This window comes from Xenorhabdus sp. SGI240, from assembly GCF_040081915.1.
Lineage (GTDB): Bacteria > Pseudomonadota > Gammaproteobacteria > Enterobacterales > Enterobacteriaceae > Xenorhabdus > Xenorhabdus bakwenae.
The window spans coordinates 1-53,158 of sequence record NZ_JBEBMB010000072.1 but is presented as its reverse complement, the minus strand read 5'-3'; the positions used below and the strand labels follow the sequence as shown (position 1 = coordinate 53,158).

Annotated in this window: 41 protein-coding genes, 1 tRNA gene, 2 pseudogenes and 1 riboswitch; of the genes and pseudogenes, 20 read left to right on the top strand and 24 right to left on the bottom strand. The window is 45.0% G+C overall.

Going from position 1 to position 53,158, the window contains the following annotated elements; genetic code table 11:
• From ABLA76_RS14715 to rlmA, 6 genes and pseudogenes are all read left to right on the top strand, one after another.
• Positions 1–851: pseudogene (locus ABLA76_RS14715) on the top strand (hypothetical protein); the annotation flags it as partial.
• A 593-nt stretch (positions 852–1,444) separates the two neighbouring features.
• Positions 1,445–2,821 (top strand): hexose-6-phosphate:phosphate antiporter, encoded by a 1,377-nt coding sequence (gene uhpT, locus ABLA76_RS14710; protein ID WP_047767958.1) that lies wholly within the window; start codon positions 1,445–1,447, stop codon positions 2,819–2,821.
• A gap of 159 nt (positions 2,822–2,980) precedes the next feature.
• A complete protein-coding gene (uhpA, locus tag ABLA76_RS14705) occupies positions 2,981–3,589 on the top strand; it encodes a transcriptional regulator UhpA (protein WP_285811624.1) in 609 nt (202 codons plus the stop codon).
• On the top strand, positions 3,590–5,128 hold the full coding sequence (gene uhpB, locus ABLA76_RS14700) for a signal transduction histidine-protein kinase/phosphatase UhpB (RefSeq protein WP_348988489.1): 1,539 nt from the start codon (positions 3,590–3,592) through the stop codon (positions 5,126–5,128).
• A gap of 9 nt (positions 5,129–5,137) precedes the next feature.
• Complete coding sequence (locus ABLA76_RS14695; protein ID WP_348988488.1) at positions 5,138–6,466, top strand: MFS transporter; 1,329 nt, start codon at positions 5,138–5,140, stop codon at positions 6,464–6,466.
• Positions 6,467–6,651: 185 nt separating this feature from the next.
• Positions 6,652–7,467 (top strand): 23S rRNA (guanine(745)-N(1))-methyltransferase, encoded by an 816-nt coding sequence (gene rlmA / locus ABLA76_RS14690; protein WP_348988487.1) that lies wholly within the window; start codon positions 6,652–6,654, stop codon positions 7,465–7,467.
• 139 nt (positions 7,468–7,606) lie between these two features.
• On the opposite strand, the gene mntP is transcribed toward rlmA, so the two are convergent.
• The 8 genes from mntP to pabB all read right to left on the bottom strand — a co-directional run bounded on the left by mntP (position 7,607) and on the right by pabB (position 15,860).
• Positions 7,607–8,191: a manganese efflux pump MntP gene (gene mntP / locus ABLA76_RS14685; RefSeq protein ID WP_152669775.1), complete on the bottom strand. Its 585-nt coding sequence runs from the start codon at positions 8,189–8,191 to the stop codon at positions 7,607–7,609.
• A 129-nt stretch (positions 8,192–8,320) separates the two neighbouring features.
• Positions 8,321–8,463, bottom strand: a riboswitch (yybP-ykoY riboswitch).
• Positions 8,464–8,616: 153 nt separating this feature from the next.
• The gene (locus ABLA76_RS14680; RefSeq protein WP_047767949.1) at positions 8,617–9,075 is read right to left on the bottom strand and encodes a DUF986 family protein; all 459 of its coding nucleotides are present in this window, start codon (positions 9,073–9,075) and stop codon (positions 8,617–8,619) included.
• Positions 9,076–9,163: 88 nt separating this feature from the next.
• Positions 9,164–10,012, bottom strand: coding sequence for a PTS mannose transporter subunit IID (locus ABLA76_RS14675; RefSeq protein WP_348988486.1), 849 nt, complete (start codon positions 10,010–10,012; stop codon positions 9,164–9,166).
• A 13-nt stretch (positions 10,013–10,025) separates the two neighbouring features.
• Positions 10,026–10,826: a PTS mannose/fructose/sorbose transporter subunit IIC gene (locus ABLA76_RS14670; protein WP_348988485.1), complete on the bottom strand. Its 801-nt coding sequence runs from the start codon at positions 10,824–10,826 to the stop codon at positions 10,026–10,028.
• Positions 10,827–10,910: 84 nt separating this feature from the next.
• Positions 10,911–11,879, bottom strand: a complete 969-nt coding sequence (manX, locus tag ABLA76_RS14665; protein ID WP_348988484.1) for a PTS mannose transporter subunit IIAB — start codon at positions 11,877–11,879, stop codon at positions 10,911–10,913.
• A gap of 510 nt (positions 11,880–12,389) precedes the next feature.
• On the bottom strand, positions 12,390–13,754 hold the full coding sequence (locus tag ABLA76_RS14660) for an L-serine ammonia-lyase (RefSeq protein WP_047767941.1): 1,365 nt from the start codon (positions 13,752–13,754) through the stop codon (positions 12,390–12,392).
• Between the two features lie 169 nt (positions 13,755–13,923).
• The gene (locus tag ABLA76_RS14655) at positions 13,924–14,493 is read right to left on the bottom strand and encodes a CoA pyrophosphatase (RefSeq protein WP_348988483.1); all 570 of its coding nucleotides are present in this window, start codon (positions 14,491–14,493) and stop codon (positions 13,924–13,926) included.
• The gene (gene pabB, locus ABLA76_RS14650; protein ID WP_348988482.1) at positions 14,490–15,860 is read right to left on the bottom strand and encodes an aminodeoxychorismate synthase component 1; all 1,371 of its coding nucleotides are present in this window, start codon (positions 15,858–15,860) and stop codon (positions 14,490–14,492) included. Before pabB ends, ABLA76_RS14655 begins: the two co-directional genes overlap by 4 nt.
• Positions 15,861–16,009: 149 nt before the next feature.
• On the opposite strand from pabB, the gene ABLA76_RS14645 reads away from it, so the two are divergent.
• The 3 genes from ABLA76_RS14645 to pip all read left to right on the top strand — a co-directional run bounded on the left by ABLA76_RS14645 (position 16,010) and on the right by pip (position 17,693).
• Entirely contained in the window at positions 16,010–16,192 is a 183-nt protein-coding gene (locus tag ABLA76_RS14645; protein ID WP_348988481.1) for a YoaH family protein, read from the top strand.
• 101 nt (positions 16,193–16,293) lie between these two features.
• On the top strand, positions 16,294–16,659 hold the full coding sequence (gene yebF / locus ABLA76_RS14640; protein ID WP_348988480.1) for a protein YebF: 366 nt from the start codon (positions 16,294–16,296) through the stop codon (positions 16,657–16,659).
• Between the two features lie 80 nt (positions 16,660–16,739).
• The gene (gene pip / locus ABLA76_RS14635; protein ID WP_348988479.1) at positions 16,740–17,693 is read left to right on the top strand and encodes a prolyl aminopeptidase; all 954 of its coding nucleotides are present in this window, start codon (positions 16,740–16,742) and stop codon (positions 17,691–17,693) included.
• Positions 17,694–17,756: 63 nt separating this feature from the next.
• Here pip and ABLA76_RS14630 read toward each other — a convergent pair whose 3' ends face one another.
• Positions 17,757–17,987 carry a DNA polymerase III subunit theta gene (locus ABLA76_RS14630; RefSeq protein WP_348988478.1) on the bottom strand — a complete coding sequence of 77 codons (231 nt, stop codon included), beginning with the start codon at positions 17,985–17,987 and terminating at the stop codon, positions 17,757–17,759.
• Positions 17,988–18,429: 442 nt separating this feature from the next.
• Between ABLA76_RS14630 and ftnA the strand changes: the two genes are divergently transcribed.
• From ftnA to ABLA76_RS14585, 9 genes are all read left to right on the top strand, one after another.
• A complete protein-coding gene (ftnA, locus tag ABLA76_RS14625) occupies positions 18,430–18,936 on the top strand; it encodes a non-heme ferritin (protein WP_348988477.1) in 507 nt (168 codons plus the stop codon).
• 236 nt (positions 18,937–19,172) lie between these two features.
• Positions 19,173–19,559, top strand: a complete 387-nt coding sequence (gene copC / locus ABLA76_RS14620; RefSeq protein WP_348988476.1) for a copper homeostasis periplasmic binding protein CopC — start codon at positions 19,173–19,175, stop codon at positions 19,557–19,559.
• Positions 19,559–20,482: a copper homeostasis membrane protein CopD gene (gene copD / locus ABLA76_RS14615; RefSeq protein ID WP_348988475.1), complete on the top strand. Its 924-nt coding sequence runs from the start codon at positions 19,559–19,561 to the stop codon at positions 20,480–20,482. Before copC ends, copD begins: the two co-directional genes overlap by 1 nt.
• An 85-nt stretch (positions 20,483–20,567) precedes the next feature.
• A complete protein-coding gene (locus ABLA76_RS14610) occupies positions 20,568–20,939 on the top strand; it encodes a YebY family protein (protein ID WP_348988474.1) in 372 nt (123 codons plus the stop codon).
• A gap of 377 nt (positions 20,940–21,316) precedes the next feature.
• On the top strand, positions 21,317–21,814 hold the full coding sequence (locus tag ABLA76_RS14605) for a GAF domain-containing protein (RefSeq protein ID WP_047767917.1): 498 nt from the start codon (positions 21,317–21,319) through the stop codon (positions 21,812–21,814).
• Positions 21,815–21,909: 95 nt separating this feature from the next.
• Entirely contained in the window at positions 21,910–22,620 is a 711-nt protein-coding gene (gene proQ / locus ABLA76_RS14600) for an RNA chaperone ProQ (protein WP_285810451.1), read from the top strand.
• A gap of 19 nt (positions 22,621–22,639) precedes the next feature.
• Positions 22,640–24,706, top strand: coding sequence for a carboxy terminal-processing peptidase (prc, locus tag ABLA76_RS14595; protein WP_348988473.1), 2,067 nt, complete (start codon positions 22,640–22,642; stop codon positions 24,704–24,706).
• Between the two features lie 180 nt (positions 24,707–24,886).
• Positions 24,887–25,771, top strand: a complete 885-nt coding sequence (gene htpX, locus ABLA76_RS14590; RefSeq protein WP_047767911.1) for a protease HtpX — start codon at positions 24,887–24,889, stop codon at positions 25,769–25,771.
• Between the two features lie 275 nt (positions 25,772–26,046).
• A complete protein-coding gene (locus tag ABLA76_RS14585; protein ID WP_348988472.1) occupies positions 26,047–26,805 on the top strand; it encodes an SDR family oxidoreductase in 759 nt (252 codons plus the stop codon).
• Between the two features lie 89 nt (positions 26,806–26,894).
• Here ABLA76_RS14585 and ABLA76_RS14580 read toward each other — a convergent pair whose 3' ends face one another.
• The 14 genes and pseudogenes from ABLA76_RS14580 to fliF all read right to left on the bottom strand — a co-directional run bounded on the left by ABLA76_RS14580 (position 26,895) and on the right by fliF (position 50,133).
• A complete protein-coding gene (locus tag ABLA76_RS14580; protein ID WP_348988471.1) occupies positions 26,895–38,528 on the bottom strand; it encodes an amino acid adenylation domain-containing protein in 11,634 nt (3,877 codons plus the stop codon).
• A gap of 320 nt (positions 38,529–38,848) precedes the next feature.
• Positions 38,849–39,631 carry a flagellar biosynthetic protein FliR gene (gene fliR, locus ABLA76_RS14575; RefSeq protein WP_285811230.1) on the bottom strand — a complete coding sequence of 261 codons (783 nt, stop codon included), beginning with the start codon at positions 39,629–39,631 and terminating at the stop codon, positions 38,849–38,851.
• Positions 39,632–39,633: 2 nt separating this feature from the next.
• Entirely contained in the window at positions 39,634–39,903 is a 270-nt protein-coding gene (gene fliQ, locus ABLA76_RS14570; protein ID WP_047767907.1) for a flagellar biosynthesis protein FliQ, read from the bottom strand.
• Positions 39,904–39,969: 66 nt separating this feature from the next.
• A complete protein-coding gene (fliP, locus tag ABLA76_RS14565; RefSeq protein WP_047768013.1) occupies positions 39,970–40,707 on the bottom strand; it encodes a flagellar type III secretion system pore protein FliP in 738 nt (245 codons plus the stop codon).
• 68 nt (positions 40,708–40,775) lie between these two features.
• Positions 40,776–41,234 (bottom strand): annotated as a pseudogene (fliO, locus tag ABLA76_RS14560) (flagellar biosynthetic protein FliO); the annotation flags it as partial.
• 2 nt (positions 41,235–41,236) lie between these two features.
• On the bottom strand, positions 41,237–41,644 hold the full coding sequence (fliN, locus tag ABLA76_RS14555; RefSeq protein WP_047767905.1) for a flagellar motor switch protein FliN: 408 nt from the start codon (positions 41,642–41,644) through the stop codon (positions 41,237–41,239).
• The gene (gene fliM / locus ABLA76_RS14550) at positions 41,637–42,644 is read right to left on the bottom strand and encodes a flagellar motor switch protein FliM (protein WP_047767903.1); all 1,008 of its coding nucleotides are present in this window, start codon (positions 42,642–42,644) and stop codon (positions 41,637–41,639) included. Before fliM ends, fliN begins: the two co-directional genes overlap by 8 nt.
• Positions 42,645–42,649: 5 nt before the next feature.
• Entirely contained in the window at positions 42,650–43,126 is a 477-nt protein-coding gene (gene fliL / locus ABLA76_RS14545; RefSeq protein WP_285811224.1) for a flagellar basal body-associated protein FliL, read from the bottom strand.
• A gap of 217 nt (positions 43,127–43,343) precedes the next feature.
• Complete coding sequence (locus tag ABLA76_RS14540; protein WP_348988470.1) at positions 43,344–44,792, bottom strand: flagellar hook-length control protein FliK; 1,449 nt, start codon at positions 44,790–44,792, stop codon at positions 43,344–43,346.
• Complete coding sequence (gene fliJ / locus ABLA76_RS14535) at positions 44,789–45,235, bottom strand: flagellar export protein FliJ (protein ID WP_348988469.1); 447 nt, start codon at positions 45,233–45,235, stop codon at positions 44,789–44,791. Before fliJ ends, ABLA76_RS14540 begins: the two co-directional genes overlap by 4 nt.
• 135 nt (positions 45,236–45,370) lie before the next feature.
• A complete protein-coding gene (gene fliI, locus ABLA76_RS14530) occupies positions 45,371–46,735 on the bottom strand; it encodes a flagellar protein export ATPase FliI (protein ID WP_348988468.1) in 1,365 nt (454 codons plus the stop codon).
• Positions 46,735–47,439 carry a flagellar assembly protein FliH gene (gene fliH, locus ABLA76_RS14525; RefSeq protein WP_348988467.1) on the bottom strand — a complete coding sequence of 235 codons (705 nt, stop codon included), beginning with the start codon at positions 47,437–47,439 and terminating at the stop codon, positions 46,735–46,737. The genes fliI and fliH overlap by 1 nt, the downstream gene beginning before the upstream one ends.
• Positions 47,432–48,424 carry a flagellar motor switch protein FliG gene (fliG, locus tag ABLA76_RS14520; RefSeq protein WP_348988466.1) on the bottom strand — a complete coding sequence of 331 codons (993 nt, stop codon included), beginning with the start codon at positions 48,422–48,424 and terminating at the stop codon, positions 47,432–47,434. Before fliG ends, fliH begins: the two co-directional genes overlap by 8 nt.
• The gene (fliF, locus tag ABLA76_RS14515) at positions 48,421–50,133 is read right to left on the bottom strand and encodes a flagellar basal-body MS-ring/collar protein FliF (RefSeq protein WP_348988465.1); all 1,713 of its coding nucleotides are present in this window, start codon (positions 50,131–50,133) and stop codon (positions 48,421–48,423) included. The genes fliG and fliF overlap by 4 nt, the downstream gene beginning before the upstream one ends.
• Positions 50,134–50,417: 284 nt before the next feature.
• On the opposite strand from fliF, the gene fliE reads away from it, so the two are divergent.
• Entirely contained in the window at positions 50,418–50,729 is a 312-nt protein-coding gene (gene fliE, locus ABLA76_RS14510; protein ID WP_348988464.1) for a flagellar hook-basal body complex protein FliE, read from the top strand.
• A gap of 452 nt (positions 50,730–51,181) precedes the next feature.
• Here fliE and ABLA76_RS14505 read toward each other — a convergent pair.
• Positions 51,182–51,257 (bottom strand) — tRNA-Lys (locus ABLA76_RS14505).
• Positions 51,258–51,491: 234 nt separating this feature from the next.
• Here ABLA76_RS14505 and cycA point away from each other — a divergent pair.
• Positions 51,492–52,910 (top strand): D-serine/D-alanine/glycine transporter, encoded by a 1,419-nt coding sequence (gene cycA, locus ABLA76_RS14500; protein ID WP_348988463.1) that lies wholly within the window; start codon positions 51,492–51,494, stop codon positions 52,908–52,910.
• The last annotated feature ends 248 nt before the right edge of the window (positions 52,911–53,158 follow it).

The following is a 53,158-nucleotide window of genomic DNA, read 5'->3' as shown; positions in this document are numbered from 1 at the left end:
GGGCGTTGCAGACGACGATGGCGGGGAAGCTGGATAAGAACCAGAACGGCGCAGATATCCCCAACAAAGCGGAGTTTGTGAAAAACTTAAACATTGCAACTGAAAAATGGGTTGAAACTAATGGCTCTGGCTTTATTCGATATAAACCAATTGATCCGGGACGTCTTACCGAGTTCACATCATGGATTAAGTCATTATCGAATGGTGGGCATGCATTCCGTTTTGGATCATATGACGGGGAAATAGGTTACAAATGGTCATGTGGTTATGTAACAAGAGCGGGAGATACATGGGCTGGCTTCGTTGCGAGTTATAACCAGGGTGTTGCAGTCGTACACGGTAGTGATGGTGGTGGGTCTACAAAAGTGAGCTATTTGTGGACTGATAAAAATGCATGGAAAGATGGTAGCGGCTACCTCAGAACATCTTCTCCTATCATCCAAATCTACCCCGATGGCACATTCATCACCAACGACGAATCCGAAGGGGCCACGGTCACTAAACTCGGCACCGGTCATTATCAAATCTCCGGCGTATTGGGTTATAACGCTGACGGAGCATGGGGTGTCCACGGCGGTATCTCCTCGCCGAAGAACAACAACGGGCTGGAACTCATCTACATTGATGACACAGTGAAAAAATGCGGCGGCATCATCATTCGCACATTCCACCGTCAGCATACCCATTTACCTGAACGGTTCCAGAACAGGCGGATAAAAGACATCGCGGATGGTGAAAAAGTCTACTACGCCGATGCCGAACCCTGTGACATTCCCGAAGGTTGTCGCTTAGATGTCCGTGTCCAGATGCCGGCGGATTCGGTGTGGAATGTGGGGCAGGGGGAGGGGTGAACGAGCTGTTTTGGTATATAATAATCATCGACCATAGATTTACCCTGGTGAAGCACTTCTTTCTGGTGACGGTATTATTGACGGTATATCAAATTTGATGTTTTTTTTATTTTCTTTAAAATTAAAGTAATAAATCAAATATAAACAATTGAGTGGAATGATTTAAAGCTTCCCCAAGTCTCACCAAATCATCATGATTTTCTAATTAACGCCCTGATTTCAGGGCTTTTTTACTCGTGGCTGGCCGTTAACAATGTTGATGATCTTGTTCAGTTTTTACTGGCCTAAATATCGTTGGACATCAAACACCAAAAAATAGCCCTTATTTCTCCCTGTACTGAGCAAAGAGTGTGATTTCTTTCACGCTTTATGCTCGAATAAGGCAAAAATAGGAAATATTCTTAGTTAAACTAAGACCATAGCTCAAGCCAACCTGCCTTTAGTTTTCTAAACTGACCGGATAATAACTATATCTGCGAAACTATATTTACGAAAACTATAACTACGAAAACTTTTGCTTTCTTGCAATTTGCCTTTTTTATTTTCACCTGCTTCAAAAGGCGCTTTTTCTCGTGGTTATTTAAGGATTTCAAATGCTTAAAATTTTAGAACAAATTCGTAAACCAACACTGGATCTGCCAGTGGAAGTACGCCGTAAAATGTGGTTCAAACCCTTTATGCAGTCGTATTTGGTGGTTTTTATTGGCTATATGGCTATGTATTTGGTACGTAAAAACTTTAACATAGCCCAAAATGATATGATCTCGACTTATGGTCTGTCGATGACACAGCTTGGGTTGATAGGGTTAGGTTTTTCTATTACTTATGGGATTGGTAAAACCGTTGTTGCTTATTATGCCGATGGTAAAAATACCAAACAATTCCTGCCATTTATGTTGATCCTATCTGGCATTGCCATGTTAGGGTTTAGCATGAGTATGGGAAATTCCGGCATCAGCATTTTCCTGATGATGGCATTTTATGCGTTGAGTGGCTTTTTCCAAAGTATAGGAGGGCCTGCCAGCTATTCCACTATTACGAAATGGACTCCCCGTAACAAGCGTGGAACCTATCTGGGTTTGTGGAATATGTCACATAATGTTGGTGGCGCCGCTGCGGCTGGGGTTGCCCTCTTTGGTGCCAATTATTTCTTTGATGGTCATGTAATAGGGATGTTTATTTTCCCTTCTATTATCGCCCTGATCATTGGTTTCATTGGATTGCGTTATGGTAGCGATTCTCCAGAAAGTTATGGTTTGGGTAAGGTAGAAGAGTTATTTGATGAATCTGTCAGCGAAGAAGATATCGCGGCAGAAAAAAACCAAATGACCAAACGTGAGATCTTTGTTGAATATGTCTTAAAAAATAAAGTCATTTGGCTACTCTGTTTTGCCAATATCTTCCTTTACATCGTGCGTATTGGTATTGACCAATGGTCAACCGTGTATGCCTATCAGGAATTGGGGCAATCAAAAGAAACGGCCATCACGGGTTTTACCATGTTCGAAATAGGGGCGCTGGTAGGTACCTTAATGTGGGGGTATTTGTCAGATTTGGCGAATGGCCGTCGTGCCCTGGTTGCCTGTGTCTCGTTAGGGTTGATTATTGTCTGCCTTGAATTCTATCAACATGCAACCAGTGAATACATGTATTTGAGTTCCCTGTTTGTGCTTGGTTTTCTGGTATTTGGCCCACAGTTGTTGATTGGTGTGGCTGCTGTAGGGTTTGTACCGAAAAAGGCGATCAGTGTGGCTGATGGTGTTAAAGGAACGTTTGCTTATTTAATCGGTGACAGTTTTGCCAAGCTCGGTTTGGGAATGATTGCTGATGGTGTACCTGTCTTTGGTTTAACGGGTTGGAAAGGGACATTTGTTGCTCTGGATACCTCAGCCTTCGCATGCCTTACCTTGCTTGCTTTCGTGGCTATTGCGGAAGAGAAAAAGATTCGAAAAGCGAAGAAAGCACATTAAGCTGTATTAAAAACTTACTGATGCTGCTGTATAACCGCAGTAGCATCTTTTCATCACTTTTTGCCCTAATATCCCCTATTTTCTATCGATGACGTACTGTTGCGAAGCGATATCAATAAGAGTAGTTTAATCCGATGCTTAATTCGGTAATAAATGATGATGATTAAAGTCGCATTAGTAGATGATCATGTTGTTGTTCGTTCAGGATTTGCTCAATTGTTGAATTTAGAGCCTGATATTGAAATCGTGGGGGAATTCAGTTCATGTGCTGAAGCCAGGCAAGGATTACCGGGATCGGGTGCAACAGTTTGTATTCTTGATATTTCAATGAAAGATGAAAGTGGACTTTCACTACTGAAAGATCTTCCCTCAGGCATTACCTGTATTATGCTGAGTGTGCATGATTCTGCCACAATGGTAGAGAAGGCCTTGAAAGCGGGTGCGCGTGGTTATCTCAGTAAACGTTGCAGCCCGGATGAACTGATTCAAGCGGTGCGGACTACCGCCAATAATGGTTGTTATCTGACACCGGATATTGTCCTTAATTTAACGTCATCAAAAAGCAATCCGTCTTCATTGGAATACCTGACTAAACGGGAACGGCAAGTTGGTGAAATGTTGGCGAGTGGTATGGATGTTAAAGCCGTCGCGGCTGAATTAGGATTAAGCCATAAAACCGTACATGTTCATCGAGCCAATGCGATGAGTAAATTAGGGGTAACGAATAACGTGGGTTTGGCGAATTATTTTGCCACTAATGATCTTTAAATGCGTCAATATCTGATTAATTCATTTTGCGGCTGGTTACTGTTTTCTTGTTGGTGGTTCTGCTTATGGGTCATCGCTTACTATTTTGTCAATGACTCTGAACTGGCTATTCTGTTTTTTCCTTTTGCTTTGCGTCTCGGCATTACTCTCCATACCCCCAAGCGTTATTGGACGACTATTTACGGCGCAGAATGGGGGCTTACCATCTGTTTGACGCTCCTCATGGGGCAGCTACAATGGCTGACGGTATTAACTGCCAGCATGGCCAGTTTTCCTCTTGTTTGGTTTGTCAGTCGCTATTATTGTGGCAGTCAATGGCAGCGATTTGCTGTTATGGCTGGTATCATTCTGGCAACTTCCATGATTAATGTCGCGGCGATCAGTAATCATAATTCTGCTTTAAGTATTGCATTTTTGGTGAGTTTAACCGGGGGTGTCATGTTAGTCCCTTTGTGTTACTTAGTATGGCATTACCTGTTCCAAAATATTTGGCTTCCCCTGACTGCTAATCTTGTATCACATCGTATTCAGTTTCATCTGAAACAGATTATTCTTTATAGTTCATTGTTTATAATAAATATTTTTATTCAAGTTGGTCTTCCGAATGAGTTGCGTTATTTTGCTCCGTTTTGCCTAGCGATCCCTATTATCTTGCTGGCTTTTCGCTACGGCTGGCAAGGCGCAGTTATCGGTACTTTGCTAAACAGCATTGCTTTGATTGCCGCGCGTAATGGTGTTTCGAATAATGGTGTTTCGCATATCGAGATCACGGATCTCTTGTTATCACTGTTGGCTCAAACGTTAACGGGGATCATGCTGGGAATGGCGGTGCAGCGTCAGCGTGACCTTAATGCACAGTTAAAGCGTCAACTTCATTGTAATCACAGTTTGTCCCGCCAATTGGTGAAAGCAGAAGAGTCGGTAAGGCGGGAAATTGCACGTGAACTGCATGATGAAATTGGTCAGAATATTACGGCTATTCGTACGCAGGCCAATATTATTCAGCGGGTAGAAGTCGCACCGATTAGTGCTAATTGTGCGAAAACTATCGAATCGTTATCCCTCAATGTTTATGATACAACTAAAGGGTTACTTAGCCGGTTACGGCCTAAAATTCTTGATGACCTCGGTTTGAAAGAGGCGATTGAGCAATTATTGCGGGATATGGAATTTGAATCCCATGGCATATTGGTAGCAGTTTATTGGGAAACGGATTCAGCTATGACTATTGCGCAACTCAGTGACACCACCCAAATTACGTTATATCGCCTTTGTCAGGAAGCACTGAATAATGCCGTGAAATATGCTCAAGCGGATTGTATTGAATTACATTTTTCCATCAGCGGAATGATCCACTTATTGATCAGGGATAATGGTATTGGCTGTAAATTTGAAGATCATATGAAAGGGTTTGGCTTGCGTGGTATGCGGGAGCGTGTGCAGGCGCTGGGTGGGACGTTCTCAATTCACAGTGGAAAACGACAAGGTGATTCGACTCCTTCGGGGACGGATTTGTCTATCATCCTGCCTAAACTTTAAGATACGGTCATGACAGCTTCTTCTCAATCCAAGTCGGTACATGACAAACAGTTATCTGATGAAGAAATCCGGCAACAGTATCGCTACTGGCGGTTGCATATCATGCTGAGTCTTTATGTGGGCTATGCGCTATTCTACTTTACCCGTAAAAGTTTCAATTATGCGATGCCTGCCATGATAACCGATCTCGGCCTTGATAAGGGGGAAATCGGTCTTATTGGCACGTTGTTTTATATCACTTATGGTTGTTCCAAATTTCTTTCCGGTATTATCTCTGATCGCTCCAATCCGCGTTATTTCATGGGGGGCGGGTTAATTGCCACCGGGATCATCAATATCTTTTTTGGTCTGTCCAGCTCGATTGTGATGTTTACCTTTTTGTGGCTATTAAATGCGTGGTTTCAGGGTTGGGGTTCGCCGCCCTGTGCCAAACTGCTCACCAGTTGGTATTCTCGCTCAGAGCGTGGTTTTTGGTGGTCTATATGGAATACATCACACCATATAGGGAGTGCTTTGGTTGCGTTGTTTGTCAGTTTCTTAACATTACATTTTAGCTGGCGAGAAGGATTTATTGTGCCGGGCTGTTTAGGTATTTTGGCTGGGATATTTTTATGTTGGCGGCTACGTGATAAGCCTGCAACAATGGGATTACCAACCGTTGGTCAATTTCGTAATGATCATTTAGAAAAGATACAGGAAAATCAAGGACAAGAGCTAACCCCCAAAGAAATACTGAAAACCTATGTTTTTTGCAATAAATATATTTGGTTGCTTTCACTGAGTTACGTGTTGGTCTATCTCGTCCGTACGGTGATTAACGATTGGGGAAACCTCTATCTGACAGAATATCATCATTATGATTTAGTGAGTGCAAATGCGGTATTGTCACTGTTTGAAGTGGGGGGATTTACAGGCTCACTGGTGGCGGGCTGGGGATCAGATAAAGTGTTTGGCGGTAATCGTGGGCCGATGAACTTGCTATTTGCGATGGGTATTTTCTTATCGGTGGCGGCTTTATGGTTGATGCCGGTGACTGATTTGATTTTTCAGTCAATTGGCTTTTTCACGATTGGTTTTTTCGTTTTTGGTCCACAATTATTAATTGGTATGGCGGCTGCGGAATGTTCTCATAAAGATTCTGCGGGGGCGGCAACGGGGTTTGTTGGACTCTTTGCTTATACGGGCGCTGCACTTGCCGGTTACCCTTCTGCGATTATTTTGAAGTATTACCATTGGACCGGGTTATTTATTACCATTTCTGTCTGTGCAGTAATGATAGGTTTGTTACTATTGCCATTCCTGCAAGCCCAGTTTTCTAGCCAGAGGATGCAGGATTGATGGTTAAGTTAATTTAATGAAAAATATCCCGGAATTCGCAGTCATATTTTCCTGAAACATACTCTTTTTCTTCTACTTTCCCCCGCGCAGCGGGGAAATATAAGGCATCGCGTCGTCTTGCGGATTGCAACTTGAAGTTTATCGAGTATAGTATGCCCCTGATTTTTCCTATTCGTTGAAATGTTATGTCTTATCAATGTCCTTTATGTCACTCATCCTTATTGTTTGCAAACCACCAATGGCGTTGTGAAAACAATCACCAGTTTGATTGTGCAAAAGAAGGGTACGTCAATTTACTGCCCGTTCAGCATAAACGCTCAAAAGAACCTGGGGATAGTGTGGAGATGATGCAGGCGAGAAGGGCGTTTTTGCATTCAGGTCATTATCAGGCTCTGCAACAAAAAACGGTGGAGTTACTTGGGGAATATTTACCAGAACGTGCTGAAACTTTGCTGGATATTGGTTGTGGCGAAGGTTATTACACCGCCGCAGTTCAGGAACAGTTGAATCCTCACCGGAAACTGGCGGTGTATGGATTAGATGTGGCGAAAATCGCCGTTCGTTATGGTGCCAGGCGTTACCCTGATGTTAATTTCTGCGTAGCATCTAGCCATCGACTGCCATTTGCAGACCATTCATTGGATGGTATTTTGCGGATCTACGCCCCTTGCAAGGCAACAGAATTGGCTCGAGTGGTGAAAACGGGTGGTATTGTTCTGACGGTAACGCCAGGGCCTCGTCACTTGTATCAATTGAAAGCGCTTATTTATCAGGAAGTGCATTTACATCCTGAAAATCAGGAACAATGGGAAGAGTTTGAATTAATTTCAACTGAAACACTGGCCTATACAATGTCATTAAATGGTGAACAAGCGCATAATTTATTGCAGATGACGCCTTTTGCCTGGCGGGCATCAGACGAAGTTAAAAGGCATTTAATAGCAAGAGAACAGCTTAATTGTGAAGCCGATTTTACGTTAAAAGTATATCGACGTATTTGATAATAAGATAATTGCTGTCATCTTATAAACCATAGAAGTATGATGACAAGGGAACAACTCTCCGGAATATAACGAACTATATATCCCGGAGTAAATTGAGTTAATAAAACTACAACGTAAAAAACGTTAAATAATAGTGTTAGTCCACATACCAAAATAATTTAAGATGCTCGAATAATATATTGAAGCCAATGGCAATTAAGATCAATCCCCCAACCAACTCGGCTTTTTTACCCAATAGCGGGCCAATATAACGACCAATTAACATGCCTAATGTGGCCATAATCATAGTCATCAGGCCAATTGTCATGGCTGTGTGGAGAATATCAACTTGTAAGAAGGCAAGGCCGACACCAATTGCCATCGCATCCAGACTGGTTGCGATGGCAGTGAGAACCAATGCCGCTGAACTATGGCGTTGAGGTGTAGCTTGATAAGAAGTTTCAGGTTCACGTTTGAAGCTATCAATTATCATGCGGCAGCCAAGGATCAGGAGCAAGAAAAAGGCAATCCAATGATCCCATTCCATAATATATTGGCTGGCATACAAGCCCAATGACCAACCAATTAAAGGCGTACAGGCTTCAACCAAACCAAAGATGATACCTGTGCGAATAGCTTCGCTAAAATGAGGTCGGTGAAGGGCGGCACCTTTGCTTACAGCAGCGGCAAAAGCATCCATAGACAGGGCAAGCGCGAGAATAAGTGTTGCATAGAGATTCATCAAAATAGCCTCGGCTGGGTGATTCCATACACACACAACACACCCCCAACCAACGGCGCTGTTATGTGTCTATGGTCTTGCCAACCGATTTATTCCCGTATCTTTCAAGCTGCGACTTTGTTAATTGTCACTTGAAATATAACGGGAATATAAAAACCTGGACGTTATTAGGTTCTTTAGGTATTCGTACCACGTTTTATTTTAAACGAGCATGTTGATACGAATTTTCCAGAAATTTTCTGGAACAGGCTACTCCCCAATGACTGCGACGGACAATATCATATTAAGAATAAAAGGCAAAAAATATTTTGCCATAATTTTAAATATGAAAATGATAATGCTTATCGTTATCTATATCTGTTTTGGGAGGGAAATAAGACTAATATGAATTATTGATCTTATTTAGTCGAATCTGCCAAGTGCAATCATCTGTTGTTAACCAGAAATTGATAAATTTTTTCTAAGTCATCCAGCTTTGTGACGGATACATATATTTTGTTTTGCTCTAAATCCATCATAAGAATGCCGTCTTCAGATAAATTCATTGCGTTAATGCTTTCATAAGAAAAGAAACGGTTGGCATAATAAAAACCCTGTTTTTTGAATATTAATTTTGGTGAGCGAATATAACCTAAATATAATGTCACCAGGATGATAAATGTTAACAAGTAAGTCGTGAACTGACTGCCATGTAATGTGACATTATTGTAAATAATAATAGCAATCAAAATGATAAATATCAGCGCATCAATTCGTTGCTTTCTTTTGAGTTTGATATTTAACAGCGTTTTTCCTTTGAGCTGATTGATAATAAATTCATCATAAATCGCAAAAGCGAGCATGAATACAATTAAAACGATCAGAACAATATCATTCAAACTCATTTTTAATCCCTATTTAATTTATTGTCTTAACAAAGAAAAGGGGAGGTAAACCTCCCCCGAATATTCAAGCCATGCAGGAATATCAGACCTAGCCGAGGAAACCAAAACGGAAACCGACGATCCCCAGCACGAAAAAGCCGATGATAATCCATAACGGATTGACTTTCTTCCGCAGTAGCCACATACAGCCAAATGTTAACAACAAGGGCATTAAGCCAGGCATTAACTGGTCAAGGATGGTTTGAACTGTAGTCACTTTCATCTCACCCGTGATGGGATCAGGCACTTCAGAAACTACGAGCGGAATATTCACTTTGGTCCATTTATTGACGAGGGCGCCCATGACAAACAAGCCGAGAATTGACGCGCCTTCGGTCATTTTCTGCAAGAAGCCACCCCCCATATCTTTAACGATATCCAATCCTTTTTTGTAGCCATAAGCGACCCCCAAGTAACGGGTAAGTAATCGCACTAAATTAAACAGGAAGAAAAACAGAATAGGGCCTAACAGACTGCCACTCATGGCAATACCTGCACCCAGAGCAGCGAATACCGGACGAACAGTGCCCCAGAAAATGGGATCACCGACACCCGCTAAAGGACCCATTAACCCCACTTTGATACCGTTGATAGCCCCGTCATCAATGTCAGCCCCATTGGCCCGTTGCTCTTCCATTGCCATAGTGACACCAAGGATAGGTGCCGCAACATAAGGATGGGTATTAAAAAATTCCATATGTCGTTTGAGAGCTTGCTTCCTTTCTTCGGTATTCTCCGGGTACAGACGACGAATGGCAGGTATCATTGAAAAGCAGAAACCGATTGCCTGCATACGTTCAAAGTTCCACGACCCTTGAAATAGGTTAGAACGGAGGAATACACCACGAATATCGCTCTGTGTCAGCTTTTTCTGACCCATATTTGTTGCCTCTGACATGTTGTTTATCCTCTTAATCTAATTCGTTATCAAGGTCGTTTGGGGTATTGCCAGCCGGGGCGGTTGCCTGTGATTGATTGTATTTTGGACTAATCTGGATATACAGGATGGCCATAACAATACCAATCACACCTAGTGCCACAAGGTTGAAGTTAGTGAAGGCCGCCGTGACGAAACCAAGGTAGAAGAACGGCATCAGATAACCTGCGCGCATCATGTTAATCACCATGGCATAACCGACAACCACGATCATACCCCCGGCGATATTCAGGCCGCTGGTGACCACTTGTGGAATGGAATTCAACATATGCTGAACTTCGGAAGTTCCTACTGATACCGCAACAATCAGGGCCGGGATAGCGATCCGCATCGCCTGGAGCAGTAAAGCTGAAACGTGAATGACGCTAATGGCACGAAGATTACCGTTTTCTGCTGCTTTGTCGGCTGCGTGCTGGAAACCCACAGTTAAGGTACGGACGATGATAGTCAGAACCTGGCCTGCTGCTGCCAGTGGAATAGCCAGTGCGATACCGGCACCGACATCTTGTCCACCGGCGATAACCAGGATGGTTGAAATGATGGAAGCCAATGCTGCATCGGGGGCGATTGCTGCACCGATATTCATCCAGCCAAGGGCAATCATTTCCAGTGTACCGCCGATGATAATACCGGTTTTCATATCGCCGAGCACTAAGCCGATTAATGTACAAGCAACTAATGGACGGTGGAATTGAAATTCATCAAGAATTGACTCCATACCTGCGATACAGGCAACGATGAATATCAACACAAGTTGAACAACGGTAATTTCCATTGTTTTTCTCCTGTAACCAAATGTAATTTGGTAAGAATTTTGTTATTAAGTAATGGTGAGTAAAATGACATCTGTTTTTTATTGTTAAACTTTTTTCAGTAGATCCATCATGTTCAAACGGGTATCGCTGGCAACTTTACGCGCTTCAAGTTCTATGCCCCGAGAGTTCAGTTTTTCAAAAGATTCAATGTCAGTCTTATCAACGGAAATCGCGTTGTTGATTTGGGTTTTTCCTTGGCGGAAAGCCATGCCACCGATGTTTATGGATTCGATAGCGACGCCACCTTCGACAATACGCAGAACATCTGTTGGATTGGTGAAGAGCAACATGACGCGTTCGTTAGCATATTTGGGGTTGTTGTAAACCCGAACACACTTAGCAACGTCTATGACATGTGCGCTGACGCCGGGAGGTGCAACTTGTTTCAACAAGGTAGAACGAACAGTATCCTGGGCAACTTCATCACTGACGACAATGATACGCTTGACGTTAGTTTCCTTCGTCCAACGGGTAGCAACCTGGCCGTGGATAAGGCGATCATCAATACGTGCAAGGGCAATCTTCATATGGCCGCCGGCAGGGGGTGATGAAGCTGAAATGGCTGAAACCGGTGCAGTGGGTTTTACGGGTTCAGGTTTGGCAGGCTCTTCATCTTGTTTTGCTTTAAAGGCTCGGATCCCTTCTTTGCCGGTTTCCAATGCAACAGCAACCAGCTCTTCCATCGTTGGATCATCGTCACGACACATGAAAGCTTCAACCAACATCGGAACATTGACACCAGTAACGATTTCATAGTTGTCTTTATCAATCACAATACGGTTTGCAGCATTGAATGGACTGCCACCCCAGGTATCGACGAAAAACAGTACGCCTTGTTCTGTATCAAGCGATGCCAGTTTTTGGTTGTATTTTTCGAATAACGTATCAGCATTTTCACCGGGCACAAAGTCGATATAAGAAACATTTTCCTGTTCCCCAATCAACATCTCTGTGGTACGAAGCAGTTGTTCCGCCGCGGCTCCGTGTGTGCCAATCATAATGGCTATACTCACTTGTTTTCCCCTTTCTATAACAATTGAACTCAGACTACTGCACGCTCATACTCAATATTTCTAATGTATTTAACTTCCTATCAATCAATAGGATAGTCGTGAACATAAAACTGTCATGGTTTTATATTTTGTTACATAAGTAAATATATAGTTAGAATATCATTTGCAGGCTTCAAGAAAATTGCTATCAGTCAGAAAAATTAAGATAGACTATTTTGACAGGCTAAAACAATATTTTATTCTGATAAATTATCTTTGTTTGTCGTTAAACTCCGGTCATTCATTATAATTTAGTGTTTAAATCCGTTCCCGGTAACATTTTCTTAAATTTATTATAAAAAAATTGTGATGTTTTTGGCGAAAATAGAAAAAAATATACTTTAGTAATTCGTTTCAGCCAAAAAAATATCCCTGCCGAATGGCAGGGATATTTTTTCAGTTACCATTCAATGGTAGAAAAAACAGGCATAAATATCGCTTATTGTAAAATAAATGAACGATATCTTACGACTAGTCACATTGAACTTTTATCGCCAAACCACCGCGTGAAGTTTCACGGTATTTTGCGTTCATATCTTTGCCGGTTTCATACATGGTCTCAATCACTTTATCGAGAGAAACACGTGGTTCACTGGTACGGCGAAGTGCCATACGGGCAGCATTGATTGCTTTAACGGAAGCAATCGCATTACGTTCAATACAAGGCACTTGCACCTGGCCTGCGACAGGGTCACAGGTCAGGCCGAGGTTATGTTCCATGCCAATTTCTGCTGCGATACAAACCTGCTCAGGGCTTGCACCCAGTAATTCTGCAATGCCGGCTGCGGCCATAGAACAAGCAACCCCAACTTCACCCTGGCAGCCAACTTCGGCACCAGAAATAGAAGCATTCATCTTATATAAGATACCGATTGCACCGGCAGCCAGAAAATAGCGGGTGTACAGTTCCGCCGTTACAGGTTCAATGCAATGGTTGTAATAGGCCAAAACAGCCGGGACAATACCACACGCGCCATTAGTTGGCGCTGTCACAACCCGGCCACCCGCCGCATTTTCTTCATTGACGGCCAATGCAAACATATTGATTAAATCAACAACATTCATTGGGTCATTCGACAATTTGTTTGATGATGTCAGCATACGCTGCAATGCGGCGGCACGGCGAGGAACCCGCAAGGGGCCTGGTAAAATGCCTTCTGTATTCAGGCCACGCTCAATACAAGCTTGCATCGTTGCCCAGATATCGGCGAAATACTCAGCAATTTCTTCTTTGCTGTGTAAATCCAATTCATTTTTCATCATCAAGCCAGAAACAGACAAGCCGGTTTTATTACAGTTCATCAGCAGTTCTGCCGCAGAGCTATAAGGATAAGAAACAGGTTTGGAATCTTGGGATGGCTTGCCAAAATGTTCTTCATCAACAATAAAACCACCACCGATAGAGTAGTAGGTTTTGCTGTAAACTTTTTCATCACCAGCGAATGCATGAATTTGCATGCCGTTTTCGTGCAGTGATAAGTTATCGCTACGGAAGTTCATACCGCCATTGCGAGGAAAATCGACTTCGTGTAAACCATTTGCCAGTGGCAAACGTTCAGTTTGCTCAACATCACGAATAAAACCTGGAATTGAATCAATATCAACAGTTGCGGGCATATTACCTGCCAGGCCCATGATGATAGCGATATCCGTATGGTGACCTTTCCCGGTTAATGAAAGTGAGCCGTATACATCAACAGCTACACGCGTGATAGAGGACATTACCCCTTGGTTTACAAGATCATCGACAAATTGTTTGCCTGCTTTCATAGGACCAACAGTATGAGAGCTGGATGGGCCAATACCCACCTTAAACATGTCGAAAACGCTAATCACGCCAGACTCCTTTAAAGAAGAAAGAGATATAGTTATTTATATAAAGCGCGCTACTTTACTGTTATTTGATAGTGTTGATAAAGGAGTTTACAGTTTTTTTTTAATTATAATAGCAATTGATATGATTATGGATAAGTAATGCACAGTTTTGTGGTGTTTTGCGCCCAATTCAGAACGTTTTTTGCACTTGCTGTGCTAAGTGATAAATAATGGCTGCGGTTAATCCCCAAATCATATGCTCTTGGTGCCAATAAAAATAGACTCGGCGTTGTTGATTACGGCGTTTTATATCCAGATACCGGTAATGGGGAAGAGAAAGAGCATCAAACAGTGGGATTTCAAAAATGCTTGCTACTTCTGCTGGGTTGGTTCGAAAAGAGATAGGTTCGGAAATAAGCCCAATTACCGGAGTGACACGATAACCGCCAATGCTATCCAGGGGGGCTAATTGCCCCAGTATTTGTACCTTATCTTGCGGTAGGCTGACTTCTTCTTCTGCCTCACGCAGGGCGGTGGCAATCAGGGATATGTCTTCAGGATCTGCCGCTCCGCCGGGAAAAGCAATTTGCCCGGCATGGGAGCGGAGGCTTGCAGAGCGTTGAGTGAATAACAGCGTGGGTTCTGGCTTACATATAATCGGTAATAATACTGCCGCATTGCGCGAGTTGCTGGCTGAATGTGTTGGTCGTGCAGGAAGCTGCAATTGAAACCGATGAATGAAGTCAGAGAGCGATGTCATGATAGAGAGAGTTTCCCTAATTGAGGTAAGATCCGTCCGAGTTTATCAAATGTTTCCTGATACTCTTTTTCAGCAATGCTATCTGCAACGATACCACCACCGGCCCAACAGTAAATTTTTCCTTTTTCTGTCAATAAGGTACGAATAGTAATATTGCTGTCCATTGTACCGCAGAAACTAATATAGCCAACAGCGCCACAATATCCGTGTCTGCGATGTGGTTCCAACTCTTCAATGATTTCCATGGCCCGAATTTTAGGGGCACCCGTAATTGATCCACCGGGAAAACAGGCACGCAGTAAATCTGTGGCATGATATGTATCGGGCAAGGTTGCAGTGATAGTGCTGACCAGATGGTGTACGGCTGGAAAAGGTTCAACAACAAATAATTCAGGGACTTTGACCGAACCTGGAATAGCAACCCGCCCAATGTCATTTCTCAACAAATCAACAATCATCAGGTTTTCCGCACGATCTTTGCGTGAGTTTGCTAATTTCTCTGCTTGCCATTGATCCTCTGCGGGATCTTGCAATCGGGGCAGCGTTCCCTTTATTGGGCGTGTCTGAATGCGATGGTCTTTCAAAAGAATAAAACGTTCAGGTGAAACGCTGATGATGCAGTGCTCAGGCAAGCGAATAAAGGCAGAAAAAGGCGCTTGATTACTTTCATTGAGCTGGCTAAATGCCTGCCATTCATCTCCCTTGTAATCAGCCTGGAACCGTTGTGATAAATTGACTTGATAGCAATCCCCTTCTCGTAGGTAGCGATGGATATGAGCAATTTTTTCGTGGTATTGCTGCTCTGTCATATTGGATTGCCACGGACTTGTCAGGGAAAAAACGTCTTTCCTGTTTTCTCGCAGAGACTCTAACCATGTCAGCCGTTGGTCAATATTGTGGTAGCTCAGTAACGTCGCTTTCTGTAGCTGATGATCAATAATTAAGCCCCAATCGTAGATACCCACAGCCATATCAGGAAAGCTCAGTTCATTGGCAGCTAATTCAGGTAGCGTTTCGATACGTCGTCCGAGATCGTATCCCCATATCCCTAATGCGCCTCCTTGAAAAGGGAGGTCTGGATCAAATTGAGTATCAATACCACAGGCGTGAAGATGGTCTTTCAATAGCTGAAAGGGATCTTCTTTGGAAAGAGAAACCTGACCATGACGATTAATTTCGGTAGAGGCTCTTTGAGTGACAAGCGTTGTCACTGGTTCGGCGACGATAATATCAAATCGATTATGTGGATGTTCGGCAGCGCCAGAATGTAACAGCATGGCCCAGGGTAATGCAGAAAGGGGCGCAAAATAGTGAATGGCGAGATCAGGAGAATACGGCAATTGTCGTTTTTGTAATGCAATTTTCATGACGGAATCAATATTGGTGTTTAGCAATCCACAAGGAATAACATATTAATCTGCGGAGATTATCATACAATCTTGCTCCTGACTTGAGGTAAAACAGGCTATAATCGCCGCTTGCCATTAACTGTTATGTTTTGTTTGAGGTTATAACGATGTTTTCAGGTATGCCAGCATTATCCCATGAAGAGCAGCAAGCTGCCGTAGAAAGGATCCATCAGCTTATTTCCGAAGGAATGAGCAGCGGAGAAGCCATTGCTATTGTTGCTCGGAAATTGCGCGAAAAGCACCAGCACCATGAGCAGATCCATGTTTTATTTGAAGACGGTGAAAACTAATCGCAACGCATTTTTAACAAAACTCACATAATTACTTTCTATTACATGTTAATTTACCGCAACTTTTAATCCATACTATTTGGGTGGTAATAGGAGGTAACATGAAGTCAAGTCAATTCATTCGTCGTATTGGTTTATTGAGTGTCGGTGTCCTGTTTTCTGTTTCATTTACTGCAACCGCTGCTGATAATGAGCGTGTGGCGAAGTTTATTTCTTGTAAAAATTTAACCAAAGATCAAGTGGCGGCACAGGTTAAACAAGATTTTTTACAAAATCGTATTAATCACTGGGATGAAGACAGAAAGCAATTAGGCACTGCAAAACTGATTGCGTGGGTAAATGTCAATGATATTACTGGTGATAAGGACGCATTGCAGGTTCCTCTGGTCGTCCGGGGCACGAAAAAAGATAAAAGCTACAATGTCATCATTGATTGTCAAAAAGAGACTATCAATTATAGTAAATAATTTGTCGCGCTATCTTTTCTTTAAATATGTACGGGATACTGAGAAAGTATCCCGTTTTGTTTGAACAGTGAGAGGGCTTTATGACGGAACAACGGAAACTCTATCCCGCTTATAACGCGTATCAAACAGGGTATCTGGATACAGGTGATGGACACCAGGTTTATTGGGAATTGTGTGGCAACCCAAAAGGTAAGCCCGCAGTATTCATTCATGGTGGGCCTGGTGGTGGGATAGCAAACTATCATCGTCAGTTATTCGATCCCGAACGCTATCACATTATGTTATTTGATCAGCGTGGCTGTGGACGTTCTAAGCCCTATGCGAGTCTGGAAAATAATACCACATGGCATTTGATAGCCGATCTTGAACGGCTGCGTAATCTTATGGGCGTTGAGCAGTGGCTGGTTTTTGGGGGTTCATGGGGATCGACGCTGGCTTTAGCCTATGCTGAGAAACACCCGAATAGCGTGTCAGAATTAGTGCTAAGAGGGATTTTCCTGCTTCGCCCACAGGAATTGCATTGGTATTATCAAGAAGGTGCTTCTCATTTTTTCCCAGAAAAATGGGAGCGTACATTATCTATCCTGTCGGAAGAAGAGCGTAAAGATGTCATCGCTGCCTATAACAAACGGCTGACCAATGAAGATGTGCAAGTACAGTTGGAAGCAGCACGTTTATGGAGTCTCTGGGAAGGCGAAACGGTAACGTTGCTGCCTTCTGCAAGTTCAGCTACTTTTGCAGACGATAATTTTGCTTTGGCATTTGCACGCATTGAAAACCATTACTTTATCAATAATGGTTTTATGGACGAAACCCAGCAATTACTGGATCATATTGATGTGATCAGACATATCCCAGCGGTGATTATCCATGGCCGCTATGATATGGCATGTCAGGTACAGAATGCGTGGGATTTGGCAAAAGCGTGGCCGGAAGCTGAATTGAACCTTGTGGAAGGTGCGGGTCACTCTTTTGATGAAGCCGGTATTTTACACCAACTCATTAAGGCGACTGATAAGTTTGTTGGAAAATAGATTTACCGAAAATAGTTAAGATAACCACCCGCAAAGTGGTGGTTATCCTTTCTTATTATTCCGTTAACGGCTTTTAGGCTCATAAGGCAGGCGCGACAGTAATCTTGATTGCTGGCGGTAGTGCTGTAAGCGTTGTTGGAAATATTTCCGCAGATGTGCTGGTTGTGATTGTTCAACCGTGTCAGGAATGACAGGCATGTTATAACGTTCTTTAAAAGCAACACCGGATGCGGCTAAATCAACATTGACCTTATTCATCTCATCTTTAGATAATTTGGCTAAGTTATGTTCCATTTTGGCCTCTCTGAAAACGCATTTTTAATTTATCTAACATAACAGAAAATTAATAGACTCTTTTTTGTTTAGCAAGTTGTTTAAAAAAGGGCAAAAATTCACCTGATATACGCGATAAACGTCAAGGTGCAATCCGCAAGACGACGCGGGATCTTATATTTTCCCGCTGTGCGGGGAAATATAACACACATCTTGAAGTTGGATTGGTATAAATATAAATAATATCAATTCTCATTTTTATTAAAAATGTTTTTTTGAATAAAAATTTAATTAAATAAAATTGATTCTTATTTTCTCATATTTAATGAGATTTATTTCTGTTGGTTTTTATAAATAAATATTTATTTATCATATTGTTATGTATTTTTATTTTGTTTTTGTATTATGTGATTTTAATTGGCATAATACGCCAGGTTTAATGAATTATTAGGAGGGTTGTCCGATGTTAAAAAAAGAAATGATCAAAAAATTAAATGAGCAATTAAATCTGGAATTTTATTCTGCGAATTTATACCTGCAAATGAGTGCATGGTGCAGTGATAAGGGATATGAAGGCGCAGCAGCGTTTTTAAAGACGCATTCACAGGAAGAAATGCAACATATGCAACGCTTGTTTGATTATTTGGGCGACACGGGTTCAATGCCTGTTTTAGGCGCTATTCAGGCACCGCCTGTTGAATTTAAATCTATCTCCGATGTATTCAATCAGACTTATGAGCATGAAAAATTGATCACAGAAGAGATCAATAAACTTGCCCATGTAGCGATGACGACACAAGACTATTCCACTTTTAATTTCTTGCAGTGGTATGTGGCTGAACAGCACGAAGAAGAAAAACTGTTCAAATCTATTCTGGACAAACTGGATATGGTGGGTGAAACGGGAAAAGCCTTGTTCTTACTGGATAAAGATCTTAAGGGATTGTCTATGGCACCGGCACACGCCTGATATCGCCTTCGTCTTTCAACTTGATCTGTTTTTCCATCGTAACTCCCGTTTCTTTGCGTATTTTTTCATGCATTGTGAAACCGGGGTTACGGCCCACCCTCTTTTATTCCCATTTTTGCGTAGTGTCTCACAGGTCAGGACATTCCCCGTCATTTACCGCAGATTAAACAGATTTTTTGATATAGAATCTCCCTTCAGGCATAAAAAATTCATCAACATATTAAAGGGTTATCTATATGTTTATTCTTAACATCCGTTCATTCTGGACCAAATTATCGACTCTTGTGGTTCTGTTTGTCGGTATGTCTTGTCAGCAGGCTTTGGCTCATGCACATTTGAAAGATCAGACTCCCGCAGAAAATACAACGGTTGAAGCTGTCCCACAAATTATCACCTTGAACTTCTCAGAACGTATTGAACTTGGATTCAGTAAGGTAAAATTGATTGGCCCAGAAAAAAACGTAGTTAAAACAGGTAAGTTGGAACTCGATCCTGAAACCAAAACCAAGTTAATCCTGCCGGTTGAAGGCAAACTTACGGCGGGAAAATACAGTGTTGACTGGAGTGTACTCTCTGTCGATGGTCATAAAACAAAAGGCGTTTATAGCTTTACCGTAAAATAATGATCTCTCTAGAGGCGCTATACATATTCTGCCGTTTCTCTCATTTTGTGGTCGTCATGTTGATGTTCGGCCTTAGCTTATTCACCGTAATGCTTGTTTCTGGGCATTTCTCGATCCTAATGAGAGAATGGTTAAACGTTGGAGTTTTAATCAGCACCGTGCTGGCTTTGCTAACCTCAATCATCTGGTTTATTGTACAGGCTGGATTAATGGGGGATGGCTGGCACGATGTTTATGCTCTGGATATTTGGCTGGCTGTCTTGGGAACCTCTTTTGGGCAAGTATGGCGATGGCAGTTATTGATAGCTGTACTTGCTGTTGGTGGATTGTTCCTTTCCGATATTAAAGTCAGAAATTTCCTGTTGTTAGGTTGCTCGATTATTTTACTCTCCAGCCATGCTTTCATTGGACATGCAGCGATGTATGAAGGAAGCATAGGGCTATTATTTCAAGCCAATCAGGTTATCCATTTACTCAGTGCAGGTTACTGGTTTGGTGGATTGTGGCCATTCTTAGTGTGTCTGCAATGCTTGCGATTACGGCAGCCAGCAGAAACAAGCTTATTTCCCAATGTGACTATTCTGTATGCAGAGAGCGTAACAGCCATGAGGAAATTCTCTCTTTATGGGCATGTTGCCGTGTTTCTGGTGATTGTGACAGGAATTGTGAGTAGTGTGATCCTCATTCCAGACTGGCCTGTCTTCAGTCGAGTTCTGTCTGAATACCAATCCATGTTATGGTTAAAAATAGTGCTGGTTATTGGAATGGTACTTTTGGCTTTGATTAACCGCTATATTTTAGTTCCCAAGTTAAAGCAGAAAAGGAGCTATCAGCAATTGATAATCAATAGTTGGCTGGAAATTATTCTGGGTACAACCGCATTGTTATGCGTAGCGATTTTTGCAACGCAACCGCCCGCGTGATTCTTAAATGATTGGTGTAAATCTGGCTATATCAACAGGAAAATTAGCGATAAAATCACGGCATGTATCTATCAGGGGAAAGATAATGAAACGACTATTTTGGGCTTTGCCTCTTTTGCTTCTCTCTTTTCAGGGAGTGGCTGCACCAATAAAAACCATTAGCAAGCTACAGTTTGGCAAACAGTGGGCATTTACTCGCGAAGAGGTTATGCTTGATTGTCGAGGAGATGGCGCGTTGTTTGTGATAAATCCCGGCACATTGATGCAGTATCCGTTGAATGATCGAGCAACACAACTTATGCAAGCCAATAAAGTGATTGCATCATCATTAGAGACAATCCTCTTAAATGACCCCGAACATCCCAATCAAAAAATGAGTGTTGTGCCATTCCAGAAAGCGGCATTGGCTTTATGTGACCATCCATCCATCCAACCGATAATGGTTGAAATTTGGTAAATCATTGTATGTAAACTACGCTTTAAATCGTAAGTTGTTCTACGTCTCAATGGCAACTTTTAGCGCAAGGCTCTTTGATAGAGCTATTTTTCCCTGGGTCGAGTTGAGGAGTGAACTCGGCCTTTTTTTTGCTTGTGCTTACGTAACAAAACACGCTAGTTTTTAAATAAGCTGTGATATCTCCCTAGATTTTATAAGTGAATATGGGTAAAAATAATTAAAGAAAATTTAAATTCAGGAAGAGAGACAGTATTCTGAACGAAAATTTAAATCATAGGGGCAGATTATGCTTAGAAATAGTCTGTTAAATATGGTAAAAATTTTATGTGAAATCATTATTTCTATTTTGTTAAAAATTGTCTATTGCGTAGGAGTTTATGAATAAGAATGAATTTTATCAAGAGCTAGCAGATAGTCTGATGGCACTGCTATCAGGGGAGTACGATCTTATCGCTTCTCTTGCTAACACAAGCGCATTGTTATACGAACGTTTGGATAATGTTAATTGGGTTGGTTTTTATTTAGTTGATGATGATACTCTGGTTTTAGGGCCATTTCAGGGTAAGATCGCTTGCGTTCGTATTCCTGTAGGAAAAGGTGTATGCGGAACGGCTGTTGCAAATAAGCGTATACAGCGTATTTCTGATGTACATGCTTTCCCTGGTCATATAGCCTGCGATGCCACCAGTAATGCTGAAATTGTACTTCCTTTAGAAATCAATGGACAAATTATTGGCGTTTTGGATATTGATAGCACGGTTTTTGATCGGTTTGACGAGAATGATGAAAATGGCTTGAAAGCGCTGGTTATCAGGCTTTGTAACCATTTGGAACAATGTGTTATGTCAAAATATCTACAACAGAACGTAACTTAACATACGTATAACGTGGCATTTATCAGCAACGCTATTATAATGTCGCCTGTTCATGCCTGCGCTGGTTGGCAAAACCGTTGTAATCAGGAAATTTCATGGAAAATCAACCTAAGTTGAACAGTAGTAAAGAAGTCATTGCTTTCTTGGCTGAGCGCTTCCCGCTTTGCTTTGTAGCAGAAGGTGAAGCACGTCCTTTGAAGATTGGGATCTTCCAGGACATCGTTGAACGTATTCAGGACGAGGAGTGTTTGAGTAAAACACAGCTCCGTTCTGCTTTGCGCTTGTATACCTCCAGTTGGCGTTATCTCTATGGTGTAAAAGAAGGAGCCCAGCGTGTTGACCTTGACGGAAACATGTGTGGAGCGCTGGAAATTGAACATATTGAACATGCGCGTCAGCAACTGGCAGAAGCGAAAGCACGGGTACAGGCTCAACGATCTGAACAGCGTGCCAAGAAACGTGAAACTGAAAACGTATCTGACAAGAAAAATGAACGCCCTGTGAATAAAAAGCCGGCTCCTCGTCATCAAAAGAGATCAGGTGATGGTGAAAAACGTCCGGTGCGTTCGCAAAACCACCCGCCACAATCGCGTAAACCAGCAGATAAAACCATAAAAAAAATGGCACAATCTGAGTTAAACTCAGTCACTGACGTATCCGCTTTGAAAGTCGGCCAGACTATCAAAGTAAACGTAGGAAAAAGCTTAATGGATGCATCTGTGCTTGAAATTGCAAAAGATGGTGTCAGAGTGCAGTTACCTACTGGTTTAGCAATGATTGTACGCGCAGAACACTTAAAGTTCTGATACGGAGGCCAACTTGGGCATGAACAAACTCATTACATTGGCTTTCGTTTTAGGTCTATCATTTTCTAGTATAGGTTATGCAGATACGATTAATGACAATGTCATTAACGGTCACAATACGGCTGTTATCAGCCTGAGCCAACTGCCAGATTTAAAACCGGAACCACAGCATCCCACAGTAAGTAAGCGGATTGTTTCCCGCTTCCTCCGTTCTCATTATCGCCAGTTTTATCTGGATGCAGATTTTTCAGGAAAAATTTTTGATCGTTACCTGAATCAACTGGATTATGGACACAATGTTTTTTTGGCATCTGATATTGCCCCCTTCGCGTCTCAAAAGGGAGGATTAGGAAAAGAGCTTGAAAATGGCGATCTAAAGCTTCCTTATGATCTATTTAATCTGATGCAGAAACGCCGCTTTGAACGTTATCAATATGTGCTCTCCCGTTTAGAACGACCCGTTGACTTAAATGGTCATGACACCATTGAAACCGACCGTATCAAAGCACCATGGCCAAAGAGTGTTGAAGAGTTGGACAGGCTTTGGGATGCCAAAATCAAATTTGATTGGATAAATCTCAAGTTATCCGGCAAAAAAGACGATAAAGAAATTAAAGAAACCCTGACTAAGCGCTATCGGACGTTATTAAAACGCCTTACACAAACCAAGAGTGAGGATGTTTTTCAAAGCATTATGATGGCTTTTGCCCGTGAAATAGATCCGCATACCAGTTATCTCTCTCCTCGTGATACAGAACAGTTTAATTCAGAGATGAGCTTATCTCTTGAGGGTATCGGTGCTGTTTTACAATATGATGATGAGTATATTGCCATTCGTTCATTACTTGCAGGCGGTCCGGCTGCCAAAAGCAATTTATTGAAAGTTGGAGATAAAATCATTGGTGTTGGGCAAGTAGGCAAGCCAATTGTCGATGTTGTTGGATGGCGTTTGGAAGATGTTGTTGCGCTTATTAAAGGGCCGAAGGGGAGTAAAGTCCGCCTTGAAATCACGCCGAGTACAAAAGGGGCAAAAAACCACATTGTTACCTTAACCCGCGAGAATATCCGCCTTGAAGATAATGCTGTCAAGATGTCGGTGAAAACGGTAGGGAAAGAGAAGGTTGGTGTTCTGGATATACCCAGTTTCTATGTCGGCTTGACTAACGATGTAAAAGTGCAGTTGCAAAAACTCACTAAACAGGGGGTTGCTTCGGTTGTTATTGATTTGCGCGGCAATGGTGGTGGAGCGCTAACAGAAGCTGTATCGTTATCTGGCTTATTTATTCCCACGGGTCCCGTTGTCCAGATCCGGGACAATACCGGTAGAGTCAAAGTGGAGGCAGATACAGATGAGGCAAGATATTATAAAGGGCCTCTGGTCGTTCTGATTGACAACAGAAGTGCTTCTGCATCTGAAATTTTTGCGGCTGCGATGCAGGATTATGGCCGTGGATTAATTGTGGGAGATCCTTCTTTCGGTAAAGGTACAGTTCAGCAATATCGCCCTTTGAATCGTATTTATGATCAAATGTTACGGCCTGAGTGGCCTGAAATTGGCTCTGTGCAATACACTATCCAGAAATTCTACCGGATAAATGGGGGTAGCACCCAGCTTAAAGGGGTAACGCCTGATATCATTATGCCGACAGGAGAAGAACCGTCTGAAATAGGGGAAAGTCAAGAGGATAATGCGTTACCTTGGGACAGCATTCAGCCTGCGCATTATACTTCCTTGAAAGTGATTTCAGAGTTAACCCCGCTACTGACTAAGCTGTATAATCAACGGATTGCTAATGATCCTGAGTTTAAATATATCAGACAGGATATTGCTTACTATAAAGCCATGAAAGAACGTAAGGGCGTTTACTCCTTGAACTATGCTCAAAGAGAGAAAGAAAACAAGGAATACGAAACAAACAAATTGAATCGTCTTAATGAACGCTTTAAACGAGCAGGTAAAAAACCGCTCAAATCGCTTGAGGATTTACCAAAAGATTATAAAGGGCCTGATCCTTACTTAGATGAATCTGTAAAAATTGCCCTGGATTTGGTGCATCAGCCTGCTGAAATGGCTGTAACGAGATAGTTTTAAAATTCGTTATAGATAAAAGGTCGGCTTGTTAGCCGGCCTTTTTTTATCATATTGTAAAGTTATGTTGTTTACATCGCTTAACATCTTAAAAAACTTGAATAATATGGGGTTAATCCCCATCTTATGGCTTAACGCTTAGTTGAACTGTTTGATAATTAAAGGAAGCAAATTTATATGATGAGAATTGCCTTGTTCCTTCTCACAAACCTTGCTGTCATGGTGGTGTTTGGAATAATACTTTCACTTACAGGAGTTCAGCGGAGCAGTGTTGCTGGTCTCATGATTATGGCTGGTTTGTTTGGTTTTGGTGGTGCATTCATTTCTTTGTTAATGTCGAAGTGGATGGCTTTACGTTCTGTTGGTGGTCAGGTTATTGAAAAACCGTCCGATGAAACTGAAGCCTGGTTGATGGAAACTGTTCGTCGTCAGGCGGATCAGGTTGGAATCACGATGCCACAAGTGGCTATCTATGATGCCCTGGATATTAACGCATTTGCTACAGGGGCACGCCGTAATGCTTCTCTGGTTGCTGTTAGTACAGGGCTACTGAACAATATGAGCCGTGACGAAGCCGAAGCCGTCATTGCACATGAAATTAGTCATATCGCTAATGGTGATATGGTGACGATGACATTGTTGCAGGGTATCGTGAATACATTCGTTATCTTTATTTCACGTATCATTGCACAGGCTGCTGCGAGTTTCCTTTCCAGCAGCGATGATGAAAGTGAAAGCAGCAGTAATGGTAATCCAATCGTCTACATGGTGATTTCCATGGTATTGGAGATCGTATTTGGTATTTTAGCCAGTATTATTACCATGTGGTTCTCCCGTTATCGTGAATTCCATGCGGATGCAGGATCAGCGAAATTGGTTGGCCGCGAAAAGATGATTGCTGCATTGCAACGTCTTAAGACCAGTTATGAACCTCAGGAAGAGGGGAGAATGATGGCATTCTGTATTAATGGCAAAGCTAAGAGCTTCAGTGAGTTGTTCTTATCTCATCCGCCGTTGGATAAGCGTATTGAAGCCCTTCGTCGTGGTGAATATCTAAAATAATGCGATAACCCGTAGCCTAAACAGAATATACTATACCAATCCAACTTCAAGATGCGTGTTATATTTCCCCGCTGCTCGGGGAAATATAAGGCCTCGCGTTGTTTTGCGGATTGCAACTTGAAGTTTATCGAATATAAATAAGTACATTATATTTAATATTAAATAAGTAATATTTTATATTGTGATTAACTAATGAATATAAGTTTATTGAGGGAAGACTCTGGTGTTTGATATTACACGGTAAGCTTTGAAAATATATCAATGAGGGTAATAAAATGATTCGATTTGAGGATAAAGTTGTCATTATTACTGGTGCAGGTAGTGGTATTGGTGAGGCTACAGCAAAGCGTTTCTCACAAGAGGGAGCTATTGTGGTGTTAGCTGGGCGGGATACAGAGAAGCTTAATCGTGTACTGAGCGAATTGCCTTCGAGCAAAGCGTTAGTGATTCAGACAGATGTCGCGGACCGGGAATCGGCTAAAAATATGGTTGATGAAACAGTCAGGCATTTTGGCCGGATAGATATTCTGGTGAACAACGCCGGGTTATATGTGGTTGGTGATTTATTGAGTACTTCACAAGAAGACGGTAATGCAGTACTGGCTACGAATCTCAATGGTGTACTCAATTGTAGCTATTCTGCTTTGCCTCATTTGCTGAAAAGCAAAGGATGTATTGTCAATAATGCCTCGGTATCTGGCTTGGGGGGCGATTGGGGCGGCGCTCACTATTGTGCAGCAAAAGGTGCTGTCGTGAATTTAACCCGTGCGATGGCGCTGGATCATGGTTCACAAGGGGTCCGTGTCAATGCGGTTTGCCCGAGCCTGGTATTGACTCCGATGGTTGCCCGCTTTGATGATGAAACCCTTGCGCATTTCGATAGTCGTATTCCGTTAAAAAGGGCGGGCCAACCTTCTGAAGTGGCAGCAGCCATTGCATTTTTGGCCAGCGAAGATGCCAGTTTCATTAATGGGGTGAACTTGCCGATAGATGGCGGGGTAAATGCATCCAATGGTCAACCTAATTTTAACTGAGTTTGCCGCAAACATTGCCTGTTAGATGATTGATTGAAAAGTGGCTCCACGAGGAGTGGAACCACTTAATTTCGTTTTGGCCCAGAGTATCAGTTTAGGCGACTTACTACAGTTGAGCGATTTGGGTTTATAGCCCCGGCCAGTTCACACAGTGTAGGGTGAGTGAACAAAGTTGCTAATGGCATTTCCATGTCTTGTTCACGCATACGCGCCAACAATTGTATTGCTGTCAATGAATGACCTCCCAATGCAAAGAAATTGTCATAACGACCGACCCGTTCCCGTTTTAGCAATTTCTGCCAAATCTCAGCCAGTGCAGTTTCCACATCACCGCGTGGCGCTTCGTAACCGGAAGTTGTTCCAATAGTAGAGTGTCCTGATGTATCTTGCGGTAAGCCCGCCTGAATAGCGTTGAAATCGGTCAGTAGCGGCTGGCACTCAGTGGCAGACAGGGCCGTAATGTTCATGATTGGTTTTTGGGGTTCGGTTTCCAATGTTTTTACCAGATCCGCTAAAGCAGTCGTTACATCAGCAATCAGCCGTGCCGGATCGATTCCTGATATGGCCTGAGCGGTCAGCAGGAAACTTTTACCCAAATCATCGACAGCTAGGTAGATGGGATAGTTAGTCCTTTCTCGCCCGGTTACCAGACGTATACCTTCCCATAGGGTATTGATAGCATTCGATTGGCTATGGCGATAATTAAGGAGTGTATTAAAAAGCGGCAGAGGATGTGCTACACCGCTGCAACGTTGAGCCAGTGCCAGTGGTGCCTGTTCATGTTCAAGTAACTGCGTCAAACTGCGGTAAGTTGCTTGCACGGTTTCTTGTGTGCTGTTCCCCGCCAGCGTGATCCGCACGGGCAGGGTGTTGATGAACATTCCCAGAATTCGCTCAATATCGGCACTGCCTTGCATCCGTCCTGACAAAACTGTCCCGAAGACGACATCATCTCGCCCACTTATTTTTGCCAGAACTTGTGCCAACGCAACATGGAACAGAACGCCGGGGCTAACACTTTGACGGCGTGCCTGTTTGCGAATAGCGTTAGTCAGTGCCGCATTAAGTGGCTTAATGACCTCAGTGACGGGTCTGTCCCCACGGTGAACATCCAATATACCGAAAGGTGTTGTTGGCGTATCCACACTAGCGAGTATTTCCTGAAAATAGGCTTCGTGATCGGGCTTCGGCACACACAAGGATTGGGCGATAAAATGGCGGTACGGTAATACAGGCGGTAATGGCTCAGTACGATAGTGCAGAAGTTCATTGATTTCAGCCATGATGATATTCAGCGATATGTGGTCATTGAGGATATGGTGACAACACAACGCTAACAACCACTCTCCCTGATTCGGATCATAGGTAATATCAGCAGAGAATAGCGGAGCCTGGCTGATATCGAGGCGGTGTTGGGATGGATCTGTCTGTGCCAGCAATTGAGACGATACATCTTCTTTATCGTTATCTGGCACAAACGTATTGATGCGCAGAGAAGCCTGGCGCCAGACAACCTGTACGGGCTGTGTTAAACCCTGCCAGCAGATGGCAGTGCGTAAAATATCATGACGATTAATAACTTGTTGCAAAGCAGCCAGAAAAGCATCAAGACGCTCGCGGGTGTTGAAAGCAAGCAAAAGGTGCAACAGATAAACATCCCCTTGTGTTTGCAGCAGATGATGAAACAGCATACCTTCCTGTAATGATGCAAGTGGATAGATATCCTGAATATTGTTGACACCATGAGGAATAGTCGCCGCGATGGTATCAATCTCATGTTGCGTCAGCGAAACCAGCGGCAGCATATCAGGAGTGATGGCGGTGCAGTCATCAGGGATAAGATTGGGGGGGAGGGTAAAAGTGACCTCATCATCTTGAATGGCCCGCATTATTTTCGCTATTTCCGCCAATGTTGGTGTGGAAAATACAGCACGAATATCAAGGTGCCAGCCTCGATTGCGCAACCGCTCAATCAGGTTGATAACCATCAGAGAATGACCACCGAGTTCAAAGAAATGATCATAACGGCCAACCTTTTTCAGTCCTAATAATGCTTGCCAAATTTCAGCCAGCGCAATTTCCATTTCACCGAGCGGCTCTTCATAAGTATGGGTTGCAATGGATGTCTGATCCGGCATCGGTAGGGCCTGGCGGTTAATCTTGCCATTAGGCGCTAACGGAAAAGCAGGCAGTGTCACAAAGGCGCTGGGCAGCATATAGTCGGCGAGATGTGGTGCGAGTTGCTGGCGCAGTTCTGTCGGTATCAGTTTGGCATTCGGTTCAGCGATCAGATAAGCAATCAGACGTTTATCACCCAGCTTATCTTCGCGGGCAAGCACGATAGCCTCACGCACACCGCGGCATTGCATTAATCGGGTTTCGATTTCTCCTAACTCGATACGGAAGCCGCGCAGCTTAACCTGAAAATCATTGCGGCCGAGGTACTCAATATTGCCGTCAGATCGCCAGCGAGCCAAATCTCCGGTCTTATACATGCGAGCGTTGGGATGTTCACTAAAGGGATCGGCAACAAATTTCTCGGCTGTCAGCGCCGGTTGGTTGGAATAACCCCGGGCGACCCCCATTCCGCCGATATAGATTTCTCCACTTACGCCAACCGGCGCTGGCTGACCAGAGGCATCCAAAATATAAATAAGGGTGTTGGACAGTGGTCGGCCAATCGGAATATTGTTGGTGATAGGCGGAGTACATTGGTTATCTATCACCATTTCTTTATCTATCTGCATAGCGGTAGCCGTGATGGTGATTTCTGTCGGACCATAAGCGTTGAACCAGCGGCAAGATTGGGTTTCCGGGCACGACAGCCAATCCACTAAATAACGGTATTCTACTTTATCCCCCCCCACAATAACGGTACGTATATAGGGGCTGAAACCGACACGTTCAGCTTTCATTTCTTGCGCCCAATGGTGCCAGAAAGCCGTCGGTATATTGATGATCGTTACTTTTTGTTCACGTAAAAAATTAACAAACGTGCTATTCGGTATTTTGATATGAGGTGGTCGCAGAACCAGCGTGGCACCTGATGCCAGAGTAGGAAAAATATCTGACACTGAAATATCAAACGCGAAAGTCACAAATTGCAGAATACGATCCCCCAAGCTAGGTTCACTGATCTGGCAATGAGCATGGATAAGGCTGACAACATTGCGATGTTCCAGCATGACGCCTTTGGGGTTTCCGGTTGAACCCGAGGTATAGATGATATAGGCCAAATGATGAGGCTGAACGCCTGTTTGCAGGCTGTCAGGATTATAATCAGGCTGTTTTTGCAGATTATTTTGATGAATTTCATCGTCCAGCAGCCAGATGGGAATATCTTGCACTGGTAAGCGTGCCTGTAAATGTTTCTGGGTCAGCAATATGGCAGGCTTGCAGTCTGACAACTGATAAATCAGCCGCTCGGCAGGATATGCTGGATCAAGCGGGATATAACCGGCACCTGCTTTTAAGATCCCGAACAGACCAATGATCATATCCAAACCTCGTTCAACCTGAATGGCCACGCGGTCATCAGGGCGTACACCAAAAGCCATCAAACGATGTGCCAGTTGGTTGGCCCGGCAGTTCAGTTCGTCATAACTCAAGGATTGTTCTTCAAAGATCACCGCCGTAGCATCTGGTGTGCGTTGTACCTGAGCTTCGAACAGCTGGTGAATCAGCGTATTATGCGTAAAATCCGCTTGAGGGGCATTGAAATCAATCAATAATTGTTGGCGTTCTGCCACAGACAACACCGGCAGACGGGCAATAGTCTGTGTTTCATTCGTTGTCATGGCAGTCAGTACATGAGTGAGATAACCCACCATGCGTTCAACCGTCGGCCGGTCGAACAGGCTTGATGCATATTCCAGATAACCACTGAGACCCTCCCGGCTTTCGGTCAGTGACAGTGTCAGGTCAAAGTACGCGCTGCGGTGTGGCGGCGCTATCTTTGAGACAGATAAACCCGGTAATTCAAGGGATTGAGTGGGGGTATTGTTCAGGGCCAGCATAACCTGAAAAATGGGGTTGTAGCTTAAGCTGCGTTCGGGTTTTAGGGTTTCCACCAATTGTTCAAAAGGCAGGTCTTGATGTGCATAAGCTGCCAGCGTCTGTTCCCGAACATGGGCAAGCAGATTGGCCACCGGGTTGGCCTGTTCCAGTTTGATGCGTAAAGGCAGGGTATTGACAAAAAAGCCGATCAAGCCTTCAAGGTCACTCAATGAACGATTGGCAACGGGGGTGCCAATGACAACATCATCCTGCCCACTCAAACGGGCCAGCACGATGCTCCAGGCTGCAAGCAACATCATAAATAATGTGGCATCCTGCCGTTGTCCGAGCGCTTTGAGAGCCGACAATAAATCAACATTCAGGTGCACGGGCACATGAGCGCCGGTGTAACTTTGTTCTGGCGGGCGTGGATGATCAATAGGGAGAGTCAGCAATGTCGGTGCGTTTTGCAGTTGTTTCTGCCAGAAATCCCGTTGTGCAGTAAGCACATCACCTTGTAGCCATTTCTGTTGCCAGACGGCATAGTCCGCATACTGGATGGGAAGGTGGGGCAAAGGATTGCCACATTTCCCTTGTGCGGTACGGTAGAGGGCACTCAGTTCGCGGAGCAATATCCCTACTGACCAGCCATCGGTGATGATGTGATGCTGGGTAAGGATCAGCACATGTTCTTTATCAGACAGTTGCAGTAAATGACCTCGGATCATTGGCTCATTAGCGAAATCGAATGGGATTTGTGTTTCAAGTTCCGCTAATTCGTGAATGCGGGCCATACGAGAAATTTCGTCTAGCCCGCGCAGATCCTGACAGGTCAGAGAAAAACCCGTATCGGCATTATCTATGTGTTGGTAAGGTTGGTCATCAATCAGGACAAAACGGGTTCGCAGACTTTCATGTCGGCTAACGAGATGGTCAAGTGCAGACGTAAACGCCGCATGATCGAGATCTCCGCTGAGATGCAGGATTATCGGGATATGATAGGCCAGACTGGCTTTGCTGTTGAGTCTGGCAAGGAACCACAAGCGTTGTTGGGAGAAAGAGAGTGGTAGTGGTTGATTGCGATCGATAGCGGGAATAACGATGTGGGTTGTGACCGGCGTGTCGATGAGCAAGGCAGCCAAATCAGCCAGAACAGGATGGGAAAAGAGTTGCTGCAAATGCAATTCTCGCGCCAGTTTCTGGCGTATTCGTGCGGCAAGCTGAATGGCGAGCAGAGAATGACCACCGAGTTCAAAGAAATGATCATGACGACCGACTTGTTCCAGTTTCAGCAATTGTTGCCAAATGCCGGCCAGCGCTGTTTCTATGTCTCCGATGGGTGCTGCATAATTGCGGGTCGAGAGTGCTGTTTGATCTGGCTCTGGCAGTGCCTGGCGGTCGAGTTTACCGTTAGGGGTTAACGGGAAAGTCGCTAGCGTGACAAAGGCGCTGGGCAGCATATATTCGGCAAGGTGTTGCGCCAGTTGCTGGCGTAGTTCTGCTGGCACCAGTGTCGCATTGGGTTCGGCGAGCAGATAAGCAACCAGGCGCTTTTCATTCGGGATATCTTCTCGGACAATTACAACCGCTTCCCGTACACCGTGACATTGCGCCAGAGTCGTCTCAATTTCGCCAAGTTCGATACGAAAACCACGGATCTTGACCTGAAAATCATTACGGCCAAGGTATTCAATATTACCGTCAGGCAACCAACGCGCCAGATCACCACTTTTGTAGAGGCGGGCATCAGGGCCTGAAGAAAAAGGATCAGCAAGGAAGCGTTCTGCGGTTAGTTCTGGAAGGTTCAGATAACCTCGGGCAACACCGATTCCACCAATGTAAAGCTCCCCTGTAACACCGATTGGCACGGGTTTTTTGTGACTATCAAGCAGATAAATTTGGATATTGGCGATGGGTTTCCCAATCGGTACTCGTCCGATATAACGATCCGGCACGCATTGCCAGGCGGTGACATGAATCGCCGCTTCAGTCGGGCCATATAAATTGTGTAACTGGCAGTGAGCAAAATGAGACAGACATTTCTGCTGTAAAGCATAAGGAAATTCTTCACCACTGCATAAAATATGACGTAAGGAAGGACAACAACCGGCAGGAATGGCATGAACAAATTGCTGTAGCATGGCAGGCACGAAGTAGAGAAGAGTAATCTGGCGTTTTTCTATCTCAGACCGTAAATAGTGCGGATCTTTATGACCATCGGGACGAGCCAGAATTAATTGTGCCCCAGACATCAGGGGCGGGAATAGCTCCCAAACGGAAACATCAAAACTAAAGGGTGTTTTCTGCAAGACCCGATCCTGCGGGGTTAATTGATAAGTCTTCTGTGACCAGAGCAGACCATTCACAACCCCGCGATGTTCATTCATTACCCCTTTGGGCAGGCCTGTTGAACCCGAGGTATAAATCACATAAGCCAGATGGCGTGAGGTTAGGTCAAGCACTTGAGGGTCAGGGTTGCTATCTGGCATGTCGGCACTAAGAAATGCAAGATGGTTGAGATCCACAATGGGGACGTTGGTCAGGCGATTGATTAACGTTGTTTGGGTGAATAAAGTTTGGGTGAGCAAGGCAACGGGAGCGGCATCTTCAAGTATATAAGCCAGTCGTTCGGCTGGATAGTTTGGGTCGAGCGGAACATAGGCCCCGCCAGCCTTAAGGATAGCGAGTAATCCCACCATCATAACCGGACTGCGTTCAGAACAAATCGCCACCCGATCATCCGGGCGGACACCCAGGGTAATCAGATAATGCGCTAAACAATTGGCTTGACGGTTCAGTTCAACATAACTCAATGATTGCTCTTCAAAGATGACAGCAATCGCATCGGGATTTTGCTGTACTTGCTTTTCAAACAGTTGGTGAATAAATGCATCTTGTGGGACGTCGGTTGCTGTATTTTGAGAGAATACAAGGTCTGGAGAAGATGGGAGCGCGTTAAAATCCACCAGCACTTGTTGACGTTCTGCATTGGACAAAATCGGAATAGCCAAAACTGGCTGGTGGGGGGCGGTTTCCAGCGCTTCGAGTAGCCCCGTCAGGGCAGTGGTCATATAGCCGATCAGCCGAATCGGATCGATGCCCGATACGGTTTGAGCAACCAAACTAAATCCATCGCCCCAATCATCAACAAATAAACCGATAGGATAATTGATCCTCTCTTCTTCCATCAGCAGACGCACACCTTCCCATTTAGCCAGGGTAATATCCGCCTGGCTATGACGATAATTGAGTAGTGTGTTAAAGAGCGGCAAAGGGGGTAACACGCGGCTGCAATGTTGCGCCAGTGTCAGTGTTGCCTGTTCATGTTCCAGCAAGTTCATCAAATTGAGGTAGGTTTCTTGAACGATCGCCTGTGCACTATTATCTGTCAGTCCGATCCGAATGGGCAACGTATTGATAAGCAGCCCCATCATATGATCAATGCCGGTACTGCCCTGCATACGTCCCAACAATACCGTACCAAAGACGACATCGTCGTGCCCACTGGTTTTTGCCAGCACCAGCGCCAAAGCAACATGAAACAATATACTGGGGCTGACACCCTGACGACGGGCTTGTGTGCGAATAGCTCTGGACAGTGCCGCATCCAGTGGCTGTTTGGCCTCGGTTATCTGCTTATCCTCACTGTGAATATCCAGTATCCCGAAAGGCGCTGTGGGTGCATCTATGTCAGAGAGTATTTTACGGAAATAGGCTTCATGATCTGACGTCGGCCAATGCAGGCATTGGGCCACAAAATGACGATAAGGCAATATTGGGGGTAATTTTACAGAATGACGATGGTCAGGATATCCCTTTTCGCTATGGTCGGGTGATAATAGATCAATTTCATCAATGATACGTTCCAGTGTTATATGATCACAGACTAAATGATGGATGCATAAAACCAGTAACCACTCATCCTGATGCGGGTCATAGGCGATGTCAGCGGAAAATAGTGGTGCCTGACTCACATCAAGGCGGTAGTGATGGGGATCGGTACGCGCCAGTAATTGGCGAGGAATATCCTGCCCGTCATCGGCTAAGAATGTCTTGATGTTCAAAGATGCCTGTCGCCAGACAATCTGCACCGGTTGTGCTAACCCCTGCCAGTAGATTGACGTGTGCAGAATATCGTGACGGTTAATGACCCGTTGTAAGGTTGTCAGAAAGGTATCGAGCCGTTCGCGGGTGTCGAAGGTGAGCAACTCGCGTAACAGATAAGTATCACCTTGTTTTTGTAGCAGATGATGGAACAAAATACCTTCCTGTAGCGGTGCAAGAGGATAGATATCCTGAATATTGGCCGCACCACCAGGAATAGTGGCAGCGATGGCATTAATCTCGTGCCGGGACAGGGAAACTAAAGTCAACATGTCGGAGGTAATGGCAGTACAGCCTTCTGGAATGAGATTAGGTGGTACTGTGAACACAGTTGCATTTTCTTGCGCGGTATTCCCTTGAACGGTATCTTTTTGAACCGACAGTAGCGCTTTAGCCATCTCTTTCAATACGGGTTTGGTGAATACATTCTGAATGTCAAGAGACCACCCCAATTCACGAAGTTTTTCGATCAGACCAATGGCTGTCAGCGAGTGCCCGCCAAGCTCGAAAAAGTGATCGCAGCGGCTGACATATTTCACGCCGAGCAACATTTGCCAAATTTGACTCAGGAGAGTTTCTGCTTCGCCTATGGGGGGTTGGTAACTGCGTGTGACGATTGCCGTATGATCGGGTTTGGGAAGAGCCTGACGGTCAAGTTTGCCATTGGGCGTGAGTGGGAAGGCATCGAGTGTCACGAAGGCACCGGGTATCATGTATTCAGCCAGGTGTTGTGCGAGTTGCTGCCTTAATGTCATGGGTTCCAGTTCAACACCGGTCTTCGGTAACAAGTAGGCGATTAGCTGTTTTGATACCGGACTGTTTTCACAAGGTAATTTTTCACAAGGCAGTACCAAAGCCTCACGTACGCCGTGGCATTGCCGCAGCCTTGCTTCGATCTCTCCCGGCTCAATGCGGAAACCACGCAGTTTGATCTGGAAATCATTACGGCCGAGATATTCAATTTTGCCATCGGGTAGCCAACGCCCCAGATCCCCGCTTTTGTACATACGCGCATTGTGCTCAGAAGAGAACGGATTAATGAGGAAACGTTCGGCAGTGAGTTCGGGACGGTTCAGGTAACCACGGGCAACGCCGACGCCCGCGATATATATTTCTCCTGCCACTCCCCACGGAACGGGTTGGCCGTGCCTGTCAAGGATATAGATCTGGGTATTGGCGATGGGACGACCAATCGGCGGGGCATTATCTCCCTGACTTTCACATTGGCAAAGAGTAGCACAAACAGTGGCTTCCGTCGGGCCATATGCATTGATCATCTGTCGTCCTGATGCCCAGCGTTTGGTCAGCGTAGGCGGACAGGCTTCTCCTCCCACCATTAAGGTTTGCAGGGTTGCCGGAAGCGAGTCCATCGTTGCCAGAGCCGTGGGGGACAAGAGGGCATGAGTCATGGTGTGAGTCTCTAAATAGTGAGACAGGGTTGTTCCCGGCAGCAGGTTCTCCCGCCTGGCAAGGTAAAGGCGACCGCCCGCCAGTAGAGCCATGCCGAATTCCCAAATACAGGCATCGAAACTGTTTGAGGCAAACTGCAAGATCCGGCTGTCTGGCGTGATGGAGAGTCGGTCTTGCTGGGTGGTAATCAGGTTACACAAACTGCGATGTTCGATCATGACCCCTTTGGGTTGCCCTGTGGAGCCGGAGGTATAGATAACATAAGCCAGATGACGGGAGGTGAGTCCTAATGACGGGGCTTCTGGGTTTTCTTCCGATCTTCCATCCAAAACAGGATCGTCTGGAATATCCAGTAGAATGACAGGCAGGTGACTGTTCCCTATTCCTGTCATCGTTGTTTGAGTCATCAGCGCCACGGGGGCTGAGTCATTGAGCATATAGGTCAGCCGCGAGGTTGGATAAGTCGGGTCAAGGGGAACGAAAGCGCCACCGGCCTTGAGGATACCTAATAAACCGACCACCATTTCCAGACTACGTTCAATACAAATTGCCACCCGATCATCAGGACGCACGCCGAGAGCAATCAGATGATACGCCAGACGGTTGGCGCGTTTGTTCAGTTCATCGTAGCTCAGAGATTGCTCTTCAAAAACCACGGCGGTGGCATCGGGTGTACGCCGCACTTGTGCTTCGAACAGTTGATGAATCAGCGTATCTTGCGGGAACTCGGTTTGAGTGGCATTGAAATCCCTTAATACCTGCTGGCGTTCGATATCGGGCAGGATTGGCAGATTGACTATTTTTGTCTGCGTAAGAGAAGGGATCTCCAGAGAAGTGAGAGCGGCGTCAAGCAGGACAGCAAGACGAGAGCGGAGCGCCGTAACCTCCGGGGTACTCAGATAATCAGGAGAAAAATAGAACTCAATGGAAACCGGAGAATAGGTATCTTCAGGGCGTGCGGTGTTTGTGTATTGCTTCATTCTGACACAAAGAGGATAGGGAGTGCCGGAACGCAGGTCGAACTGTTTGGCGCTGACGTTTTCTCCTTCTATATGCAAATTAGCTTTAAACGGTTCGAGAGATAAAGTCACGTCAAATAATCGCGCATTTCCGACTTGTTGCCGCGAGTGTATTTGTCGGTTGAGTTCTGCGATGGGAAAACGGTCATGTTCATGACAAAGACTCATTTCGGTTGCGGCTTTGCGCATGACATCACGAAACGTATCTTCCGGTGAAAGGGTGATACCAATAGGGATCACGGATGCGAACATACCCATCGTGTACTTTTGTCGCGTATTTTTGCGGTTGTGCACGGGAACACCAATGACAATTTCATTGACATCGGTGACTCGGGTGAAATAGCAGGCCAGAATGGCATACATGAAATGCAGGAAGGGCAATCCCTGTCCGCCCGCTACGTTTTCGATACGTTTAAAAAGAGCATGGTCGATTGACCAAATGACAGGCTGGGCAGCCGCAGGTTTGGTTTGTTTATGGCCCGTCGTGTTAGTGCAATTGACAGGCTGGAGCAAGGGAGGCGGCGGGTTTTCATAGCGCTTCAACCAAAATTGCCTATCGTGTGAGTAGTGTTCGGAAGCAAGATAATTGAGGTTATCCGTAATAAAATCCAGATAAGAATGAGCGGAGTTGTTCAGGGTTTCTCCTTTCATCAGGCGGTTATAGGCATCGATAACCTTGTTGATGAGGATGAACATACCCGTGCCATCAATGACTAAATGATGACAGCAAAATTGCCAGTACCGACAGGTATTGCTGACCCGCAATAATCTGGAACGCCACAGTGTCTCGTTCAGGCGAAATGGATGCATGAACTCGTCATCCATGTATTGTTTTACTTTGGTTTCAGCCTCTGGATGCAATGAAAAATCCTGTATATCTATAGCTACCGGGAGAGAATGCACCACTTTTTGCCTGGGTAAAGCGTGGGTGTTGAGAAACTGCAACCGCAGAGTGTCATGACAATAAACAACGGATTCAAAGGCACGGGCAAATAATGCTTCATTCAATTCTCCTTCAATGCAGATAAAAATGCTGAGGTTGTAGTTGGAAGAATTGGGATGAATAGCCTGATCAAACCAGATGGCTTGCTGGGGAGAACTAAGGGGATAAGAACTAAGAGGAGAGGTAGACAAGGAGAGAGAATGGTTATGACAAGCGTCTGAAGAAGTTTGTGAAGAATTTTTGTGTAACATTTTCATTACTCCTTTGTAGTTATTTGATTTTTATTTGTTGCATCCGTTTGAAAGTAAATTAAACACCGCCTGTAACTGTTTTTTTGTAAAAATGAACTGATTATCGATAATCTGGTGGTTTTTTATGCTAAAATACACGCTTGATAGTAACATTTTGAAATTAAATTAACTGAAATAAATACCGTGTGTCGATATTTTTTGTAGCTTAAATGTTAATGTTAATGTTGAATGCGGATGCTATAGCGGATGGTTGAAGAGGAGTATCAGGATAAGATGGAAGTTATCCCGCCAGATTGACGGGTTTATCAGAAAAATAACAGCTACCGTACCAGTTCACGAATAATGATCGCCAAATGGTCAAACATTTCACCAAATAACCGCTCAGTGAATGGCACCAATGTTGGAAATAACAGGGAAAGCGTGAAAATCCCCACTGTCAGCGTTAATGGAAAACCGACCACAAATACAGAAAGTTGGGGTGTCATGCGGTTTAACATGCCCAGAGAAAAATTCAGAACCAGAAGTAGGGTAATCATTGGCATTGCCAGCATCATGCCATTGATAAAAATCAGGCTGGCACTTTGGGATAGCAGTAAGAAACCCTTTGGATTCAATTGGGTTGATTGAATGGGAATAGAATAAAATGTATCGGCCAGAATTGATAATAGCCATAAATGCCCATCAAAAGCTAGGAACAGCAACATCATCATCATATTGAGGATGCGGGCTAAGATAGGCATATTCGGGCCACCGGTAGGATCAAAAAAAGTGGCGAATGAAAGTCCCATTTGTAAGCCGAGTACTTCACCTGCATGACGCACTACGGCAAAGGCGATCTGCATGGTCAATCCCAGGGCCATACCAATCAATACTTGTTGTATCAAAACCCAAATTCCGGCAACAGAAAAAATCGGAATTTGCGGGGAAGGAAGGGTTGGAACGAGTAACGCTGTGATCACTAAGGCCAAGCCAATTTTAACGTTTATCGGTATCTGTTTTTCACTGAAAATGGGGGCGGTGCTGAACAAGGCCAACAGGCGCACCATTGGCCAGAAAAAATCACTGACAAGGCGGGAAAGTGTTTCACTATCAAACGGGATCATAATTAACCGATGATAGCCGGAATACTGCTAAACAGCGTGCGCATGTAATCCAGCAATAAATTTAACATCCAGGGTCCGGCAGTGACGATAGTCACGAAGACGGCCAGGATTTTTGGAATAAACGATAAGGTCATCTCGTTTACCTGAGTTGCCGCCTGTAATAAGCTGATAATTAAGCCACTAATTAAGGCGGATAAAAGGGGAGGGGCGGCCAGTGCTAACGCCACTTTCATCGCCTCAACACCGAGGGCCATTACCGATTCTGGAGTCATAATTTCCTTAAACCGCTTTTTGATCTTTATTCCAATAAGATTTCACGTTAGATATAAAGTTGTTGATTAAACATAAAAACTTTGTGCCAGTGAACCCAGCAAGAGTTGCCAGCCATCGACCAGAACAAACAGCATAAGTTTGAACGGCAATGAAATGGTAGCGGGCGGAACCATCATCATCCCCAACGCCATCAAGACACTGGCAACAACCAGATCGATGATCAGGAACGGAATGAAGAGCGTAAAGCCAATCTGGAATGCGGTTTTCAATTCACTGGTAATAAATGCGGGAACGAGCACGCGCATTGGAACTGAATCCGCCGTTTCAAATGCCCCCTGATCTGCCAAGCGGGCAAACAGTGCCAAATCATTTTCCCGTGTCTGGCGTAACATGAATTGGCGCAGGGGTTTGGCACCTTGATCCAGTGCGACTTCCAGCGTGATTTTATCCTCGCTGTAGGGCAGATAAGCGTTTTGATAAACTTTATCAAATACCGGCGCCATGATAAAAAAAGTCATAAACAACGCCAAACCCAACATAACCTGATTAGGCGGGGCAGAAGGTGTTCCCAGCGCATTGCGCAGCAAACCCAGTACAATGATGATGCGGGTAAAACTGGTCATCATTAGCAGGGCAGCTGGGATGAACCCCAGTGCTGTGATGAAAATCAGGGTTTGGACTGGCAATGACCAACTTTGTCCACCATTGGCTAAGGGCTGGCTGATGATACCAGGAAACTCAGCCGCCGCGTTCATAGGGAACAGTGGCAGCAGGAGCACCATAAACAGAGTCGTCAAACGCATGGGATAAAGCCGTGAAACCAATTTCTTGCCTGTCATAAAAACGCTATTTTTCATCATCGTCCTTGTTATTCTTGCTTTTTCTGGAGTGTCTTTTTTAGCATCTGTCCAAATGGCAGCGGCTTGAGCGCGGGTTCCTTGTCCACGTTGTCAGGTGGTGCAGGCATTTGATGCAGCATACTGATCTGTTGGGATGTGACGCCCAAAACCAGCCAGTTATCCTCAACTTCTACCACGACGACCCGTTCTTTCGGTCCAAGGGCGCAGCTTGCCTTAACGTTTAGCAAACGATGATTTTTGCTTTTGGCAGGGGAAAAACCCAAACGGCGAACTAGCCATGTTATGAAGAAAATCAGCAATAAAATGCCGCCCAGGGCACTGCTGACTTGCATCAGCGTTTGGCTGGCCGAAAGAGGGGCCTGTTTGATCGTATTGACATGAACATGGCTGGCTGCCGTGTTAACAGGTGCAGCATCAGATGCCGCACCAGACTGAAAAGACGTATGAACGGAGGGCTGGTTCGCCATCATAGTTAACGACTCAAGCGACGCATACGCTCAGAAGGCGTGATGATATCTGTAATACGGATACCGTATTTATCCGATACGACAACCACTTCTCCCTGCGCGATCAAATAACCATTAATCAGAATATCCAATGGTTCCCCCGCCAAACCATCAAGAGGAACGACTGAGCCTTGTGACAGTCTCAACAGTTGTTTGATGGTCATTTTAGTACGGCCTAGCTCGACAGAGAGCTTGACCGGAATATCCATGATCAAATCAATATCGGAAAGCTGTGCCAACGCATCCTGTGCTTCCAGGTTCTCAAATATTGACGCGCCGCCGTCAGAGGTTTGCTGTGCGGCCTGTTGTTCCAGCGCTTCCGCCCACATATCTTCAGTCGAGCTGGTATCTGTAGGTTGTTTAGCATCACTCATTGGGCTTTTCCTCATCCAGAGCAGTTAAAACAGGGTTAATCAGGTGTTCAACACGCAGGGCATATTGCCCGTTTAGTGTTCCATATTGACTGGTGAGCACAGGCACACCATCAACGTGAACGATCAGGCGTTCAGGTTTTTCAATCGGCAAGATATCGCCTCTTTTCAATTGAAGGATTTTTGACAGCCGCAGAGGAATATCAACAAAGTTTGCCACCAGCTCTAATTCTGAATGTTGAACTTGCTTCACTAAACTTTCACGCCACTGGCTCTCTTCCTGACGCACATTTTCCACAGGGGGATTGGTCAGGCGCTCGCGCAGCGGTTCGATCATGGCGAATGGAATACAGATATTGAATTCCCCGGTCAATGCCCCGATCTCTACCTGGAACGGGGTGGTCACCACGATGTCATTCGGTGACGTGGTGATATTGGTGAATTTCACCTGCGTCTCGGAACGCACGTATTCCACTTCAAGTTTAAAGATGGAATCCCAGGCGTCACGATAGGCATCCAGTGCCAGTTTCAGCATCCGGTTAATGATCCGTTGTTCGGTATGGGTAAATTCACGACCTTCCACTTTGGTTGGAAAACGGCCATCCCCGCCAAACAGGTTATCAACAGCGATATAAACTAAGCTAGGCTCGAAAGCGAATAGTGCAGTGCCCCTCAATGGTTTCAGGTGAACCAGATTGAGGTTGGTTGGCACAGCCAAATTGCGGGCAAATTCGAGGTAAGGCTGAACTTTGATAGCGCCGACCGTAATATCCGGGCTACGGCGCAGCATGTTAAACAACCCCATCCTGAACTGGCGGGCAAAACGTTCGTTGATGATTTCCAGTGACTGCAAACGCTCGCGTACAACACGGCGTTGGGTATTGGGATCGTAAGGGCGAACCTCACTTTCTTGGGACGCAGCTTGTTCTGCGTCATCAGCAGAGGCACTGTCACCATTGAGCAGAGCATCGATCTCTGCTTGTGAAAGAATATTGTCGCTCATTGTGATTATCGCAGAATAAACGTGGTAAATAACACATCGGTGATTTCCTGATCGGGTTCACCGGGTATTAGTGTCGGGTGTAGTGCCTGTTTGATATCTGCTACCAAACGCATCTTACCGTCATCTTTTGCCAGATCAGCCGCTTTCTGACGAGATAATAGCAGCAACATACGACTACGAACTTCGGGCAGATATGCATGAAAGCGCTGACGGGTTTTCTCGTCAGTCAAACGCAATGTGATGCCAACGTACAGCACACGATCGAAATGCGCTTCGTTGTCGATCAAATTGACGGTAAATGGTTCCAGAGTCATAAATACGGGGGCGTCAATGACCTTGGTTTTTTCTGTACTGTTGTTGGTTGACTGGTTCATTACCCACCAGCTATACCCTCCGATGGCAACACCAAGAACAGCAATCAGTATTAACAGTATCATCCAAATTGGATTTTTGCGTTTATGCTCGTAGCTATAATCAGACATGGACAGATAAATTCCTGTTTTCTGTTGCAAATAAGTCACCGCTCATTCCGTGGCGGAGTCCCTATCCATCAAAATCGATATCAATTATCCCGCGTCTTTGTTCCGGCAATGGCTGGAACAAACGAGGAAAAAACCATTAACTCGCACGTTTGTTATCGATCCATTTTCGTTTTATTCCGATGCCTCACGAAATTAGGCTTAATATTTAGGTGAATAATCAGGCGAAAGTATCAATGCCTCCTCGGATCGAGGTGAGTTGCTGAGGGGTTACCCTGATGGCTGATATCTGAGAGGCTGTGCGCCCTGTCGCGGCTGCTAAACCAGACGCTTGCGTTTCAGCATGGGGATTGGAATGGCTGTTCGGGTTATTGGCATGATCATGAGCCAAGTGCTCTTGCTGCCCGCTTCCCTGAGCATTACTGTTAATGCTGCTTTGCGCCAGTTGAATGCCATTTTCAGCCAGTGCATGGCGTAATCCGGGTAATGCGGCTTCCAGCGCCGCACGAACATTCTGATGGGCGGAAACAAAATGTAAGTGAGCCTGATTGTCTTCAACGTTCATACGGATATGCAGCGCCCCCAGCTCTTGAGGATGTAAGCGGAGTTCAGCCTGTTGCAATCCATTACGATTAAAAAACAGCACATGTTGATTGAGTTGTTGTTGCCACTCTTCACTGCCAAGGTGAGCATTTAATAAAGGTGTTGTTGCACTGTTCAGCGGAAATTGCCCTGTCGGGTGTTGCCCTACTGAAAATAGGGAAGGGGTTGCCAATACCATCGGTGAGTCGATAGACGTTGTTTCTGTCGTGGAGGCTGTTAAGGCAAGGCCGGCCTGACTGGCCATCTGGAGCAGATTTGACTCTTTGCTATTGCCTGAATCGGTGTTTTTAAGAGTATGTTCAGATTCGGTTTTGTTATGGGTGGCAAAGTGATTAGCGGCCTGTCTGATTTGTCCGGCCAGCGGTGCCAATTCAGATTGAAGATTGGCAGAGTCTTCTGCCTTAGTATTCAGGGGGATATCCTGTTTAGCAGAAAGCTGAATGCCTTTATCTTGTTCACTGACTTTAGATTGTTCAGCAAGGTTGGTGTCAGTTAGCCGGCTAATTTCGGTATTTCTGTCCAAAAGTGTGTCAACCGTGCTGCCTTCGCTATCCAGCCATTCATTTTTCAGTAAGACATCTTCTGATGAAGAATTCCCCAATAATGTATTTTCTAACGATCCATTGCCCATCAAACCCTGTGAGTTTTCAGCAAGAAGCGCGGAATGGGGATCAGAGTTAAGCAGCCCGGCAAGCTGGATGGGGATCGCCGCACTTAATGCTTCGGCTGATAAGAGATCTTCATCTTTTAATACAGCAAATTTGGCACTGTTTTCTTGCGGTGCTGTTTCTACCGGTGATTTATCCTTGACCACACTGTTATCTGACACGACGGCCAATTGCGGCCAGTTGTTTTCTGCTGTTTTATCAGCGGTGGATTTTTCCTCTTTCAGACTATTTTTATCCGCCTGAGTAATGGGCTTATGCATAGCGGCTGTTTCTGCATTGAGAAGTTGCCCAAATTGAGAAGAATGGTGACCGATCACGGCATTATTCAGAGTCGGTTGACTTTTATCCGTACCTTTGTCTGTGAATTTTAAATCAGTAGGCAAAAGAGTGAGGTTCATTGTTTCATTCTCCGTTGTGCACCGCGTTGTGCGTACTCATCCATTTGTTTTTGCTCCATGCGATTTTGGTGTAACTTCAAATTATGCTCTGCCCGCTGTTGCAGAGTGTCGAAGGCATTCAGGCGTTGCTGTTTTTCCTGCCATTGTGACATGGCTTGCTCAAGACGTTTTTTCCATTGATTGAGTTGTAATCTGTGCTGTTCAATGGCCATTTCCAGCGTTTTCATAAATTGCTGGTAATTTTGCCAGGTCGAGCAGGACATACCATTGCTAAGTGTGTTATTCAGACGGGTACGATACTCATCCTGATAATTCATTAACGCCGTGAGTTGTTGTTCCATTTGTTGGTGATTTTGCCGAATCTGTGCAAGTTGCGATGCCGCTTTTTCTGCCGCATCCTGGGCAAGTTCACGCAAAGTTTTGAGAGGGGAGTGTTGTTGCATGTATTTCCTCGTTTTAATCACCAAACAGACGCGTTACTGAATGACATCAATAGTAAAGTTATATCGGCATCGTATCGATAAACGTTATACCCCTTGGCAAAAGTATTTTTCTGTTAATTTCCCCTTGGTAAAATATTATGTTGGCAATAATTGTTGAAGCTGAGTACAGGCCTTATCGTATTCGCTATGCTCGTCAATGCTTTGTTGCAGGAATTGGGACATATGAGGATAAAGCTCAATCGCTCTGTCAAGCAGGGGATCACTGCCCGCAGCATATGCGCCGACGTTAATCAAATCTCGGTTACGTTGATAGCTGGAAAGTAACTGTTTGAAATGTTGTACCCGCCGATAATGGGTATTGTCGATCAGCGCGGTCATGGCACGACTGATAGAAGCCTCAATATCAATAGCAGGATAATGCCCCGATTCCGCCAGTGAACGTGATAGCACGATATGACCATCCAGAATGGCTCGCGCCGCATCGGCAATCGGATCTTGCTGGTCATCACCTTCTGTCAACACGGTGTAAAATGCCGTAATGGAGCCACCATCACTGACACCATTTCCGGCTCTTTCCACCAGTGCCGGTAACTTGGCAAATACAGACGGGGGATAACCTTTAGTTGCCGGTGGTTCGCCGATAGCCAGCGCAATTTCACGCTGTGCCATGCTGTAACGGGTCAGGGAATCCATGATCAACAAGACATGTTTGCCTCTGTCGCGGAAATCTTCGGCGATGCGCGTGGCATAAGCGGCACCTTGCATCCTCAGCAAAGGTGAAACGTCGGCGGGAGCGGCAACGACGACTGAGCGGGATAATCCCTCCGTACCCAAAATATTTTCGATAAAGTCTTTAACTTCACGGCCACGCTCACCAATTAATCCCACAACGATCACATCGGCTTGGGTATAACGCGCCATCATACCAAGCAGCACACTTTTACCGACGCCGGAGCCGGCAAATAATCCCATACGTTGCCCACGGCCCACGGTCAGCAGGGCATTGATGGCACGGACGCCAACGTCCAATACATTGCTGATAGGGGTTCTTTGCAGGGGATTAAATGGCGTCGTTGTCAAAGGGGCACGATAACCTGTATCAGGGGCAGGTAAACCATCAAGTGGCCGGCCTGCACCATCCAGAACCCTGCCGAGTAATTCCGCTCCCAGAGGCAAGCGGCGTCTGGCACCCGCCTCTTCGCCATAAGAACGGGCATAGACGCGAGCGCCCGGCACAATACCTTCCAATTCTTCCAGTGGCATCAGCAACAGTTTTTCGCCATTGAAGCCGACGACTTCACTTTCAACCTCTTCAATGGTGTTGCCATTTTGGCGCTCGATCAGGCAGGTAGCGCCGAGGGGCATATGTAAGCCAATGGCTTCCAGTACCAAGCCTGTGGCGCGGGTCAGGCGTCCGTAGCGACGCACTTTTGGGGTTTTTTCCAGTCGTTTCTCCAAGGAATCCAGCGTTGTCAGCCAGCGACCCAATCTTGCCGTCATCACAATTCTCCCGGTGCTGCCAGACGACACATTTCATGCCAGCGGGTAGCTAAACTGGCGTCCATATCCCCTTCATCGGCGCTGACTTTACAGCCGCCCGGATGCAGTTTGTTATCCGCAACTAAACGCCAGCCGTGTAGCGCCAAAACTTCCCCCAGTTGCTGTTCAACCAGCGGGATATTTTGTGGATGGATACGCAATTGGGGTTTGCCGCTGAACATAGGTTCTTGCTGGATAAATTCGCGGATTTGGTTCAGCAGGGCGGTGCCATCACAAACCGCAGGTTGCCCCAGAATATGGTGAGCCGCAGTCAATGCAAGTTGCATCAGGCGGGAAGCAATCACGGTATCCAACCCATCCAGTGAATGGCTAAAGTCTGTTAGCAAGGTTTTCCACTGATCAGTAATAACTTGCTGTTGTTGTCTGGTTTCCTGCAAACCTTGTTCCAGTCCGGCTTGGCGGCCTTCCTGAACCCCTTGTTCATAGCCTTGTATCTGGCCTTCTGCAAAACCCTGTGCATGACCAGCATGACGCGCCTGCTCTTTTAGCTCGTCCAGTATTCTTGCTTGTTCCCGCAGCCGATCTTGTTCGCTTGGCTGTTGTTTCTCATCTATGGGTTCCAGTTTTGCTCGCAGAGTTTCCCACTGAGTCAATTCGCCCGGCTGCCACGGCCGCCAGTTGCCATTATTCGACTTATCAGACATAGGTATCGTCACCACCGGTTAGGAGCATTTCGCCACTTTCTGCCAGACGACGAACAACAAGCAGGATGGCTTTCTGTTCAGCTTCCACTTGAGACATCCGCACAGGGCCACGATTTGCCAAATCATCGCGCATGATTTCAGCCGCCCGCTGCGACATATTATTGAGGAAGTGATCGCGCAATGCCTGATCGCAACCTTTCAATGCCACCAGCAAGGAATCGGTGGTAATCTCCTGCAACAGACGCTGGATACTGCGATCGTCCACGCTGATAAGGTTTTCGAACAGGAACATCTCATCAATGATCTTCTGTGCCAGTTCGTTATCATAGGAACGAACTGCGTCAATGACACCTTCTTCCTGTTGGCTTTTCATCAAGTTGATGATTTCTGCCGCTGTACGAATACCCCCCATCTTGCTGCGTTTCAGGTTCTGACCATCCAGCAGGTTATTCAGGACTTCCGTCAATTCCGCTAACGCGGAGGGTTGGACACCACCAAAAGTAGCGATACGCAACATGACATCGTTACGCAGGCGGTCATCAAACAGGGCGAGGATATCAGCGGCCTGACCCCGGCTCAGGTGAACCAGAATGGTGGCAATGATCTGCGGATGTTCATCGCGGATCATATCGGCTGCCATCTGTGGCTCCATAAAGTTAAGCGTTTCGATGCCGGTCGTGGTATCACGGGACTCCAGGATATCCTCAAGCAGGCTGGAAGCCCGCTCTTCCCCCAATGCCTTAATCAGTACGTTGCGCAGATAGTCGTTGGCGTTGATGCTGAGGGCTGTAAATTGTCCCGCATCTTCTTCAAACTCTGCCAGCACTTCAACCAGTTGTTGATTGGAGACTTGTTTCATCCCCGCCATCGCAACACTCAGTTGTTGTACTTCGCGGGAATTCAGGTGCTTGAACACCTCGGCCGCCTGATCTTCTCCCAGGGTCATTAACATGACGGCACTTCTTTCTGTTCCTGTCAGGCTCATTGTTCGTTACTCATCCATTGACGGATCACCAGCGCGACGACGCGGGGATCTTTTTCTGCAAGTTCGCGCAGACGCTGGCTTTGAAGCTCAACATTGACCCGCTGGCGAGCCATGTTACGGCGCATTTTTTCGTCCAATTCAGGATTGGTTTCTGTATGCTGTTTCAGTTGTTTCTTTTGTGCTTCCTGCGCCGCTTTTTCCGCAGCACGTTTTTTAGCGATTTGTGGCACGACCATCTTACGCCACAGTAGCCATGCAACCAGTACCAACAGTAACCAACGACCTGCTTCTAACAGTTTTTCCAGCAGGGCAGGGTGCTGCCAGAACGGCAAAGGTTCTATCACTTCGGTGGTGTCATTGAACGGTGTGTTAACCACATTCAGGCTATCGCCACGGTCAGCAGAGAAGCCCATGGCTTCACGAGTCAATGCTTCGATTTGTGATAGCTGTTCTGGTGTCAGCGCTTGTGTTTCAGGGCCATTCTCTCCCTTCACGGTGGCATAGTTGACCACAACGGCAACCGAAAGGCGTTCCACTGCGCCAGCCTGCAATTGGGTATGACGAATGGTGCGATCTACTTCATAGTTAGTGGTTTCGTCATAACGGTTATTGCGGTTGTTGCTTAACATACGCTCGTAACTATTGTTTTTGTTAGCGTTACTGCGCTGTTGGTCAGTTTTTTCATCACCGTTGTTTTTGGCATTTGTGTTCGGTTTTTCGATTGGTGCACTTGGTGCAGCACTTGGCTGATTTGACAGCGCACCCGGTACGCCACCGACTAATGGCCCGCCGCTTTGCTCGTTGGTGCTGCTCTGCTTAGAACGGACAGCAGCCTGATTCGGTGGCTGATTAGGTTTATATTCTTCAGCTGTTTCTTCTCGTCGGGAGAAATCAATTTGTGCAGTGACCTGAGCATGAACGTTGCCACGGCCAACCACAGGGGCCAGAATGGTTTCAATTCGATGTTGGAAACGGTTTTCCACTTCTTGTGTATATTTCAACTGAGTGGTATTCAAATCACGGCTGGTTGCATCGCTTTGTGTCAGTAAGCGCCCAGATTGATCCACAATCGTGACATTGCTTGCCGGTAAGCCGGCAACACTACTGGAAACCATATGCACGATGGCATTGATTTGCCCTTCATCCAGCACCCGGCCTTGCAGCAATCCTACTGTCACCGAGGCTGAGGGTGATTTTTGTTCACGAACAAACAAAGACGGCTTAGGCAGCGCCAGATGGACACGGGCGCTCTGGACTGGGCCAAGTGATTCCACGGTGCGAGCCAACTCACCTTCCAGCGCACGTTGGTAATTGACCTGCTCACTGAACTGGCTGATGCCGAATTTTTCTTTATCCAAGAGTTCGAAACCCGCAGTGCCCCCTTTGGGCAATCCTTGTTGTGCCAGTTTCAGACGTGTTTCATGCACCTTATCGGTAGGTATCATGAGCGCAGCGCCGTTCTCGGCAAAACGGTAAGGGATATTCATTTGGGTTAATTGCGTAACAATCTCGCCACCATCCTTATCGCTCAGATTGCTGTAAAGCACCCGATAGTCGGGGCTGCGCAACCAGAGAAACAGGGCGATAACGATAGCGATGGCAGCAGAGCCAGCAACTAATAACGGAACTTTTGGATCAGCTTTTATCCTGCTGATAATAGCGTTGAAGCCTTTATTTTGGTTTTCAACGTCGGTTGTTGCTGCACTCATAGACGATCCTTGCCTTGCTGGTCAACATGAATACTAAAAGCGTGGCGTAACAAAACAGACTCCCCATACGCAAGCGAAAAGATTCTTCCTATTATTAATCCCATCATTATTCGCTGTTCACACCTCTTTTAATGGCACAATAAGCTTCGAATTTTTACTTCAATTACCCGCTTTAGTTTAGAAAGGCTATGTTACGGTGGCAGTCGTGGAAAACTGTCAACCAGGCTACGGCTAATATGGCACTTAATCACATAATCAATAGGGTGATTTAACGCGAGGTTTTTATGTCAATTCCGGCAATTGAAGGTGTACTGCAACAGATGCAGGTTCAGGCGTTACAAGCAGCAAACATTGCCAAACCCATGCCAATACAAGGCAGTTTTGCCAGCCAACTGACGACGGCAGTGGAAAAAATAAACCAAAACCGCCTGAGTGCGACGAAGCAGGCACAAGATTTCACCCTGGGCGTACCCGGTGTGGAGCTAAATGATGTTATGGTGAATATGCAAAAATCGAGCATTTCCCTGCAAATGGGTATCCAGGTAAGGAATAAGCTGGTGAGTGCCTATCACGAAATTATGAATATGCAGGTTTAGAAGTTTAACTAATTGATTTAAAATGAATATTTATTTTTCATTAATTGCTTGGGGCACATGTGGGGCAATTGCGAGTTTTTCATTTAGCAATTTAATTTGGTCATCGCTATTTTCACTCATCCACGCACCGTAAACACTGTGAACCATTTGTGATGAAACATGCCCCATTTGAGTTGCAATAAATGAAGGTTAGAAATAAACCAGAGTAATAATAACTCACTAATCGTTATTTATTTTGTGAAAGAATAATTTTTGATGTGAGCCTTGAGATTAAAAGTGGAGCAATATTTAACCATTTTTTAAGATCAAGGTTTTTTTGTTCTTGTATATTGCTGTTTTTGTACAGTAATTACATTAACTCGTTATACTTTCTACTACTTCAAAAAGGTATCCTATCGGTATCCTTGAAAATAAAAAGGACTCACGGTATTAACGCAAGTCCTTGTTAATTCTGGTGGGTCGTGGGAGGTTCGAACTCCCGACCAATTGATTAAGAGTCAACGGCTCTACCGACTGAGCTAACGACCCAACGCGATTAATTATTCTCCAATGTTAACCGGGCGTCAATGGCCTATTATCCATTTTTTTACTAATTGAATAAAATACGCACAATAAATTCTTAACGAATTGGTCGAATTACAATCACTCTGTTTTTCATGTGAAATCCTTCTGTTAATGGCGCGGTTGTCTATGTCAAAATGTTCTATTAAACACAGCTTGAGGGTATTAAGACCATGCTGTGAGAATAAATTGGATACAACTATGGAAGAAAAAATACAACCCACTCACACTACTGAAAGTTCGCACTTGCAGCGAAGTCTCACCAACCGACATATACAACTAATCGCAATTGGTGGTGCCATCGGTACTGGCCTGTTTATGGGATCAGGCAAAACTGTTTCTCTTGCGGGACCATCGATCATTTTTGTTTATATGATCATCGGTTTTATGCTGTTTTTTGTTATGCGGGCAATGGGAGAGTTATTACTTTCTAATTTGCACTATAAGTCGTTTAGCGATTTCTCTGCGGATTTACTAGGGCCGTGGGCCGGTTTTTTTGTCGGCTGGACTTATTGGTTCTGCTGGGTAATTACTGGTATAGCAGATATTGTTGCCATCACTGCTTATGTTGGATATTGGCTGCCTGGTTTTCCAGAATGGGGAACTTCGCTTTTGTGTGTTCTGGTATTGTTAACTCTGAATCTCGCGACAGTTAAGCTGTTTGGTGAACTGGAGTTTTGGTTTGCCATGATCAAAATTATTGCCATTATTGCCTTGATTGTGACAGGAGGCATTCTGATTGGCATCAATTTTAAATCACCAGCAGGGCATGTTGCAGCACTTGCTAATGTCTGGAATGATGGTGGTATGTTCCCTATGGGGTTAAGCGGATTTTTTGCTGGGTTCCAGATAGCGATATTCGCTTTTGTTGGTATTGAGTTGGTGGGAACTGCCGCAGCGGAAACTAAAAATCCGATGAAATCTTTACCAAAAGCGATTAATGCTATTCCTATTCGCATTATCACGTTTTATGTATTGGCTCTGATTGTCATTATGTCAGTTACACCGTGGCGAGCCGTCAGTGCGGATAAAAGTCCTTTCGTGGAATTGTTTATCTTGATCGGATTGCCTGCTGCTGCCAGCGTTGTTAACTTTGTGGTTTTGACTTCTGCGGCATCTTCGGCAAATAGTGGGGTTTTCTCTACTAGCCGGATGTTGTTCGGGCTGGCAAAAGAAGGAGATGCACCAAAGCAGTTTTGCCGTCTTTCCCGCCGTTCGGTTCCGGCATCAGGGTTGGTCTTTACATGTCTGTGCCTCTCTTTTGGGGTCATTTTGATCTATTTTATCCCCGATGTGATGCGGGTTTTTACTCTAGTGACAACCGTTTCTGCGATCCTATTTATGTTTATTTGGAGCATGATCTTATGTTCCTATCTGGTTTATAGAAAGCATCGCCCAGAACTACATCAGGCTTCGGTGTACAAAATGCCATTTGGTATTGTAATGTCTTGGATATGCTTGGTTTTCTTTGCTTTTGTTTTGGTATTGCTTTCCTTGCAGCCAGATACCCGCCAAGCGTTAGTGGCTACACCAATTTGGTTTATTATTCTAATGATAGGGTTTCAGATTGTGAAAAAGCGTAAAACTCGCCTTGTTCATGAAGTAACAAAATCCTGCTGATTAATTTTGGTGGCCCAAATATTGGGCCATTTTTCTCTTAAACAGGCATGATTGTACCTTGATGGAATCTAAGCTGCCATTTATCAGTTGAAGATAATTGCCAAATTGATGAACGAAGTGCTTGATTGAATGGGTTGCCAGTTTGATCCATTTCATAAGACTGATAAGTTAATTTCTCTTGAGGACTTAAATATTTAACATGTTATTTTACTTCTATTTCAGTTAATTAATTTAACGCGATGCTCGAC

Excerpts from the sequence above, each read along its gene's own strand:
- fliG (WP_348988466.1), bottom strand. The coding sequence starts at position 48,424 with ATGAGCCTGACAGGAACAGAAAGAAGTGCCGTCATGTTAATGACCCTG.
- yebF (WP_348988480.1), top strand. The coding sequence starts at position 16,294 with ATGAAGTCAAGTCAATTCATTCGTCGTATTGGTTTATTGAGTGTCGGT.
- ABLA76_RS14655 (WP_348988483.1), bottom strand. The coding sequence starts at position 14,493 with ATGACATCGCTCTCTGACTTCATTCATCGGTTTCAATTGCAGCTTCCT.
- fliN (WP_047767905.1), bottom strand. The coding sequence starts at position 41,644 with ATGAGTGATGCTAAACAACCTACAGATACCAGCTCGACTGAAGATATG.
- ABLA76_RS14670 (WP_348988485.1), bottom strand. The coding sequence starts at position 10,826 with ATGGAAATTACCGTTGTTCAACTTGTGTTGATATTCATCGTTGCCTGT.
- ABLA76_RS14540 (WP_348988470.1), bottom strand. The coding sequence starts at position 44,792 with ATGAACCTCACTCTTTTGCCTACTGATTTAAAATTCACAGACAAAGGT.
- uhpT (WP_047767958.1), top strand. The coding sequence starts at position 1,445 with ATGCTTAAAATTTTAGAACAAATTCGTAAACCAACACTGGATCTGCCA.
- prc (WP_348988473.1), top strand. The coding sequence starts at position 22,640 with ATGAACAAACTCATTACATTGGCTTTCGTTTTAGGTCTATCATTTTCT.
- pabB (WP_348988482.1), bottom strand. The coding sequence starts at position 15,860 with ATGAAAATTGCATTACAAAAACGACAATTGCCGTATTCTCCTGATCTC.
- proQ (WP_285810451.1), top strand. The coding sequence starts at position 21,910 with ATGGAAAATCAACCTAAGTTGAACAGTAGTAAAGAAGTCATTGCTTTC.
- uhpA (WP_285811624.1), top strand. The coding sequence starts at position 2,981 with ATGATTAAAGTCGCATTAGTAGATGATCATGTTGTTGTTCGTTCAGGA.
- copD (WP_348988475.1), top strand. The coding sequence starts at position 19,559 with ATGATCTCTCTAGAGGCGCTATACATATTCTGCCGTTTCTCTCATTTT.
- uhpB (WP_348988489.1), top strand. The coding sequence starts at position 3,590 with ATGCGTCAATATCTGATTAATTCATTTTGCGGCTGGTTACTGTTTTCT.
- cycA (WP_348988463.1), top strand. The coding sequence starts at position 51,492 with ATGGAAGAAAAAATACAACCCACTCACACTACTGAAAGTTCGCACTTG.
- ABLA76_RS14605 (WP_047767917.1), top strand. The coding sequence starts at position 21,317 with ATGAATAAGAATGAATTTTATCAAGAGCTAGCAGATAGTCTGATGGCA.
- ABLA76_RS14645 (WP_348988481.1), top strand. The coding sequence starts at position 16,010 with ATGTTTTCAGGTATGCCAGCATTATCCCATGAAGAGCAGCAAGCTGCC.
- fliI (WP_348988468.1), bottom strand. The coding sequence starts at position 46,735 with ATGACGGCAAGATTGGGTCGCTGGCTGACAACGCTGGATTCCTTGGAG.
- fliH (WP_348988467.1), bottom strand. The coding sequence starts at position 47,439 with ATGTCTGATAAGTCGAATAATGGCAACTGGCGGCCGTGGCAGCCGGGC.
- fliF (WP_348988465.1), bottom strand. The coding sequence starts at position 50,133 with ATGAGTGCAGCAACAACCGACGTTGAAAACCAAAATAAAGGCTTCAAC.
- ABLA76_RS14675 (WP_348988486.1), bottom strand. The coding sequence starts at position 10,012 with ATGTCAGAGGCAACAAATATGGGTCAGAAAAAGCTGACACAGAGCGAT.
- mntP (WP_152669775.1), bottom strand. The coding sequence starts at position 8,191 with ATGAATCTCTATGCAACACTTATTCTCGCGCTTGCCCTGTCTATGGAT.
- copC (WP_348988476.1), top strand. The coding sequence starts at position 19,173 with ATGTTTATTCTTAACATCCGTTCATTCTGGACCAAATTATCGACTCTT.
- ABLA76_RS14630 (WP_348988478.1), bottom strand. The coding sequence starts at position 17,987 with ATGGAACATAACTTAGCCAAATTATCTAAAGATGAGATGAATAAGGTC.
- ABLA76_RS14610 (WP_348988474.1), top strand. The coding sequence starts at position 20,568 with ATGAAACGACTATTTTGGGCTTTGCCTCTTTTGCTTCTCTCTTTTCAG.
- fliR (WP_285811230.1), bottom strand. The coding sequence starts at position 39,631 with ATGATCCCGTTTGATAGTGAAACACTTTCCCGCCTTGTCAGTGATTTT.
- ABLA76_RS14585 (WP_348988472.1), top strand. The coding sequence starts at position 26,047 with ATGATTCGATTTGAGGATAAAGTTGTCATTATTACTGGTGCAGGTAGT.
- fliE (WP_348988464.1), top strand. The coding sequence starts at position 50,418 with ATGTCAATTCCGGCAATTGAAGGTGTACTGCAACAGATGCAGGTTCAG.
- ABLA76_RS14580 (WP_348988471.1), bottom strand. The coding sequence starts at position 38,528 with ATGTTACACAAAAATTCTTCACAAACTTCTTCAGACGCTTGTCATAAC.
- ABLA76_RS14680 (WP_047767949.1), bottom strand. The coding sequence starts at position 9,075 with ATGAGTTTGAATGATATTGTTCTGATCGTTTTAATTGTATTCATGCTC.
- rlmA (WP_348988487.1), top strand. The coding sequence starts at position 6,652 with ATGTCTTATCAATGTCCTTTATGTCACTCATCCTTATTGTTTGCAAAC.
- fliL (WP_285811224.1), bottom strand. The coding sequence starts at position 43,126 with ATGTCTGATTATAGCTACGAGCATAAACGCAAAAATCCAATTTGGATG.
- fliQ (WP_047767907.1), bottom strand. The coding sequence starts at position 39,903 with ATGACTCCAGAATCGGTAATGGCCCTCGGTGTTGAGGCGATGAAAGTG.
- pip (WP_348988479.1), top strand. The coding sequence starts at position 16,740 with ATGACGGAACAACGGAAACTCTATCCCGCTTATAACGCGTATCAAACA.
- ftnA (WP_348988477.1), top strand. The coding sequence starts at position 18,430 with ATGTTAAAAAAAGAAATGATCAAAAAATTAAATGAGCAATTAAATCTG.
- fliM (WP_047767903.1), bottom strand. The coding sequence starts at position 42,644 with ATGAGCGACAATATTCTTTCACAAGCAGAGATCGATGCTCTGCTCAAT.
- fliP (WP_047768013.1), bottom strand. The coding sequence starts at position 40,707 with ATGCGTTTGACGACTCTGTTTATGGTGCTCCTGCTGCCACTGTTCCCT.
- htpX (WP_047767911.1), top strand. The coding sequence starts at position 24,887 with ATGATGAGAATTGCCTTGTTCCTTCTCACAAACCTTGCTGTCATGGTG.
- fliJ (WP_348988469.1), bottom strand. The coding sequence starts at position 45,235 with ATGCAACAACACTCCCCTCTCAAAACTTTGCGTGAACTTGCCCAGGAT.
- ABLA76_RS14695 (WP_348988488.1), top strand. The coding sequence starts at position 5,138 with ATGACAGCTTCTTCTCAATCCAAGTCGGTACATGACAAACAGTTATCT.